The organism is Amphritea sp. GJ51-11 (assembly GCF_055808735.1).
Map to the genome: position 1 here is coordinate 1,296,642 of NZ_CM147881.1, position 57,671 is coordinate 1,354,312.

At 47.0% G+C, this 57,671-nt stretch carries 48 protein-coding genes (1 of these 48 only partly in view); 33 read left to right on the forward strand and 15 right to left on the reverse strand.

All coding sequences use genetic code 11. The annotated features are described in order from the left end of the window. Nucleotides 1-307: 307 nt before the first annotated feature. The 8 genes from AC0L4K_RS05620 to AC0L4K_RS05655 all read right to left on the reverse strand — a co-directional run bounded on the left by AC0L4K_RS05620 (nt 308) and on the right by AC0L4K_RS05655 (nt 10,881). A complete protein-coding gene (locus tag AC0L4K_RS05620; protein ID WP_473268535.1) occupies nt 308-1,132 on the reverse strand; it encodes a phosphodiesterase in 825 nt (274 codons plus the stop codon). Between the two features lie 22 nt (nt 1,133-1,154). Next, on the reverse strand, nt 1,155-2,027 hold the full coding sequence (locus AC0L4K_RS05625; RefSeq protein ID WP_417228181.1) for an EamA family transporter: 873 nt from the start codon (nt 2,025-2,027) through the stop codon (nt 1,155-1,157). Between the two features lie 179 nt (nt 2,028-2,206). Further along, complete coding sequence (pdxR, locus tag AC0L4K_RS05630) at nt 2,207-3,694, reverse strand: MocR-like pyridoxine biosynthesis transcription factor PdxR (RefSeq protein WP_473268536.1); 1,488 nt, start codon at nt 3,692-3,694, stop codon at nt 2,207-2,209. Between the two features lie 221 nt (nt 3,695-3,915). After that, nucleotides 3,916-5,373: an APC family permease gene (locus tag AC0L4K_RS05635; RefSeq protein ID WP_473268537.1), complete on the reverse strand. Its 1,458-nt coding sequence runs from the start codon at nt 5,371-5,373 to the stop codon at nt 3,916-3,918. Nucleotides 5,374-5,399: 26 nt separating this feature from the next. Continuing rightward, complete coding sequence (gene dauA / locus AC0L4K_RS05640) at nt 5,400-7,121, reverse strand: C4-dicarboxylic acid transporter DauA (RefSeq protein ID WP_417228184.1); 1,722 nt, start codon at nt 7,119-7,121, stop codon at nt 5,400-5,402. A gap of 137 nt (nt 7,122-7,258) precedes the next feature. Beyond that, nucleotides 7,259-8,428 carry an iron-containing alcohol dehydrogenase gene (locus AC0L4K_RS05645; RefSeq protein WP_417228185.1) on the reverse strand — a complete coding sequence of 390 codons (1,170 nt, stop codon included), beginning with the start codon at nt 8,426-8,428 and terminating at the stop codon, nt 7,259-7,261. A 139-nt stretch (nt 8,429-8,567) separates the two neighbouring features. Then, nucleotides 8,568-9,953 (reverse strand): aldehyde dehydrogenase family protein, encoded by a 1,386-nt coding sequence (locus tag AC0L4K_RS05650; protein ID WP_417228186.1) that lies wholly within the window; start codon nt 9,951-9,953, stop codon nt 8,568-8,570. A 64-nt stretch (nt 9,954-10,017) separates the two neighbouring features. Beyond that, a complete protein-coding gene (locus AC0L4K_RS05655; RefSeq protein ID WP_417228187.1) occupies nt 10,018-10,881 on the reverse strand; it encodes a type 1 glutamine amidotransferase in 864 nt (287 codons plus the stop codon). Nucleotides 10,882-11,267: 386 nt separating this feature from the next. On the opposite strand from AC0L4K_RS05655, the gene AC0L4K_RS05660 reads away from it, so the two are divergent. The 5 genes from AC0L4K_RS05660 to AC0L4K_RS05680 all read left to right on the forward strand — a co-directional run bounded on the left by AC0L4K_RS05660 (nt 11,268) and on the right by AC0L4K_RS05680 (nt 17,294). Beyond that, nucleotides 11,268-12,407: an extracellular solute-binding protein gene (locus tag AC0L4K_RS05660; protein ID WP_473268538.1), complete on the forward strand. Its 1,140-nt coding sequence runs from the start codon at nt 11,268-11,270 to the stop codon at nt 12,405-12,407. A gap of 382 nt (nt 12,408-12,789) precedes the next feature. Then, nucleotides 12,790-13,875, forward strand: coding sequence for an ABC transporter ATP-binding protein (locus AC0L4K_RS05665; RefSeq protein ID WP_473268539.1), 1,086 nt, complete (start codon nt 12,790-12,792; stop codon nt 13,873-13,875). Then, on the forward strand, nt 13,868-14,881 hold the full coding sequence (locus AC0L4K_RS05670) for an ABC transporter permease (RefSeq protein WP_417228190.1): 1,014 nt from the start codon (nt 13,868-13,870) through the stop codon (nt 14,879-14,881). The genes AC0L4K_RS05665 and AC0L4K_RS05670 overlap by 8 nt, the downstream gene beginning before the upstream one ends. Beyond that, nucleotides 14,878-15,768, forward strand: a complete 891-nt coding sequence (locus AC0L4K_RS05675; RefSeq protein ID WP_417228191.1) for an ABC transporter permease — start codon at nt 14,878-14,880, stop codon at nt 15,766-15,768. Before AC0L4K_RS05670 ends, AC0L4K_RS05675 begins: the two co-directional genes overlap by 4 nt. A gap of 239 nt (nt 15,769-16,007) precedes the next feature. Continuing rightward, on the forward strand, nt 16,008-17,294 hold the full coding sequence (locus AC0L4K_RS05680) for an NAD(P)/FAD-dependent oxidoreductase (RefSeq protein WP_473268540.1): 1,287 nt from the start codon (nt 16,008-16,010) through the stop codon (nt 17,292-17,294). A gap of 112 nt (nt 17,295-17,406) precedes the next feature. Here the strand turns inward: AC0L4K_RS05680 and AC0L4K_RS05685 are convergent, their stop codons facing one another. Beyond that, on the reverse strand, nt 17,407-18,768 hold the full coding sequence (locus AC0L4K_RS05685; RefSeq protein ID WP_473268541.1) for a hypothetical protein: 1,362 nt from the start codon (nt 18,766-18,768) through the stop codon (nt 17,407-17,409). Between the two features lie 239 nt (nt 18,769-19,007). Continuing rightward, the gene (locus AC0L4K_RS05690) at nt 19,008-20,573 is read right to left on the reverse strand and encodes a class I adenylate-forming enzyme family protein (protein ID WP_473268542.1); all 1,566 of its coding nucleotides are present in this window, start codon (nt 20,571-20,573) and stop codon (nt 19,008-19,010) included. A 510-nt stretch (nt 20,574-21,083) separates the two neighbouring features. Here AC0L4K_RS05690 and AC0L4K_RS05695 point away from each other — a divergent pair. Next, a complete protein-coding gene (locus AC0L4K_RS05695; RefSeq protein WP_417228195.1) occupies nt 21,084-21,869 on the forward strand; it encodes an IclR family transcriptional regulator in 786 nt (261 codons plus the stop codon). 307 nt (nt 21,870-22,176) lie between these two features. Here the strand turns inward: AC0L4K_RS05695 and AC0L4K_RS05700 are convergent, their stop codons facing one another. Beyond that, nucleotides 22,177-23,085 carry a helix-turn-helix transcriptional regulator gene (locus tag AC0L4K_RS05700; RefSeq protein WP_417228196.1) on the reverse strand — a complete coding sequence of 303 codons (909 nt, stop codon included), beginning with the start codon at nt 23,083-23,085 and terminating at the stop codon, nt 22,177-22,179. A 161-nt stretch (nt 23,086-23,246) separates the two neighbouring features. Between AC0L4K_RS05700 and AC0L4K_RS05705 the strand changes: the two genes are divergently transcribed. From AC0L4K_RS05705 to tnpC (AC0L4K_RS05790), 18 genes are all read left to right on the forward strand, one after another. After that, complete coding sequence (locus AC0L4K_RS05705) at nt 23,247-23,723, forward strand: PaaI family thioesterase (RefSeq protein WP_473268543.1); 477 nt, start codon at nt 23,247-23,249, stop codon at nt 23,721-23,723. Nucleotides 23,724-24,445: 722 nt separating this feature from the next. After that, nucleotides 24,446-25,648: a 3-oxoadipyl-CoA thiolase gene (locus tag AC0L4K_RS05710; RefSeq protein ID WP_473268544.1), complete on the forward strand. Its 1,203-nt coding sequence runs from the start codon at nt 24,446-24,448 to the stop codon at nt 25,646-25,648. Between the two features lie 27 nt (nt 25,649-25,675). Continuing rightward, nucleotides 25,676-27,778 carry a 3-hydroxyacyl-CoA dehydrogenase NAD-binding domain-containing protein gene (locus tag AC0L4K_RS05715; protein WP_417228199.1) on the forward strand — a complete coding sequence of 701 codons (2,103 nt, stop codon included), beginning with the start codon at nt 25,676-25,678 and terminating at the stop codon, nt 27,776-27,778. Nucleotides 27,779-27,872: 94 nt separating this feature from the next. After that, nucleotides 27,873-28,526 carry an NAD(P)H-dependent flavin oxidoreductase gene (locus AC0L4K_RS05720; protein ID WP_473268545.1) on the forward strand — a complete coding sequence of 218 codons (654 nt, stop codon included), beginning with the start codon at nt 27,873-27,875 and terminating at the stop codon, nt 28,524-28,526. Nucleotides 28,527-28,578: 52 nt separating this feature from the next. After that, a complete protein-coding gene (locus tag AC0L4K_RS05725) occupies nt 28,579-28,869 on the forward strand; it encodes a hypothetical protein (protein WP_473268546.1) in 291 nt (96 codons plus the stop codon). Between the two features lie 51 nt (nt 28,870-28,920). Continuing rightward, nucleotides 28,921-29,676, forward strand: a complete 756-nt coding sequence (locus tag AC0L4K_RS05730; protein WP_473268547.1) for an enoyl-CoA hydratase-related protein — start codon at nt 28,921-28,923, stop codon at nt 29,674-29,676. Between the two features lie 509 nt (nt 29,677-30,185). After that, the gene (locus tag AC0L4K_RS05735) at nt 30,186-31,382 is read left to right on the forward strand and encodes an acyl-CoA dehydrogenase family protein (protein ID WP_473268548.1); all 1,197 of its coding nucleotides are present in this window, start codon (nt 30,186-30,188) and stop codon (nt 31,380-31,382) included. A gap of 10 nt (nt 31,383-31,392) precedes the next feature. Then, entirely contained in the window at nt 31,393-32,532 is a 1,140-nt protein-coding gene (locus AC0L4K_RS05740) for an acyl-CoA dehydrogenase family protein (protein ID WP_473268550.1), read from the forward strand. Between the two features lie 30 nt (nt 32,533-32,562). Further along, nucleotides 32,563-33,312, forward strand: a complete 750-nt coding sequence (locus AC0L4K_RS05745; protein ID WP_417228204.1) for an electron transfer flavoprotein subunit beta/FixA family protein — start codon at nt 32,563-32,565, stop codon at nt 33,310-33,312. Between the two features lies 1 nt (nt 33,313). Further along, on the forward strand, nt 33,314-34,240 hold the full coding sequence (locus AC0L4K_RS05750) for an electron transfer flavoprotein subunit alpha/FixB family protein (protein ID WP_417228205.1): 927 nt from the start codon (nt 33,314-33,316) through the stop codon (nt 34,238-34,240). Between the two features lie 213 nt (nt 34,241-34,453). Continuing rightward, nucleotides 34,454-36,091: an electron transfer flavoprotein-ubiquinone oxidoreductase gene (locus AC0L4K_RS05755; RefSeq protein WP_473269211.1), complete on the forward strand. Its 1,638-nt coding sequence runs from the start codon at nt 34,454-34,456 to the stop codon at nt 36,089-36,091. A 146-nt stretch (nt 36,092-36,237) separates the two neighbouring features. After that, nucleotides 36,238-38,043, forward strand: a complete 1,806-nt coding sequence (locus AC0L4K_RS05760; RefSeq protein ID WP_417228206.1) for an acyl-CoA synthetase — start codon at nt 36,238-36,240, stop codon at nt 38,041-38,043. 483 nt (nt 38,044-38,526) lie between these two features. Next, the gene (locus AC0L4K_RS05765; RefSeq protein ID WP_473268551.1) at nt 38,527-39,579 is read left to right on the forward strand and encodes a C4-dicarboxylate TRAP transporter substrate-binding protein; all 1,053 of its coding nucleotides are present in this window, start codon (nt 38,527-38,529) and stop codon (nt 39,577-39,579) included. A gap of 124 nt (nt 39,580-39,703) precedes the next feature. Then, nucleotides 39,704-40,234: a TRAP transporter small permease gene (locus AC0L4K_RS05770; RefSeq protein WP_417228208.1), complete on the forward strand. Its 531-nt coding sequence runs from the start codon at nt 39,704-39,706 to the stop codon at nt 40,232-40,234. A 3-nt stretch (nt 40,235-40,237) separates the two neighbouring features. Further along, nucleotides 40,238-41,578, forward strand: coding sequence for a TRAP transporter large permease (locus tag AC0L4K_RS05775; protein ID WP_417228209.1), 1,341 nt, complete (start codon nt 40,238-40,240; stop codon nt 41,576-41,578). Between the two features lie 140 nt (nt 41,579-41,718). Then, on the forward strand, nt 41,719-42,105 hold the full coding sequence (gene tnpA / locus AC0L4K_RS05780) for an IS66-like element accessory protein TnpA (protein WP_473268552.1): 387 nt from the start codon (nt 41,719-41,721) through the stop codon (nt 42,103-42,105). Then, complete coding sequence (gene tnpB, locus AC0L4K_RS05785) at nt 42,102-42,449, forward strand: IS66 family insertion sequence element accessory protein TnpB (protein ID WP_473266752.1); 348 nt, start codon at nt 42,102-42,104, stop codon at nt 42,447-42,449. Before tnpA (AC0L4K_RS05780) ends, tnpB (AC0L4K_RS05785) begins: the two co-directional genes overlap by 4 nt. Nucleotides 42,450-42,500: 51 nt before the next feature. After that, the gene (gene tnpC / locus AC0L4K_RS05790) at nt 42,501-44,033 is read left to right on the forward strand and encodes an IS66 family transposase (protein ID WP_473268553.1); all 1,533 of its coding nucleotides are present in this window, start codon (nt 42,501-42,503) and stop codon (nt 44,031-44,033) included. Nucleotides 44,034-44,272: 239 nt separating this feature from the next. Here the strand turns inward: tnpC (AC0L4K_RS05790) and AC0L4K_RS05795 are convergent, their stop codons facing one another. The 4 genes from AC0L4K_RS05795 to yegD form a co-directional block, all read right to left on the reverse strand. Beyond that, entirely contained in the window at nt 44,273-44,542 is a 270-nt protein-coding gene (locus AC0L4K_RS05795) for a Txe/YoeB family addiction module toxin (protein WP_473268554.1), read from the reverse strand. Further along, nucleotides 44,523-44,795 carry a type II toxin-antitoxin system Phd/YefM family antitoxin gene (locus AC0L4K_RS05800; RefSeq protein ID WP_417228398.1) on the reverse strand — a complete coding sequence of 91 codons (273 nt, stop codon included), beginning with the start codon at nt 44,793-44,795 and terminating at the stop codon, nt 44,523-44,525. The genes AC0L4K_RS05795 and AC0L4K_RS05800 overlap by 20 nt, the downstream gene beginning before the upstream one ends. Before the next feature lie 689 nt (nt 44,796-45,484). Continuing rightward, complete coding sequence (locus tag AC0L4K_RS05805) at nt 45,485-46,579, reverse strand: DcaP family trimeric outer membrane transporter (protein ID WP_417228397.1); 1,095 nt, start codon at nt 46,577-46,579, stop codon at nt 45,485-45,487. A 1,161-nt stretch (nt 46,580-47,740) separates the two neighbouring features. After that, entirely contained in the window at nt 47,741-49,093 is a 1,353-nt protein-coding gene (yegD, locus tag AC0L4K_RS05810) for a molecular chaperone (protein WP_473268555.1), read from the reverse strand. A 174-nt stretch (nt 49,094-49,267) separates the two neighbouring features. On the opposite strand from yegD, the gene tnpA (AC0L4K_RS05815) reads away from it, so the two are divergent. The 9 genes from tnpA (AC0L4K_RS05815) to traN all read left to right on the forward strand — a co-directional run. Continuing rightward, nucleotides 49,268-49,654, forward strand: coding sequence for an IS66-like element accessory protein TnpA (gene tnpA / locus AC0L4K_RS05815; RefSeq protein WP_473266831.1), 387 nt, complete (start codon nt 49,268-49,270; stop codon nt 49,652-49,654). Then, nucleotides 49,651-49,998 carry an IS66 family insertion sequence element accessory protein TnpB gene (gene tnpB, locus AC0L4K_RS05820; RefSeq protein WP_473266752.1) on the forward strand — a complete coding sequence of 116 codons (348 nt, stop codon included), beginning with the start codon at nt 49,651-49,653 and terminating at the stop codon, nt 49,996-49,998. The genes tnpA (AC0L4K_RS05815) and tnpB (AC0L4K_RS05820) overlap by 4 nt, the downstream gene beginning before the upstream one ends. A gap of 51 nt (nt 49,999-50,049) precedes the next feature. Beyond that, nucleotides 50,050-51,582: an IS66 family transposase gene (tnpC, locus tag AC0L4K_RS05825; protein WP_473268556.1), complete on the forward strand. Its 1,533-nt coding sequence runs from the start codon at nt 50,050-50,052 to the stop codon at nt 51,580-51,582. A gap of 484 nt (nt 51,583-52,066) precedes the next feature. Continuing rightward, a complete protein-coding gene (istA, locus tag AC0L4K_RS05830) occupies nt 52,067-53,599 on the forward strand; it encodes an IS21 family transposase (protein WP_473267764.1) in 1,533 nt (510 codons plus the stop codon). A 10-nt stretch (nt 53,600-53,609) separates the two neighbouring features. After that, nucleotides 53,610-54,350 (forward strand): IS21-like element ISVch3 family helper ATPase IstB, encoded by a 741-nt coding sequence (gene istB / locus AC0L4K_RS05835; protein WP_473267100.1) that lies wholly within the window; start codon nt 53,610-53,612, stop codon nt 54,348-54,350. Nucleotides 54,351-54,495: 145 nt separating this feature from the next. Beyond that, nucleotides 54,496-54,882, forward strand: coding sequence for an IS66-like element accessory protein TnpA (gene tnpA, locus AC0L4K_RS05840; protein ID WP_473268557.1), 387 nt, complete (start codon nt 54,496-54,498; stop codon nt 54,880-54,882). Further along, nucleotides 54,879-55,226 (forward strand): IS66 family insertion sequence element accessory protein TnpB, encoded by a 348-nt coding sequence (gene tnpB / locus AC0L4K_RS05845; protein WP_473268559.1) that lies wholly within the window; start codon nt 54,879-54,881, stop codon nt 55,224-55,226. Before tnpA (AC0L4K_RS05840) ends, tnpB (AC0L4K_RS05845) begins: the two co-directional genes overlap by 4 nt. 51 nt (nt 55,227-55,277) lie before the next feature. After that, complete coding sequence (tnpC, locus tag AC0L4K_RS05850) at nt 55,278-56,810, forward strand: IS66 family transposase (RefSeq protein WP_473268560.1); 1,533 nt, start codon at nt 55,278-55,280, stop codon at nt 56,808-56,810. Nucleotides 56,811-57,310: 500 nt separating this feature from the next. Then, nucleotides 57,311-57,671 carry the 5' portion of a conjugal transfer protein TraN gene (gene traN / locus AC0L4K_RS05855; RefSeq protein WP_473268561.1) on the forward strand. It continues 35 nt past the right edge of the window, so 361 of the gene's 396 nt are visible here — the first part of the coding sequence; the start codon lies at nt 57,311-57,313; the stop codon falls past the right edge of the window.

The window sequence follows — 57,671 nt, forward strand, 5'->3', positions numbered from 1 at the left end:
TCAGTAGTGTCGGGATAGCAACCGGAGATGAGTTCATTGGTAAGCGTGGATTGCTCAAGTGGTTGTGTTTAATATCATGTCCAATGATGCTAAAGCGCTCTTGTTTACTACTAGCCGTTCATTGCGTACAGGCCGATCATCCTTCCCCGCTTTGGTAAAGTCAGCGTCATAAGTTTTCCGCCGTGATGTATACAGAAAAAAGCCTGCGTTAGGCGCAGGCTAGGGAACGTTTCCCTTAAGAGGATGGTAAGGTGCCCATCCATAGATCCTAGTGACGGGAGTCAGAACTAGGACCGAACCGTGAACATTAATGGGTGCTTTTTGGCGGCGTTGGCACACCTTCGGTGACTCCACCGGGGTAATCACCAATAAATGTTAGATGCGAAACCAGTCCCGTGTTCTCAGACCAGTAAAAGAGTCTGCAGATACCAGGTTCAAATACTGGATCGATATCGGGTACTTCATCCATTAATAGATCGTAGGAAAACGCTGAACTACCGGTGACAAATAGTAAGGTATCCGCCCAATTTACCGTGGCGTCACGATGCAAGTGCCCACAGGCTATGGCTTTTACTTGTCGGTGTTGTTCGATTATCTGCTTCATCTTATCGCCATTTTTACAATTCATCGCATCCATATAAGGATATTGAACTGGCGCAGGAGGGTGGTGCATAAATATTAAAGTTGGTTTGTTCGGTTGTTCACTTAGGGTTTGTTCTAGCCATTGTAATCGTTCATTACAAAGTAGACCGTGATGCTGACCTGGATCGAGAGTATCTAATGCAATCAATCTTAATGGTAATTCTTCGATCGTGTAGTTAAGAAAGTTACTATTGCTCTGCAGATAGCCGTGATCAGAAAATATATCTCGAACCCGCTGGCGGTGATCATGGTTTCCCGGAACGATCAGGTATGGCATTTTTAGAGTATCAAGTGCTGCTTTCGTACGAATATAATCCTCTTCTCTTCCGTGGTTGGAGATGTCGCCGGTGATGACAACTAAATCAGGTTGCGCATCTAGAGCGTTAATGTGGTCGACTGCTTCTAGTAGGCGATGATATAGGTCAATTGGGCCTGCAGTGGTTTCAATGATACGTCCGACATGAAAATCGGTAATTTGTGCAATTAGCATAAGTTTTCCCGCCTATGATTAATCAAACGCCAGACTGCGCTAGAAGAAAAATTGAGAAAGCAGCGCAACCGACAGCTGCTAGTTTGCGTTTGGTTATATGTTCCATTTTCATCATCACAGAAACCGCCATTGCAACAATAAAGCTCATATTGGCGATAGGGACCAGTACGCTGGCCTCTCCCCGCTCTAAGGCGGCGATAAGGAAGTTGACGATCATAAAAATGAGTACCCCGGATAAAGCAGAGTAACGCAATTTATCTAGGGATATACGGACACGCTTTTCTCGTATTAAGGCATAAAGAAAACCGCCGATGATCCAGCAAATTGAAGAGATCAGCATCATCGTGGCAGGCTGAGCACCTTCAGATATTCCGGCTTTGGAGATAACGCCATAACTTGCACGAACGATAGCAGCTAGCATTGCGACTACGAGGAATACCCGCGCCATGCTTGCCGCCTCATCAAGAGAAACATGTTTGTTACGTTTATAGAGAATTAAGACGCCAATAACACCGCACAGAACCCCAGCACCTTTCATCCAGCCGAGAGATTCGCTGAGGAAGATAAATGAAAACACAACCACGCCAATGGTATTTAGACGGTAGATAGTAGATCCGAGGCTGACATCCAGATGCGTAAGGCTTTCCAATAACAGAATATTGGCTAAAGCAACTGCGATACCTGCTGCAATGCCGTAATACAATGTGGCTTCATTCAATATGATTGCTTGGTCATTAACCACGAACATCGTTAGCTGTAACATTGTCCAGATAATGCCAATACCACAGATATACATGCCCCGGGAACGTTCTTTTCCACAATACTTCTTGAAGACTACGTCGCTAAAGCCTGCTGCTAATAGGCTAAGTAACGCAAAAAATACACCACTAGTCATGGGCTTTGTATCCTTTGATCTTATTGTCAAATAGGTTGATGAAGTGGTCCCACTGGGACTTACTGTGAATCTAGATTAAGGAGAATAGCGGTTAGCTTAAATGTCCAATAAATAGATTGTCATAAGGCCGCTTTGTCTGAGCATGTAGGGTAGTGCCGACACCTAATGTGTCGGTTCAGCTATAGCATACTTCGAATGGCGTCTGCTAGAAGGGAGGCTGCTGCGGGCATCGATTCAGGGTCCACGCAGCTGAAACCAATGAGCAGCCCTGGTGGTTGAATGCTGTTTACGCAGTAGATTGATAAAGGAATGACATCGACGCCAAATTCTCTAGCGCGGATACTTACAGCGCGGTCGTCGAGATGTTCTGGCAGCCAGCCTATTAGGTGCATACCTGAATTTGAGGGTGCTGGTTTTATTAGACCCTGGCAGTATTGCTCTAAAACGTCGAGCAACGCCTGTTGGCGTTCAAAGTAGAGGTTGCGCATCTTGCGTATATGTGCAGTGAAGTAACCTTCACTGATAACGTCAGCCAGAATCGCTTGGGGCATGGTTGGTGCGGCCCGGTCGAGTAAGCTGTAAACGTTAGCAAAGCTTTCAATCAGAGGTTTGGGTACAACGAGGTATGCCAGCCTGAGTGAAGGAAACAGTACTTTACTAAAGGTACCTATATATATTACGTGGTTGTATTCATCTAGACCTTGCATGGCGGTTAATGGGCGGTCTTTAAAGCGAAACTCACTATCGTAGTCATCTTCAATTAGCCATGCACCTGTCTTATAAGCCAGTTGTAGTAACTCTAATCGACGGGAGAGACTGGTTGTTATGCCAAGTGGGTGTTGGTGAGAAGGAGTCACCATAATCATTTTAGGCTGGGCTTCGAGGCTCAAGCCTGCTTTTATATCGATACCTTCATGGTCTAAGGGGACCGGTACTATACGCGCTCCGGCACCTTGCATTACTTGGCGGGCGGCGATATGACCCGGGTCTTCAACCCAAGCGCTATCACCCTCATCCATTAGCGCCCATGTACAGAGGCAGAACGCTTGTTGTGCACCACTGACGACCAGTACTTGTTCTTCATCACAGTTCACCCCACGGGCATCGCGCAAGTAAGCAGCGATCTCTTGACGTAAAGGTAAGTATCCACGCGGATCGCCATAGTTGAGCATGTGGCTGCGAGCCCGACGCCAGTGCTTACCGGATATTCGCGTCCAGGTTTGAATTGGAAACTGATCTAGGGCGGGTGTTCCTGGATGGAATGGTCGAGGCGTTTGGTGATGGACTATCTTATCGCGGGGCTGTAGCGCCCGTCCCCGATCTGATATTCGGCCCAGCAGATTTTTATCGCTGTTGACGGGAGTGATGTTAGGTTGGTCGGGAGATAGGTCGCAGGAGTTTAAGTGTGCAACAAAGGTTCCTGAGCCTGTTTTTGCTTCAAGATAACCTTCTGCGATCAGTTGCTCATAAGTGTTTTGCACGGTCAGGCGAGAGACGCTCAAGGTCGTTGCTAATTCACGAGTTGAAGGTAGCTGTGTGCCCGTTTTCAATTGGCCGGAAAGAATCGCTTCGCGTAATTGTGTCCCAAGTTGACGAAACTTGGGTATAGCTGAATCCTGAGATAGTTGGATCATTGATAATAAAGCGCTACGAGAATATCGAGCCATGTCATGTTCCTGTTATTTACTTTAGCGTGCGGCTATCCCTGTTATGTCTTTAATTTATGGTGACTTATAACGTTTATGTCTTGGTCATTTTTACTTAGTGTACTCGATTCGAAAGATATAGAAACATGTTGAGTGTTCTTTAATATGTATTCTATGATTTGAATATATGTAGGGAAAAAAGGGCCAGAACTTGTCGTGAAAGTGCTGGCCCACTGGTCACATTACCGAGCTAACACAGCCTCTTTTTCTTCTTCCTGAGAGAGTGTGTGGTTTGAATTAATCTCAGCGTCTAAGATCGCTTTCACTTCACTTTCACTGTGTTGTGCAGATGTCATGATATAAAGAATTACCCCGAAAAGAGTCCAACCGAGAACAATAGCCCATTCAGGCTGAGTCAGAGCTGCAGGGCTGCCCGGTAGATACAAGGTACCAATGCCTGCAGACAAAACAACAGCTGACCAGCCAACCAGTTTCCCCATAGGGACGCGGAAAGGGCGTTTCATTTCAGGTGCTTTTTTCCTCAAAATTAGAAAACTGAAAGCAACAAGGGCATAGGCGACGATGATGCCAAGTCCGCCAGCGTCGACTAACCAAACCATTGATTTTCTACCCATTAATGGTGCTAATGTGCTGATAATTCCGATTAAGATAATGGCATTTACTGGGGTGTTATAAACAGGGTGTAGTTTGGCAAGAAAAGAGGGAAGCATACGGGCGCGTGCCATAGCATAAATAGCACGACTGCCACCAACATAGAAGGCATTCCAGCTAGTCACGATGCCGCCTAGGCCGGCCAGAACAATTAACTTTCCACCCCAAGTCGCACCTACGAGAGCAGACATTGCATCAGCCACTGGAAGGCTTGAATGCTTTAATTCTTCGGTGTCTAGTGCGACAGCGACGGACAGGGTGATAAATGCGTACCAGCATGTAGCGATGATCACGGATACGATGAGAATCTTACCTATCTCTTTATAGGGAAGGTCGATCTCTTCTGCTGCCTGTGGAATAACGTCAAAACCGATGAACATGAGCGGTACCATGACGATGACACCCATAATGCCTTTATAACCTTCGGTAAATAATGGGTCGGCCTTGGCGGTATCGCCTTCAAGTAGTGCGCCTGACATTAGCATTGCACCGGCGATTAAAATGAGAATAGTAACCACTTTTTGAAACAGCGCGGCACTTTTTACTCCGCGGTAGTTTATCCACATCATAACGATTGAACCGACGATGCCGACGAGAACCCAGGTGGCGTACACATCCCAGCCGGCAACGGTATATAAGTAGCCGACTTTATAATGGGGGAAGATATATTCCAGCACCGTAGGCAATGCAACAGCTTCAAATGCAATCACTGATATGTATCCGAGTAGCATCGCCCAAGTACATATGAAGGACCATTTAACACCCATGGCTCGATAGCTGTACACATGTTCGCCACCGGTAATCGGCATGGCGGAAGCAAGCTCTGCATAGGTCAAACCGATAAGAATGACCGCGACGCCCCCGATTATAAAAGCACTAAAAGCCCCCAACGCACCTGCTGAAAGTACCCAGTTACCAGCCAAGGCGACCCAGCCCCAGCCGATCATGGCACCAAAGGCGAGTGCCATAACGTCTTGCCGACCCAGTACGCGTTTAAGCGAACCTGAGTTTTGCTTAGATGAATTCATAATGTCTCCAGTTAAGTTATTATAATTTATGTAGCTATATTGAGATTGAATTTTTCTAGACTGCTTTCTAACGAGGGCTCAAACAGTAGCCAGTGCTGTTTTGGCGCAATACCGGCTAGCTTTAAAGCTTTACTCGGTTGAGGTTGTAAGTCGGTGAGTATGAGACGAATGTTGCGATGACGCATTTCTTGGATTACTGCTTCAAGGCAGGTAACACCGGTTGCATCGATGATAGGCACGGCCTCTAGATAAAAAATAATGGTGTCTAGTTTGCGATCCATCATCAGTACGCTTTGTAACGTTCTTTCAGCGCCAGCAAAGAATAAGGGGCCTGAAAATTTCAAGACACAGACATTATCAGGTAGGTCATAGGGCAGACTCGGACTCTTCTGCTTTAACTCTCTTACCTCTACGGTAGTGTCCATTCTGCGGATGAAAATCAGAGCGCCTAGCACAATACCAATCCCCACGGCGGCCACCATATTGACTGTTACGGTCAATAATAAGGTGGTGAGCAACAGAGCTTTGTCCCCTCTGGACGATATTCTTAATAAGCGCAGTAGATGTGGCAGTTCGCTCATATTCCAAGCGATCATCAGTAATAATGCGGAGAGTGCTGACATCGGTAAATATGATAACAACGGAGCTAGGTACAGAATGCCCAGCAGTACCACTGCTGCATGTATAACAGCTGATAATGGGGAGCAGGCGCCTGCCTTATAGTTAGCAACGGTTCGTGCTATAGCGGCTGTGGCGGTAATGCCGCCAAAAAATGGGGCTATGATATTGCCTAATCCCTGACCAACCAACTCACTGTTTGCATGATGACGATGGCCGCTCATTCCGTCAGAGATAACAGCGCACAGCAGAGACTCAATGGCGCCTAATAGGGCGATAGCAAGTGCGGGTATAAACAATTGCTGCAATAGGGATAAGCTGAGTTCGAGTGGCTGGCCGTCTGGGCCGGGTAAATCCCAAGGAAAGAGAAAAGAGGGGGCTAAAGGAGGGATTCCGGGTAAGGTTTTCCCTTGATCTTGATAGCTGAATAATGTGCCTATCGTGGCAATGTCACTGCCATTACTACTTAGCCATTGCGCAACGGTAACGCCTGCCGCTAGGGCAAAAAGATGCCCCGGGATACGTAAGGGTAAGCGGGGCCAGATAACCAATACTGCTAGGGTGGTTAATCCTATTAATAGGTCACTGCTGTTGTAGCTTGGAAGCGCCTGCCACAGTGTAATAATTTTATCGATATATCCCGCAGGCATGTATGCGATATTCAGGCCGGCAAAATCTTTTATCTGTAAGGTCGCGATAACGATGGCGATGCCCGCGGTAAAACCGATAACGACGGGGGCCGGGATAAATTCGATTAATTTCCCCATCCGAGCAAGACCCATCAGCAACATCATCATGCCTGCCATGATTGTCGCTATCAATAAGCCGGCAATGCCAAATTGCTGTGTGACCGGGTAAAGAATGACAACAAATGCTGCTGTTGGTCCGGAAATACTAAGACGGCTGCCGCCGGTTAAAGCAATGACCAAGCCTGCGACCACGCAAGTATAGAGTCCATATTGGGGCGGCACACCACTGGCAATTGCCAGTGCCATTGCGAGTGGAATCGCTATGATACCGACGGTAATACCGGCGACTAGATCCCGGCGTAGATGGGACACGCTATAGTCGGCTGCAATTGACTGACGCAAGCCAGCTGCAAACGGTATCTGTAAAAGCCAGTTCAGCATAGAAAACTCCGAAGCTTGATGTAATACAAACGAGTAAAAACACTATTGCTAGGGTTGGCTGCTCCTCCCGGGGAACGCTATTACGCGTAGAGCTGAATAAAGCTCCTTAGTATGGGAGAGGCAGCCAGAACGGTTCTTTATAAATCTCCTCTGATGGCGGCAGTAAAGATGGCGCTATATTGATCGGCAGTGAACGGAATAGGGTTGCCTCCGGCGCTTGGGTCTTCACTGGCCATTTGACCTACTTTGACGGCATCGTAGCTATTGATACCGATTTCCGATAAAGAGTGTGGGATACCTAGACGTTCGCGCATTTCAAGCACCCAATTAAGGAAACCATTAAATGAAGCATCTTCCAGTCCCATGTAGCGGGCACATCGTTCGATTCGTTCATCAATCGCATGGCGATTTGCTTTGAGTACATATGGCATCAGGATAGCGTTGAGCATTCCGTGATGAGCGTCGTATAGTGCGCCCAGTGGATGAGCTAGGGCATGCATGCCACCTAGTCCTTTTTGAAACGCGGTGGCGCCCATTGCCGAGGCAACAATCATTTGCATACGTGCTTCTATGTCATGACCATCGCTGGTGGCACGTGGTAGATATTCCTGTACCAGTCGAATACCTTCGATTGCAATGCCTTCAGCCATTGGGTGATAAAAAGGTGAGCAGAGTGCTTCTAGGTTATGTGACAGAGCGTCCATACCGGTTGCTGCGGTGATATTAGAAGGCAATCCGACAGTCAGTTGTGGGTCAAGAATGACGACTGACGGTAACATCTTAGGGTGAAATATAATCCGTTTGATGTGATTTACATCATCGGTAATGACCGATGCTCGACCCACTTCAGAACCCGTACCGGCGGTGGTTGGTACGGCGACAATGGGGGCAACACCTTCTTCTTTTACATGAGTCCAATTATCGCCGACATCTTCAAAGCTCCATAGAGGTAAGTCTTGGCCTACCATAAGAGCTACCGCTTTAGCCGCATCCAGCCCGGAACCACCGCCAAAAGCAATGACGCCATCATGGTTACCCTTTTTATAAGCGTCAACGCCATCCATAACATTCTGCCCGGTTGGGTTACCTTTAATGTTACTGAATAGCTCACAGCGCAAGTCAGCATTGCGGCAACTGGCTACTGCATCGGCGATCATTGGCAGTGCGGCTAGGCCTGGATCCGTAATCAGTAACGGTGCTTTCATGCCTAGGCCTTTACAGACGTCTGCGAGTTCCGTGATACGTCCAGCTCCGGCACGGATGCTGTTTGGATAGTTCCAGTTACCATTAAGGTTTGCATATGTCATTTTTGTGCTCCAAAAGTTTGGCTGTGTTAGCAGCCCCGCTTATTCATTATTGTTTTACTGGAGTTAGGCACTCCGGTTTAGATTTGCCGATCGTTGTTAGGCGAAAAGCGTTACCGCCTAACAAGTCATCGGGTGCTGTTTAGTTTTTAATATGAAAGGACTTCGGGCGGGTCAGTGATTCGAAGCCCAACTTGGATAAAGTACAGCCGCGGCCTGAGTTCTTAATTCCCGTCCAGGCGAGGGCAGGATCAAGATAATCACAGCGGTTAATGAAAAAAGTGCCGGTTTCAACTTGTTCGCCCAGCTCTGTTGCATAAGCAACATCTCGGGTGAAAATTGATGCTGTGAGACCGAATTCAGAGTCATTCATCAAGGCAATAGCTTCTTCGTCACTAGTGACTTTCTGAATCCCAACGACCGGGCCAAAGGATTCTTCTGTCATTACCCGCATATCATGGTTGACGTTAGTGAGTATTTGCGGAGCAAGGTAAGCTGTACCTGGCTGATCCATCTCGAAAGTATCGGGTGAGATTTGTGCAATCGCCCCTTTTTCAACTGCATCGGCAATCTGTTCTCGAACGAAGTCAGCGGCAGCGGCGCGTACCACCGGACCTAACGTTGTGTCAGGATCATCCGAACGGCCCAGCTTGTACTGTTTGACCAATGCGACGGCTTTAGCCACAAAGTCATCATAAATAAATGCATCGACGTAGATGCGTTCGATACCGCAGCAAGATTGCCCTGAGTTAAAGAAGGCCCCATCAATTGTCGTTTCTACCGCGTAATCAAGATTCGCATCTGCACGGACATAGGCTGGATCTTTTCCGCCAAGCTCAAGTCCGACGCCGATAAAGCGTCCAGCAGCAGCCTGCTCCACCATGGCTCCACCAGGCACTGAACCTGTAAATGCAACGTAGTTAACTTCTTCTGCTTGAATAACGCTCTCAGTATCAGCATGACTAATATGTAGGTATTGGAAAACACCTTCAGGTAAGCCAGCCGCAACAAACGCTTCGGCAATACGCTCGGCACACAGTGGGGTTTGAGCTGAATGTTTCAGCACGACGGTGTTACCTGCCAGAATTGCCGGCATGATGGCGTTGATCGCGGTCAGGTATGGATAATTCCAAGGAGCAATAACAAATACCACACCAAGTGCTTCACGTTTTATGTAGCGCTTAAATCCGGCTTTTTCAGGCACGGTTACCGGCTGCAGTGCTTCTTCTGCCACCTCTATCATATAGCGTGCACGTTCTTCGAAGCCGCCGACTTCGCCTGCGGCATAACGGATGGGTCGGCCCATCATCCAGCAAAGTTCTTCACCGATTTGTTCTTTATTGCTGGCAAATGCATCGACGGCTTTGCTGCAGATCGCTTGTCGTTCAGCTAATGAAACTTTTTTCCAAGCCTTTTGGGCTTGTTGCGCTCGTTGTAGAGCTGAACGTATTTGCGTTTGATCGGCGTATTCACGTTCAACATAAACTGATCCGTCGATAGGAGATAGGGTACGTAGTTTATCGCTCATATTCATATTCTCATTACTATTATTGAGTCAGGTTTTTATTGTTGAGTCGTCGTTTGAATTAGCATCAAAGGTTTGATTTCATGCGTGGCAAGACAAGCTCGGTAATCCAGTTACGAACTTCTGTCTGGCGAACTTCTTCATGGGTCAGATCTGTGCTGATACCTAAGCGCCATGCGATATCTTTACGTTCTGGATGGGTATAGAGCGTTTCTAAATCTTCGACAAAGAGTTCTGCATCTTGAAGTGAATCAAAGAAACCAAAGCCGGCAAGGCGTTCACGCCGGGCATAACACAAGCGGGCAAGTTCATGCAGGTTATATTCTGGATGATATTGAGTAGCCCAAAAGGTACCCTTTTTATGGGTAACGCTGACCGCTTGGACGCGGGTGTAATCATTTCCAGCGAGAATCTGTGCGCCGGGAGGGAGGTGGGTAATTTCATCATAATGACTGATAAAACCATCAAATACTGTTTTCTTGTCGCGATATAGCGGATGACCACGACCGGTTTCAGTTAGGCTGATATTTCGAGCAATACCGAACTCTATGCCATCGGGATGGGCTGCACACTGACCACCTGCTGCAGTTACGGCCACCTGAGCTGCCCAGCAACTTCCGAATTGAGGAATACCCGCTGCAAATGCTAGTTGGGCTAGCTCAATCTGACGGGTCACCTGTGGTACATCCTCATAAATAGTTAAGCTTGAGCCCGTCCAGGCTATACCGTCGTAGGTGTTAAGTTGATCGATATTTGGCAGTTCATTATCTAAGTCGGCGATATAAAGAATTTCAGTGGTTGCCCCTTCTGCTACGTGCTTTAGTAGCTGACTGTAGAGTTGTGATGCGTTAGATGCCCCGTATTGGCCAAGCTCTTCGCGAGCTGCTTTCGGGTAGGCCTCTACGACCAGAAAGGATGGTTTGTTAGTCATGGGTCATCTCCTAATTTTTTGCCGTAGTCGTTTTATTATCAAAGCCCGATATCGAAACCCGGGTTTAAGTTCAGCAAAGTCTAAGAGACAAGTGGTATGTGTTTTATAGCCATTTGAATCAATCTTATAAGTCCGATTTTAACTGGCCTGCTTTCCTCTCTGTTTTAGTTACGATCAATAGCAGTAAACATAATGGACTTATTAAAGTGATTTAAATGGACCTTAAATAAGTCCAAAAGAGCGATTAGCTTTAAGTGAAGCTGTTTTGCAGTGGTGAATAATTAAGCCTTCAAATTTAGAGGCGTTCTCGATGGGTGTTATTTCACCTGTTATTGGGAAGCTCTTTATGCCGATGTGATTAAACCTAGTCTTTTGGAGAAAACGTTATGGCTAAAAATCAAAAATTAAATGTAGCTCGACGGTCCTTTATTAAGAAAAGTGCAGCAATGGGCGTGGCCGCCTCTGTTGCACCTTGGATTATAAGTCGGGATGCTTTGGCTTCGTCCGGTGAATTGAAAATTATGAACTGGGCGGGTTATCTTCCCGATGAAGTAAAAGAGCAGTTTGAAAAAGATACCGGAATACAGGTTAAATTCACTCAGTTTGGTTCTAATCAAGAACTGATCAATAAAATGAAAGCTACCCGGGGACGGGGTTTCGATATTGTCGGGCCGACCTCCAATATGATGCCGCAATGGCGTGATCTTGAGTTGTTAAAGCCTTGGGATATGAGCCGGATACCAACTGACAAAATTCTTGCTCCGATGTTAAAAACATCTATGGAGCACGGCGGTTGGAATGATGAATACCATCATCTGCCATATCTTTGGGGCACCGAAGCGCTTGCCTGGAATACTGAGAAGTTGAGTCGGGAATATAAAGACCTTAGCTATGGCGATCTATTCTCGCCGGAGGTAAAAGGTTTTGTTATGGGACGCCCACATTCAATGATGCTGGGCGTCGGTTTATATTTGGACTCGACAGGCGTCTTACCATCTAACCGGATGCTGGATGCTTATAAAGATGAAGAAAACATGCGGCGTATATGGGGAGAAATCACTAAATACTGTATCGAGCGTAAAGAGTGGGTTAAACAGTTCTGGGCCGATGCTGATGCGCAAAAAAATGGTTTTACACAGAATGATGTGATGATTGCGCAAACGTGGGATGGACCTGCGATGCAGCTTAAGAGTCAAGGTAAGCCGATCCAGTATATGGCACCCCAGGAAGGGGCACTTACTTGGCTAGATGGGCTAGCAATGCCTGTAGGCGTTCGTAACACCGATGCTGTTTATGCGTTTATTGAATATCTATATTCAGCAGAAGTTGGCGGGCTATTAGCGAATACTACGGGTTATAACAGCTGTGCTGCCGGGGGAGATCAGTTTGTTACTGATGAGGCTAAGAAAAATTTCCTTGAAGCATATCCGGAAGATGCGTTAGAGCGTTTATGGTGGTGGCCAGCTGAGCCTTCTTGGTACGCAGGTATCCGGGCTCAATACCGGGATAAGTTTGTAGCAGCCTGATTTTATCTGTTGTTATGAGGCGGCGGAGCTTTTTCGCTGCTATATCGGTTGGGGGTTAATGTTTCTGGGTTCGCTGTTTTATCGTACATATTACGTATCTAGATAGGCTTATCTATGTGATTACATTTGCTTGGATTAATGTTTATTTTAGATTCAGTGTATCAAGTTTTTATTGTTTCAGGATATTACCGTCTTAGTCCATCTTGGAATATCTACCTTTATAAAAGGTAGCCTCCATTTATCTGTTTATCATGGCCCTGAATAGGGCCGATATTAACCAGTTGCCCATTTGTAAAGTGCGGTAATCATACATATTTATTTCTATTTCTTTGTGTAGTTGGTTCTGCGCGTAAATTTGGCAAGTTAGTGAGAGAATTATCCCATGAGTTCTAATGTTGAATTGGAAAACCTGAATATTCGTTTTGGTGATTTTCACGCGGTTAAAAATATAAATCTCAATATTCGTGATGGTGAGTTTTTTAGTTTTTTAGGGCCCTCAGGCTGCGGAAAAACGACCATTTTAAGAGCTGTTTCCGGGTTTAATGATCCTTCTGATGGGCAGATCCGGATTGGTGGAGAGGATATGCTGGGGTATGGCCCGAATGAGCGACCTACAGCACTAGTCTTTCAAAATTTAGCGTTGTTTCCTTTGATGAGTGTTGCTGAAAATATTAGTTTTAGCCTAAAGGTGCGAGGTGTAGGTAAAGCGCAAAGGCGTAAAAAAGCAGATGAGTTGCTTGATATGATCGCGTTATCTGGCCAAGGAGACAAGTTGCCTAGTGAGCTCTCCGGTGGACAACGTCAGCGAGTCGCTATTGCCCGTGCTTTAGCGGTTGAGCCTAAAGTTTTATTACTTGATGAGCCTTTGTCAGCACTAGATCTTAAACTCCGTGAGCATATGCGGGTTGAGTTACGGCGTATTCAACAAAAAGTTGGCATCACTTTTATCTATATTACCCATGATCAGGGTGAAGCACTGACGATGTCGGATCGAATTGCTGTGATGAGCCATGGCGTTATGCAGCAAGTGGGGACTGCACAAGAAATTTATGATAATCCGGCCACTCCGTTTGTTGCTTCGTTCGTCGGTGAAAATAATTCTATTTACGGTACCGTTACCCGCGTAGAAGACGGGTATGCCCAGATAGAAACTTGCTTTGGCGAGTTGAGCGGACGGAATGAACAGAATCTAGTGGTGGGGGATTTCGCAACACTGTTTATACGGCCACAAAACCTCAGTTTGATGTCCGGTCAGCCGTTTGAAAATATCATTCAGACGCGGGTTAATGATCAGGTATTCGAGGGTGAGTTTGAACATCTTCACCTTGCGGGTGATCGCCGCAACTTGGTAGTCTCATTGGTTAACGATGGGAATATTCCGGCCTTCGAGAAAGGCGCGCTGATTAGTGTCGGGTTTAAGCCTGAGTGTGCCGTCGTATTGCCTGCGGGGGATATGGCCTATGAATAATTATCTATTACCGCTGGCGTCGTTAATCGGTGCAGCCCTTGTTGTCGCTTTACTGGTTGTTTACCAACGCAGTTCATTATCGGCAAGCACTGGTTTTGGGCGTTTTCTACGCCGAAATGGGATTGTCGTTTCGTGTTACCTCATTCTAAGTTTGATCGGCTGGCTGTTTTTCATGATCATTCTTCCTCAACTTTATATGGTTGATTTCTCTTTCAGTCAAAACTTACCCCCGAGCAAAATAGGCGGGCCTGAGGATGTCTATACCACACAAAATTATGAATACCTGCTATTTGGTCCGGAGGGTGGAGAGGAAAGTTTCAACTGGCTCCATTTGAAAATTTTCTTACGTACGATTATTGCGGCAGTGGTCGTGACTATTATTGATTTGGCAATTTGTTATCCCGTTGCTTACTACATGGCGCAAGTTGCCAGCTCCGGCAGGTTACGTCTGTTGGCGCTTTGTTTATTGTTACCTTTCTGGGTGAATGAAATTCTGCGGGCGTTTGCCTTTAGAATTTTATTTGGTAGCGGTGGTGTGATGAATTCGGTATTGATGTGGTTGGGTTTGACTGACCAGCCCGTTGACTTCATTCGTGCTGATGTTGCGCTATATTCCGGCTTGTCCTATGCCTATCTTCTACTGATGATTTTCCCTTTATATAACGCCATCGAAAGCTTGGACCATAATCAGATTGAGGCTGCAAAGGATTTGGGTTGTTCCTGGTGGCGAGTTCATTTTGAGGTTGTCATGCCTTTTGCTAAACCAGGAATTGCTTCTGGCTCGACGATGGTATTCATGCTTTCCTGTGGAGCTTTAGCTGCGCCGCAGATTCTTGGAGGCCCAAGTAGTCTTTGGTTTACGCAGATAATCTACCAGTGGTTTAACACTGGGGGGAATTGGCCACAAGGAGCCGCTTATGCCTTTGTATTGCTATTGGTTTGTATCATTTTTGTAATGGCCGTGATGAAGCTCTTCAAAGTGAGCTTTGGGGAGATTGTAAAATGACTAGCGTTACACAAATTACACAGCCCCGCAGTAAAGCTAAAGTGGGGTTTCAGCTGAAGTCGACACATATTCGACAGTTTATGATGGCTTTTTATCTGTTGTTGTTTTTCGCTTACTTGTTTGGCCCATTATTGATGATGAGTGCTACGGCGTTTAACGATAATGCCTATCCACAGGTAACGCCGTGGGGAGGATTTACATTAAAGTGGTTTGAGGAGCTGCTAAATGATGGGTTTATGATAGAGGGCTTTATCAATAGTTTGATCATTGGTGTTGGTGTTATCTGTATGTCGATACCTTTTGGATTGGCGGGTGCGTTGATGTTAAACCAAGTACATCACCGTGTACGGGGCATTTATTATGTAATCGTGTTGTCGCCGATCTTAACACCCGGCCTGATCATTGGTATTTCGACGTTAGTGTTCTGGGATTGGATGGGAATGATGCTGGATGCTGACTTTGAAAGCCCTTTTTACAATGGTATCTGGTTAACTATTCTGGGGCAGGCTACTTTTATCAGCTCTTACACAATGTTGATATTTCTGGCTAGATTACAGCGTTTTGATACTACTCTTGAAGAAGCCGCCCTGGATTTAGGGGCAACGAGAAATCAGGTGTTTTGGCAGATACTTGTTCCATACCTTAAACCTGCGCTGATCTCTGCTGCGGTATTGGCTTTTCTAACGTCGTTCGAAAACTACAATACCACCGTGTTTACTATTCAGGCTGAAAGTACCTTAACAACGGTGCTAGCGGCAAAAGTGCGGTTAGGTATTACGCCGGCGGTTAGTGCCTTGGCGGTGTTGATCATTGGTTTGACATTGATCGGCGCTACAGTGCATGAAGTGCTTAGACGTCGTGAAAAAAATATGGTGAATGTTGCTTAGCTTCAAAAATTACTTATTTAATCAGTATGTGCTTATGGCTATTTATATCGGAGATTAAATGATGCTGTTTGGTTATTTAATGATGATTGATAGCTATGAGCCATTTTCAAACTAACTTATTGTCAATGATGTTTTGGTTTGAATATTAAGTTGCGTTATTTGTCTGTCTAGGGTTTTCAGTTTGTTCAGATTAAGGTTTTAGTTAGAGCCTTAATCTGAACTAATTTGAAGGGTCGATTATGAAAAACATTGTCATTGTAGGAGGGGGCGCTGGTGGACTAGAGTTGGCAACTCGCCTGGGTCATAAATACGGTAAAAACAAGCAAGCTAATATTATTTTGATAGATCGGAACAGAACACATATCTGGAAACCGCTACTGCATGAGGTTGCGACGGGCTCACTTGATATTAACACTGATGGTGTCGTGTATCGTGCACATTCTCACTCGCACTATTACCAATTCCAAATCGGAACCATGATCGACTTAGATTCTCAGAATAAACGGATAACATTGGCAGCGTTGTTTGATGATGAGGGCAAGGAAGTTTTGCCGGAAAGGACTCAGTCATTTGATACTCTTGTGCTGGCTGTGGGGAGTGTTAGCAATGATTTCGGTACTCCGGGTGTTTCTGAAAATTGCTTTTTTCTCGATTCGAACCAGCAAGCTGAACGTTTTCATCAAGCACTCATAAACCAATTTATGCGTATTAACCAGCAATCTTCTAAGAGTGAGCTACGACTGGCGATTGTGGGAGGAGGGGCCACGGGCGTTGAGTTGGCCGCTGAGCTTTATCATGTTGCTAGTTTGCTCAATATTTACGGGATGCCGGATATGTCAGCAAAGCGGCTTAAAATTGATCTGATCGAAGGTGGACCTCGCATATTGCAGGCTTTGCCAGAGCGTATTGCTGTTAAGGCTAAGCAAGAGCTAGCTAAATTGGGCGTGAGTATTCATGAAAATGTACGAGTAACTCAGGTCGATAAGAAAGCAGTGGTGGCTGATGATTTGCGTATAGGCGCCGATCTGATTGTATGGGCCGCCGGTGTTAAAGCGCCAAACTTTATTCAAGAGATAGACATTTTTGAAACGAATAGAAGTGGCCAGATTGTTGTCAAACCGACGTTACAGAGCACCATTGATGATAGTATTTATGTCATTGGTGATTGTTGTGCATGTCAGCAAAAAAATGGATCTTGGGTGCCTCCTCGGGCACAGTCTGCGCACCAGATGGCAGGTTTAGTGTATAGAAATATTATCCAAAATAGACAGGGAGAACCGTTGAGCGAGTACGTTTATAAAGACCACGGATCACTGGTTAATCTGAGTAAATATAGTACGGTGGGTAGCTTGATGGGTAATTTATCGAAAGGCTCCATGTTTATTGAAGGGCGAATTGCAAGGTTCGTTTATATATCACTCTATCGTATGCATCAGGTGGCCATCCATGGTTTGCTTAAAGCTTCGACAGTCATGTTGGCTCAAAAAATTGGTAGCGCCGTAAAACCGAAAATAAAACTTCATTAAGCATTGAAAGTAGCCTTTTTTTAAAAGGCGCACCTTGCCTAGTATTTCCGCAACTAATGCAATTGAAGAGACTCGATTCGGTTGTTCAATGATCATCAACCTAGCAGAAAACCTACAGGCTGAATAAAGTCGAATTCAAAACGCTAAGCCAAACACTTAATCCAATAATACTCAGGAGAGTGTATAGAACATTCCAGCGGTAGGTGATTATCCTCGGCAGGCAGCCCGTTATTTTACTGATCAGTAGTGTCGGGATAGCAACCGGAGATGAGTTCATGGCAAGGCACCATCCTGACATTAATCCAATCGCCAGTAATTCTGGGGATAGCTCAAACGATTCGGCAGGGGTTAGTACTGACGCGATGATCGTTACCGTGACGATGGGGTTCAGCCCGATATGTGACAAGAGTGTTATCAAGACACACGCCGTAATGGCTAGTGGTGTGCCCGTAATGTGCAGCACTTCGACCAATTGCACTAGTGTGTCGTGAGGGAGAGTGTCGGCAATGATGATGCCAAAGAAACAGGCGCCAGTCATTATGCTTATCTCTGAGCGCAGTCCTGTTATCTCATGTGGTAGCTCGAGTTTGACCTGTTGGTAGGTGTGCTTATATGCCTTGCCTTCTCGATAGTGTCTTAAGTAAATCCATAAGATGCCAAAAACCGGGCTTAAGATAATAATTGCCAGTGATAGGTTTGCTGGTGTGAATCGTTCGATCAGCGCCGCTAGCGAGAAAATCGAGAGGATGAGTGCTAAAAATTTCCAAGCAGGCAGCCAGCTGAGGGACGAGCCTTTGTATTGTGCTTCAATGGGGGCAGGGTGTGGATTTTGAACGTAATCAAGAATCCAGCCGAGCAAGATCAGTATGGCTGCCGTGGCGATGCCGATAGGCAATAATTTCAGCCAGTTTAAATCAGGAATAGCGGCTAGCATTAACGTCATGGTAATGGAGAACGGAGACGCTAGAGGGAGAACAGCAAAACCTCTAAGAAGGGCAAGGCTCATCCGTTGGCGTCGTTTCTCTTGTATCCGGATGAGGTTACCGGCCGATTCCAGCGTGTTGCCTTTAGCGATCATCTGTCCAAGAAGATGAATGACACCAAAATTGAGGACAATACCAAAGATATAACTGGCATATGAAATGATGCCATAGCGCAGAGCGGGTGGTTGATTGACAACCAGTTCACCGCAGCGGCTCACCATCATTGAGTGCTTAGCCGCAAGGCGTAAAAAAGTGAGAGCAACTAAAAAGGTAGCGAAATAGCAGGCTCGAGATAGTGCGGTTGCTGCGGTATTGAGAGGATCTTGAGTTAAGCTAAGCAGCAGGGTTGAAGATGCGGCAGCACCTAACAGAATCCGAGCCGTGGTATTCATCTGTGACCATTGCATCGCGAAAAAGGCGATGGTCGCGATCGCAGCGCAAAGCATATAGAAGGTGTCACCAAGCAACTGATAGCAAACCGTTGCCGCCATCGTGAGTATCAGACAGAGTGCTGATAGGCTATTAATCATTGACTCTATCCCTCCAGGCGGGCTAATTATTTTAATACTGGGCTGCATCCAAGTGTGGCTGCCGTTCGCAAAGCCACACATCGAAATAGATGTTGAGCAACATTATCTTAAGATGATGGGAGACGTTTTCTCTGAGCCCTGACGGATAGGTAGGGCCGCTGACGTGGTTAACGTGAGCGAGTGTCAATGGCTAGAGTCTTTCAGGCCACTGCTTGAGTTTTTAACTTGCTTTTCAGTATCTTACCGGTTGCGGTTGCCGGCAGTTCCTGCATGATGGTGATTTGAGAGGGGCATTTATAGGGGGATAAAAGTTGTCGGCAGTGCTGCTTGAGCATTTCGACGGTGAGGTCGCCTTCTGCGGAAGGCTGAACGAATGCCAGAACCGTTTCATCCCCTTGAACCTGTTTACCAATAACCGCTGACTGGACGACCAAAGGGTGTGTATTGAGGGCCGCTTCAACTTCGGCTGGGTATACATTGAAGCCTGATTTTACGATCATCTCTTTTGTACGGCCAATAATATAAACATTATCTAATTCATCGGCCTGAGCAAGGTCTTTGGTGTTGAGCCATCCATCACTGTTGATAATTTCTGCTGTTTGCTCTGGCTTACGAAAATAACCTTTCATTACGTTTGGCCCTCTGATCCAAAGTTCACCCACTTCTCCTTTGGCGACATCAGTACCATCCTTAGCCACAAGGCGAATTTCAACCCCGGGGATTGGCCGGCCGGTGGCACAGCTTTCTAATGGCTCATCAATTCTGGTTTGAGTAATGGTGGGGCTTGTTTCGGTCATGCCATAGCCGTTGTTCAGCGGTATTTTGAAAAACTCTTCGGTGAGTTTTTTCGTTTCAGGGTCAAGAGGTGCACCACCGCAAGAAATATAACGAAGGTGTAAATCATCAGCACTCATTCCCTTGGTGTTCTTTAGGTAATCGACCAATGCACAGAACATTGGGGGAACTCCCTGTAATACGGTAATGCGCTGCTCTAATAACGCCTTGATACATAAGGTGGTGTCGAAGCGAGGCGCTAAGTAAAGGCAGCCGCCAACAAACAGTGTACCTAAGCACGTTGACGCGAGACCAAAGACATGGGAAATAGGCAGTACGGCATAGACTCGGTCTGATTGAGACAGATCTCGCAGCTCTCCGGAGATGGTTGCGACAAACGCAATGTTCTGATGAGTGAGCATAACGCCTTTCGGTTGCCCTGTGGTGCCCGAGGTATAGATCATGGCGAAGACTTGATCTTTTCCGCTTTCTGAAACGGGTTCAGGGGTTGCTTCAAGGGAGCCACTGTAAGCGATCTCACCTAGAAGGGGATGCTGTTGAAAGGTGGCGTTTTGTCCCTGTGCATGTGATTTAGCTTCGCTTGAACACTCCGCGGTGTAGACGATATGGCGAGGCTCGCAATCGAGTTTTATGCCTTCTATTTCGTGCTTAGATAGGCGAGCGTTGATGATCGCAATCCAAGCATCCATTTCACTCGCGGCCATGATAAATGCAATGAGGGCGCAGGAGTTTTCACCAATGATCATAACCCGGTCACCCGGGCGTACTTGATGTTGTTCAAGGTGTAATCGAGCGGCATCAATCGCTTGCCCTAGTTGAGCAAAAGTCCAGCTGCGTGAACGTTCATTGAGAGCGAATGCGTCTGGGGTTTTCTTGATCCATTGTTTGATTTTATGGCTGACTCTAGCGGGAAGAGAGTTTGTTATCTCGTTGGCTGGTTTACCCATGAATATGTCATCACCATGTATCATTGTTCTTATTTCCTGTGGCCATTATTCGTCAATAGCAAAATTTACTCGTCTACCATCAGCATCCGATAGGGACGATATGAATGGTTTGTTAAGCTATACCAAATGAATCACAGGGTCAATATGCATAATTAAATTCCGCTATGCGAAATTAATGTTGATTTTTTGTTAGTAAAAGGTTTTATTGTTCATCTGTGATGACGGCGATGTTTCCTAGCCTAAGACTATCTGACATTTCGATAGGTCGCTTGGATGCCTAGGGGTTAATAGGGTGTGTTTGAAGGAAAGCCTCAGGCCTGCAGAAAGGCGGATAAGCGTCTATTTCTGCTGTTTTTTTGCAAGTAGAGGCGTTATTTCGACAACAGAGCTTTTTAAGGATGCGTAAGCACGCTTAGAACCTACCTATTCATCATGAATGGAACTATAATTCACTAATCACGGGATCTGTGGGCTTAAATGGAATTCACTGTTTAAATAATTTTAATTTAGAGATTTTTAAGGTGTACGAACAATATGATGGACTTTCCCAGAGAAAAAGAAGAAGTCAAAAATCGGAAGTTTGTCGAGGCGTTAGCCAGAGGCTTGGATATCCTTCGAGCGTTTAGTTATGGCGGCGGTGTACTCGGTAATCAGGAAATTGCAGCGATTACAGGCTTACCGAAACCGACAGTATCCCGAATGACATATACCCTTATGGAGTTAGGCTACCTTAGCTATTCACCTCGGTTGGAAAAGTATCAACTGGATGCGGGTGTTTTAGCGCTCGGATATGCCTACACGTCCAATTTAAAAGTGAGACAAGTTGTTAAGCCATTGATGGATGATCTCGCTCATCGCACAAAGGTGTCGGTTGGGTTGGTTGCTCGGGAGAGGCTTTCAATGATTTATGTTGAAAACTGTCGCGGCGATAACTCGCAATCTTTGCGTATGGAAGTTGGTTCTCGTCTACCGATGGAAACCTCTTCTGCAGGTCGGGCATATCTAGCCTCTTTAAATGCAGATGAGCGGGAAGTTTTCCTTAACATGCTGGAAAATAAAAGCGGTGATAAGTGGCCAGCAATAGCCGCGGGTATAGAAGACGCTGTTACCTGCTATGAAGAAAATGGTTACTGCCTTTCATTGGGGGACTGGGACAAAATGGTTAACGCCGTGGCAGTGCCTTTCCGTCTTCAAGATGGCAAAACAATGTGCTTGAGCGTCGGTGGACCGAGCTATCTGGTGACTGCTGAGATGGTTACAGATTTATTTGCTCCGCAGTTAATTCATGTTGTCCGCGATATTGTAAACATGGGTGTTTAAGCACTTAACCGTGAGATTGCTTAATCGCATTATTGTTACTTTGAGAAGAGGTATTGTTTAAAAACCTGCCGATTCGTTGAAAGCACTTTAGCGTTATTCATCACGACATTGACCTTCATATCTGTGCAGGCGTTAATCCTGACAACCAGGTTGCTATTGAATTTTTGCTTTAAAGATAAGTGTCTATAAGGAATGTTAAGACGTTATTAGAGGCAACCTAGGTCTCCCCTCTGAAGTACTGTACTTGCCTGATGGCTTAGCGGAGATAGGGCGCCACTATTTTGCCGCTTTATGCTGTGCAGCGGTGTTATGCTGTTGAGTTACTGCTGAGTACTTCCTTTGTAACCGATGTGTTGTCGATATGTTTTAGGTAATCGACAAGAGGGTCTGCTGCTGAACTTTCGGTCATCGTTCTCAATGAATCTAAAAACAAATGGAACACCTCTACCTGAGAGCTAACGTCTAGTTTGGTATAAAGGTTTTTGCGGTGATGCTTAACCGTTTCAGGTTTGATATTTAGTTTTGTGGCTGTTGATGTAATGTTGTGGCCGCGGAGCATCATTTCTAATGTTTCACATTCGCGTCGTGTCAGCAGCGAATGTCCAAAGTTCCTTAATGCACTATCCAAATGAGGGCTGAGCAACGGTTGTTTTTCGCTCTGCTGGAATGCTTGATACCACTTCAATGATATTTCTCGCACAATCGAGAATACACTGCGACAAAATTCGCGCTCTGCTGTTGTAAAGCTTGAGCCACCCTTAGTGCGTTTTACGGAAATTTGAATACTGGTGCTTTTCTCTGTCGGAATTAGCATGCAGATCTCATCTGTCAGGTTAAACCGGCGGCCATAACGATAGTGATTAGACTTGCTCTGCCTGTGCTCGCGCGAAACGACTTCTGACAAGGTATATACCCCTTCTGCCGAGCCATTCATGGCGAGTCGGTAAAAGGGGCTATGGTGATCTGTATTGTTAATATAATACTGATGACTATGTTGAGTGCTGTCGCTGTCAGGGTCTTGACTGCAGATATGCCTTGGTCGTGCATCTTTGTGAAAGATTGTAATACTGCTGTTGCCACCGTTAATAATGGAACGAATAGTATCGACCAAATAGCCGACCGATTGCGTATTAATCCCCTGTTTAACAATGCTTGCTATTGCGTTGTGCCACTGTTCGAGGGATGGGTCCGTTTCTCTGAGTACTTGAGGCAGCATATCTTAATCCTGTAAAAGCAAGTGGTTAGGGGTCTGGCAGTGCGGTTAATCGTCCGTTTTAATGGAGAAGCTTAGTTAGAGTATATTGCTTTATAAATGAATTTCAATTCCGCTTGATGAAATGCTATTATGTTTTTTTGTATAAAAATGGTGTTATTGAAATGCGTAACAATTTAAGAGAAGTAAGCTCTGGAGCGGAACAAGAGGTCGTGAAAGTTGATATTGACAATTTTCCAGCTTCTCTTGGGTACCAGGTAGTGGAAAGAAATGAAGATTCTGCCGTGCTTGAACTTAAGCTAAAACCTCAACATCTTAATCGCGCAGGGATTATGCATGGAGGTGTTATTTCCTCTTTGCTAGATGTTGTTTGTGCGGAAGCGGGGTTGTTTTGTCCTGACCCCGAGCGTATTCGCATGGCCATTACTCTATCTTTAACAATTACCTTTACAGGGCAATGCGGCGAAGGTGTGGTGCGAGCGGTTGGTAAGAAAAGGGCGGGTGGACGACGCATATTCAACAGTAGCGGTGAGCTTTTCGATCAGCACGGTAAGTTGCTGGCTATAGCAGAAGGGACTTTCAGACTTAGATCGGGTTCTGATTCGGCAGAGGGTGTTCTGCTCAGCGAATTGAATAACTAAAAAAGATGAGTCGTGATCGTTCTATCATCAACGATCAGCTGTTTGTTGTTAGCCTCAGCCAGTTTTACTGCTGAGGCTTAATTTGTTAAGGGTGATATTTTAAACACTATATTCATGATATTTAAGGTGTTTTTTATTTAATACGAAAAGTCTTCGTTTCTAACTATCGATTTTCAAGCCTCAGATTTTGTTATTGTCTTCTCTATCATTGTTGTTATAGGCGTGCTCTTTCACTGGCTCGTTGCACAATTGTTGTTCCCCTTGGCGCGTATTATCGCTAGGTGGGGTTGCGGTGCTCTTTTCTCCCTATGAGCGTTGGCTAATGGCACCTACTTTGCGGATTAGTCCGTGGTAGTGGTCAACTTTAGATAGCCTCACAACGTTTTTTATCAGGGCGGGGTTTTTGATCCTAGCGTCTAGGACTAGACCTCTTTCAGGTGTGTAAGGTTTCGTCTTTCATAAGAGTTCTTTGCCTATTTGTTGCGGTAGAGGCAGCGGCTTGCATCGTTAATGAATCACTTTTCTATTTCTGGCTGTCACTGTTTTCGCTGATTTCACGGGCGATTCTAGCTACCTTTTTTTCATAATCCTCTTTACAGCTCTTCAACGTTTTAAGACACCTAATCATAAATTTCAAACTCGGGTTGCAAGTGATATTAAAAAATATTAAAGTGAAAGTATATTTCGCAGAGCAAAACTTAAAGTTATTTTTGGAGTTTAATATGTCTGGTGCTTTTATTTATGATGGTGGTCGTAGCGCATTTGGTCGTTATGGTGGTGTACTTTCACCTTTGCGTCCGGATGATTTGCTGGCTCAGGTGATTAAGACGTTGGTTGATCGCAACGATTTCGATTTTGGTCTTTATGAAGATGTGATCGCAGGTAGCACCAACCAAGCGGGTGAAGATAGCCGTAATATTGCCCGTTTTGCTGGCTTGCTGGCTGGCTTGCCGATTGAAACCGGTGGTTTGACGGTGAACCGCTTATGCGGCTCTAGCCTAGCTGCGACCTTAGATGCTGCCCGTGGGGTACGCTGTGGCGAAGGTGAGTTGTTTGTTGCCTGTGGTGTTGAATCGATGAGCCGTGCGCCATTGGTTTTATCAAAGTCAGCGAGTGCATTTGATCGTGGTCAAGTATTGGCCGACACCACAATGGGGGCTCGCTTTACGAATCCTCGCATTATCAGTCAGTTTGGTGGCCACTCAATGCCTGAGACTGCAGATAACATTGCTGCCGATTTAGGTATCTCTCGTGAAGAGAGTGATCAGTTTGCGGCTGTTTCGCAGGTCAAGTATGAAGCTGCTCGCACAGCCGGCTATTTCACCGATGAGATTATTCCTGTTGATGTTCCTCAAGGCCGTAAAAAGCCAGCGTTAGTTGTTGATGCGGATGAACATCCTCGCCCGAGCACTGATATGGATGTACTGCAAAAACTACGCCCACTGTTTGAAGGTGGTGTGGTGACGGCTGGTAATGCCTCGGGTATCAATGATGGTGCTTCAGCGCTGCTTATTGGTAATGAAAGCGTCGGCGAAAAAGCGGGTATTAAGCCTCGTGGACGTATTTTAGCCGGTGCCATCGCCGGTGTTGACCCCCGTGTTATGGGGTTGGGTCCTGTCCCCGCTTCACAAAAAGCGCTGGCTCGCGCAGGTCTAACGTTAGCGGATATGGATGTCTTGGAATTTAACGAGGCGTTTGCTGTTCAGGCGTTGGGTTGCATGAAATTGCTTGAAGTAGATTTCAATGATTCTCGTGTTAACCAAAATGGTGGCGCTATCGCCATCGGTCATCCATTGGGTGCTAGTGGGGCGCGAATTGTATTAACAGCATTACGTCAACTTGAACGTACCGGTGGCCGTTACGCCCTCGCGACCATGTGTATAGGTATTGGTCAGGGTATTGCTGTTGTTATTGAGCGTGTTTAATTCGAGTCACGAGTGAGGATTACTTGTATGTCAGTTGTTGAATATGAACTTCATGGTGATATCGGTGTTATCACTATCAATTACCCACCGGTTAATGCCCTGTCGCAGCCGATGCGCGAAGGGGTTAAGGGGGCTGTTGAAGCGGCACAGAGTGATGCATCTAAAGCATTGGTGCTTATCTGCGCGGGTCGCACCTTTATTGCTGGGGCGGATATTACCGAGTTTGGTAAGCCCCCAATCGCGCCGTCGCTGCCTGAATTATTGAGCACCATTGAGAATTCGACAAAACCGATCGTCGCGGCTATTCATGGAACGGCACTCGGTGGTGGTTTTGAAACAGCCCTAACTTGTCATTATCGTTGTGCCTTGTCTTCGGCGAAGATTGGTTTGCCAGAAGTAAAGCTTGGTTTACTCCCGGGCGCGGGTGGTACACAACGTATTCCGCGTCTGATTGGTCCTCAAGCGGCGCTGGATCTCATGCTGTCTGGTAACCCTATTTCTGCGGCTAAGGCTGAAGGTTTAGGATTGATCGATAAAGTGGTTGAGGGTGATTTATTAGCCGGCGCACTCGACTATGCTAACACGCTATTAGCCGTGAATGCTGAGTTGAAGCGTGTACGTGATATCGTCATTGATCCGTCCACCGTGAGTGAAGGGCTTTTTGACCAATACCGGGCGAATTTATCTAAGCGTGCCCGTGGCCAAATGGCGCCTCAGCATATTGTTTCCTGCGTTGAAGCCGCGGTGAGTCTGCCCTTTGATGAGGGTCTACAACGCGAAAGAGAAGCGTTCCTTGAACTAAGAGATTCATCTCAGTCAGCTTCTATGCGGCACCTGTTCTTTGCTGAGAGGCAGTCCGCTAAAGTGAAAGGCTTAGCTAAGGATATGCCAATTCGAGAGATTAAATCTGTTGGTATTATCGGCGGTGGCACGATGGGTGGCGGGATCGCCATGAACTTTGTCAATGTTGGCATTCCGGTAACCTTGATAGAGATTAATGATGAAGCGCTACAGCGTGGCATGGATATCATTAGTAAGAACTACGCAGCGACCGTCAAGAAAGGTCGGTTGTCTGAAGCCGAGTCTACTAAGCGACAGAGTTTGGTCACCGGTTCCACCTCTTATGATGATTTAACCGATGTGGATATGGTTATTGAAGCTGTGTTTGAAAACATTGAAATCAAGAAAGAGGTTTTCGCTAAGCTTGATTCGGTCTGTAAGCCGGGGGCTATTTTAGCGTCCAATACGTCTTACCAGAACGTGGATGAAATCGCCGCAGCAACTTCGCGCCCTGAAGATGTTATTGGTTTGCACTTCTTTAGCCCTGCAAACGTGATGAAGCTGCTGGAGATTGTGCGAGGTGAGAAAACCAATGATGACGTGCTAGCGACATCGATGGCTGTAGCCCAAAAAATCAAAAAAGTACCTGTGTTATCCCGTGTCTGTTATGGCTTTATCGGCAACCGAATGTATCGCCAGTATTTGCGAGAAGCGCAGCTGTGTCTGATTGAAGGTTCGACGCCCGAAAAAATAGACCAGGTGATGACGAATTGGGGCATGGCGATGGGGCCTTTGTCAGTCGGCGATTTGGCCGGTATCGATATCGGTTATAAGGCGCGTCAGGCGTTAACCGATGAAGAGAAGGGCGACCCTAAGAGTTACTGTATTGCCGATAGGCTGGCAGAGATGGGACGTGTCGGCCAGAAAGTTGGGGCAGGCTACTATCTGTATGACCCAGTGACCCGTGCGCGCAGTTCGGACCCTGAAGTTTTACAAGTGATTGAGGAGGAAGCGCAAAAGCAAGGCATCACTCGTCGCGATGTAACTGATGAGGAAGTCGTTAACCGCTTAATCTTCGCCATGATCAATGAAGGGTTCAAGATCCTAGAGGAAGGCGTCGCGCAGCGGCCTAGTGATATTGATGTTGTGTTTGCCTTTGGCTATGGCTTCCCTGTGTATCGAGGTGGACCTATGTTCTTTGCCGATACCGTTGGCTTAGAGACTGTTTATAAAACTCTTTGCGAATATCGTGAGTTGCACGGTGAGCAGAATTGGGCTCCCTCAGCATTGCTTGAGACGTTGGTGAAAGAGGGTAAAACTCTCTCTCAGTGGGCTTCAGAACAGCATTGATAACACCAAAATAATAATTGTTTGTATCAGTAGGGTCTGTCTCGGCTTAGCGGCCGGGCAGCTTAAACCCTGCTTTTGGATGGGGAGAAAGATAATGTCTAGTGTCGAATCCGGCCGAGATTTTAAAGCACTTTTTGGCACTCGGTTGCCGATCGTTGCTGGTGGTTTAATGTGGCTGGCCAACGCAGAGTATGTGGCTGCGGCGGCTAACGCTGGAATTCTTGGATTTATCGTGGCGGCCATGTTTCCTGAGGAAGATGATCTGCGCGCGGAGATTCGAAAGTGTCGTGAACTGTGCGGTGATGCTCCTTTTGGTGTTAATGTTTCGATGCTGCCTAAGCTGGTGCCGGGTGAAAAAACCGAAGAGGTTTTTCAAATCATCATTGATGAAGGCATTAAAGTTGTAGAGACATCGGGACGCAATCCTGAAGCTTATTTGCCGATGCTAAAAGCGGCAGGGGTGAAGGTGTTACATAAAGTGCCGGCGGTTAAGTATGCGCTCAAAGCGCAGGCTATCGGTGTCGATGCTGTTTCGATCGTTGGTGCTGAGTGTGGTGGGCATCCTGGGATGGAAATGATAGGCAGTTTCGTTAATTCGGCGATGGCTTTAGAGAAGCTTGAGATTCCCTACCTGATTGGCGGCGGCGTCGGTCATGGCTCACAAATCGCTGCGGCGATGATGATGGGGGCTTCAGGGGTTGTGATGGGCACAGAAGCTGCTGGTTGCCGAGGAAATTTGGGCACATGATGACTTTAAGCGTCATTTGATCAACGCGTCGGAGTCAGATACGACCCTGATTATGTCGAGTATTCGTAACACGGTTCGCGCGCTTAAGAATGATACAACTGCACTAGTACAAGCAAAAGAAGCTGAATTAGAGCACGTCACTATTCAAGACTTACTGCCGCTCATTTCTGGAAAAATAGGCCGCGAAGCTTATGTGACCGGTGACTGTAGCCGTGGTGTGTTGTCTGCTGGGCACGCACTTGCGTTTGTCAAACAGATTGAGCCGATGGCCGATATTATTGCCACCCTCGAGAGTCAGGCTAATGAAGCATTACAGCGAATGAGTTCTGTCTCTAAGTTGTAAGTGAGAGGCAGGTGAGAGCCAGCTTAAGTTTTTTCAGTTGAGTGAAAAACAATGTCTAATTCAGAATTTATTGATGTTACATGCGAACAGGGTGTCATGCAGATCGGTCTTAATCGACCGGACAAGAAAAACGCGCTTAATCGTGCGATGTATGATGCGATTCGTTCGGCATTTTTAATAGCCGAACAGGACCCGCAAATTAAGTCTGTTTTATTGTACGGTACGGCGGATGCCTTCACGGCGGGTAATGATCTCGCTGATTTTAATGATCGAGATCCAAGTAAACCCTCTCCGGCAGCGGTCATGTTAGAAGTCATACATGATTTCAGTAAACCGGTTGTGGCCGCTGTTGCAGGTTTGGCGGTGGGTATTGGTGCGACCATTTTACTTCATTGTGATTTGGTTTATGCCGCTCCCGAGACTCGCTTTCGCTTACCGTTTGTTGCGCTGGGTGTCTGTCCTGAAGCGGGCTCCAGTTTAATGGTGCCCGCATTGGCAGGACATCGTTTAGCGGCAGAGTTATTGATGTTAGGCGACTTTTTCACCTCTCAAACGGCACTTGATGCCGGTTTCGTGACACGCATTGTGGCGGATCAAGATATCAAGGCATTCGGCTTTGATAAAGCTGTGCAACTGGCGCAACAGCCTGTTGAGGCGCTATCGACTACCAAGCGGTTACTCAAGCAGGGTCAGCATCAGGTGCTGAAAGAGCGAATGACAGAAGAGTTTATGTTGTTCAATCAGATGCTGCAGTCCGATGAATCTATCGCCGTGCGTCAAAAGCTGAGTGCTAAACTGAAGAAATGATAGGTTGTGACATCTTTGGTCTAGGCCGTTGAGTGCTAACACGAAGCGGCAGGCCAAGCATGCCTCTACGGCTGCTGAGCCTCTCGGCTAGTAGCCCATTTTCTGCTTATTGGGTTCGATCATTAAGGTAACTGGCCAGCTTGCTTGCGTTGAGCATCTGGGGGCGAGATCGATTAGCCCTCGCTAGTCATCATCGATAGCGCTGTATGTTACATATTCGTTACTGCCTGCTTTACCTCTCTCTATTGTCTATATCACTGCCGTTCTGTCCGTCACTGTATTCATGATTAGCCCCACCTGCGTTGATTACCTCCCTATTATTGCCCTAATTGAGCCATTTTCACGGTTGCTTTCGTGATTATCTGGGCTGCTTTAAGAGATTAAATACACTTATTTATCGTGAACTACAGTTTCGCTATGCGAAAATAAAAGTCATAATTCATTGTATGTTGTGATTTATATTGGTACTATATTTTGCAATTAAGCTATTTCTAGGCTGGAGTGAAGAGATGAATGTAGATTTTACAAACGAAGAACTCGCCTTTCGTGAAGAGGTGCGGGAATTTTTTAAACATAAGTTTCCTGCTGCGGTAAAGGATAAGCAGGAAAAGGGTATCTACCTCACCAAAAACGATCATATCGTTTGGCAGAAAGCTTTATATGATCAAGGCTGGGCGGGTATCAACTGGCCAGTAGAGCACGGTGGTACGGGTTGGTCAGCGACGCAGAAGTATATTTTTGCAACGGAAGCCGCCGAAGCAAAATCACCTCGCATTATTCCGTTTGGTTTGGCGATGGTGGCACCGGTTATCTACACCTATGGTTCTGAAGAGCAAAAGGCGCGATTTTTACCTGATATTCTGGCGACCAATGTTTGGTGGTGTCAGGGGTATTCTGAGCCGAATGCTGGCTCCGATCTGGCTTCAGTGAAGACTAAAGCTGTTCGTGATGGTGATAGCTACGTTGTTAGTGGTACTAAAACATGGACAACATTAGGTCAGCATGCTGACTGGATTTTCTGCTTGGTTCGTACTGACGATAGTGGCCGCAAGCAACAAGGCATTAGTTTTCTCCTGATTGATATGAAGACGCCTGGTGTAAGTGTGACGCCGATCATCACTATCGATGGCACCCATGAAGTCAATGAAGTGCATTTTGATGATGTACGTGTGCCTGCCAATAACTTAATTGGTGAAGAAGGTAAGGGTTGGACCTATGCCAAGGTTCTGCTGACCCATGAACGGACAGGTATTGCCCGTGTTGCCGAGTCTAAAGCACGACTTAATTCGATTAAGAAAATGATTGATGAAGCAGCGGCAAGGGGTGAAGACCTCAAATCTAATGCTGTCTTTATGGCTCGGTTACTCGAGACCGAAGTTGAACTTAAGGCGCTAGAGTATACCGAGCTGCGGGTATTATCGTCTGTTTCAACGGGTAAAGCACCGGGGCCTGAGTCGTCAATTTTGAAGATCAAAGGCTCAGAAATGATCCAGATGTTGGATGAACTGGTACTTGAAATCGCCGGTATTTACGCCTTGCCATTTGTCCCTGAACAGTACACTGAAGGCTTCGATGGCGAGTCAATCGGACCACTGTTTGCCGCTAAAGCCGCACCGACTTATTACAACGATCGTAAAGTCAGTATCTACGGCGGAACTAATGAAATTCAGAAGAACATCATCGCCAAGCAAGTGCTAGGGCTATAGGAGAATAGTGATGGATTTTTCACTGAACGATATTCAGCAAATGATGCAGGATAGCGCAGCAAAATTTATTCAAAATGACTATGACTTTGAAACCCGTCGGGGGTTATCTAACAGTTCAGCGGGATACAGTGAGGATAACTGGAAGTTATTTGCTGAACTCGGATGGTTAGCGCTACCGATCAAAGAAGCCTATGGCGGTTTGGATGGTGACTTGGTCGACACGATGGTGTTGCAACAAGAGTTTGGTAAGGGCCTGTTGGTCGAACCTTATTACGCGACCGTTTTGCTAGGCGCGAACCTGATTCAGAAGCAAGCGAGCGATGCTCAGAAACTGGAACTACTTGAGCAGGTTGTTGCCGGCGAACTGAAACTGGCCTTGGCCCATAGTGAGGCTCAAGCCTCTTTTGATGTGTCTCAAACGAAAACTCGTGCTGAGAAGCAGGGTGACCAGTATGTACTAAATGGCCATAAAGCGGTGGTGCTCGGTGCTGAATCAGCAGATTACTTATTAGTGCCAGCCCGTACCTCGGGTGTCATGGGTGACGCTGAAGGCATCACTCTATTTTTGATCGACCCTAAGTCAGCCGGCGTGCAGTTGCGTGGATATGCCACGAATGATGGGCTTCGTGCCGCTGATGTTGGTCTGACTGATGTAACCGTATCCGCGTCATCTATTTTGGGCCAGGCCGATTCGGCAGCGCCAGCCATTGAGTTGGTACTGAACGAAGCGATTGTCGCATTAGGCGCAGAAGCGGTCGGCATCATGGAGAAACTGCTAGCTGCGACGTCTGAATATATCAAGACTCGGCAGCAGTTTGACCAGCCGATCAGTCGTTTTCAGGTATTGCAGCACCGTTTAGCCGATATGTTTATGGAAACCGAGCAAGCGAAGTCGATGGTGTATTTTGCCGCGATGGAAGTGGCTAAAGGTGGTCCAGAAGCGAGCCGCGTGGCATCGATGTTGAAAGTTAAGATTGGCAGTGCCGGACGTTTAGTTGGCCAGCAAGCGGTGCAGCTTCACGGTGGTATGGGCATTACTGATGAGCTAGATGTAGGGCACTTTTTCAAGCGTCTAACCTGTATTAATAATCAGTTGGGGTCGCGTGATTACCATTTGCAATCATTAATTAATAAAGCCGCTGCCGGCTGAGTTGCCAACCGATAATAGTAAGGTAGAGCTATGAAAGTATTAGTGGCCGTTAAGCGAGTGATTGATTACAACATCAAGGTCCGCGTTAAAAGTGATCAATCCGGTGTTGATCTTGCCAATGTAAAAATGGCGATGAACCCCTTCTGTGAAATAGCGGTAGAGGAAGCCGTTCGCCTGAAAGAGAAGGGGGTTGCTGATGAGGTAATCGTCGTTTCTATTGGGCCGAAGGTGGCTCAGGAGCAAATTCGCACGGCGATGGCTTTAGGGGCTGATCGCGGTATTTTAGTGGAAACCGATGAGCCGTTAGAGTCTCTGGCCATTGCTAAGTTGTTAGCCAAGGTGGTCGAGGTTGAGCAGCCAGATTTAGTTATTTTAGGCAAGCAGTCGATCGATGCCGATAATAATCAGACAGGGCAAATGCTCGGGGCGCTGGCCGGCATGTCTCAAGGAACCTTTGCCTCAGAGATCAATGTGGGTGAAAACTGCGTTGAAGTGACGCGCGAAATCGATGGCGGTCTACAAACACTGTCGCTGAATTTGCCCGCGATTATCACCACGGATCTGCGGTTAAATGAACCTCGCTATGCGTCTTTGCCCAATATCATGAAAGCTAAACGCAAGCCTCTGGATGTTAAAACGCCAGCTGACTTCGGCGTTAATGTCATATCGGGACTTAAAACCTTACTCGTTGAATCCCCACAAGAGCGAAGTGCCGGCGTGCTCGTCGGTAGTGTGAGTGAGTTGGTTGAAAAGCTAAAAAATGAAGCAAAGGTTATCTGATATGAGCATTCTGGTTATTGCTGAACACGATAATGGGTCCTTAAAGGATGAAACCCTTAACACGGTGACCGCCGCTGTCCAGATTGGTGGCAACGTTGATTTATTAATTGCGGGTGAGAACTGCAACGCAGTTGCAGAACAAGCCGCCAAGATTAGCGGTGTGAACCGCGTACTGGTCGCAGATCATGCGGTCTACGCTCATCAGTTAGCGGAAAATATCAGTCTGTTAGTGACTGAGTTGGCGGCAGATTACAGTCATGTGCTAGCACCAGCGACCACCAATGGTAAGAACTTTATGCCGAGGGTTGCAGCGACCTTAGATGTATCGCAGATCTCTGAGATCACAGCGGTTGTCAGTGCCGATACGTTTAAGCGGCCTATCTATGCGGGTAATGCCATCGCGACCGTGCAATCTACGGATAAGGTTAAGGTGATTACGGTGCGGGCAACGGGGTTTGATGCCGCTGCGTGTGATGGTAGTGCAACGATTAAATCGCTGGATAAGGTTACGGATGCAGGCTTGTCTTCTTTTGTTAAAGAGGAGCTGGCGCAATCGGATCGACCTGGACTGACCAGTGCCAAGGTCATTATTTCGGGTGGTCGAGGCATGGGTAATAGTAGCAACTTCAGCCTATTAGAGCAGGTCGCGGATAAGCTGGGTGCTGCGGTAGGCGCCTCTCGTGCCGCAGTGGATGCCGGTTATGCACCCAACGATATGCAAGTAGGGCAGACGGGTAAAATTGTTGCCCCGGATCTTTATATTGCTGTCGGTATTTCAGGTGCGATCCAGCATTTAGCGGGTATGAAAGACTCTAAAGTCATTGTTGCTATTAATAAAGATGAAGAAGCACCTATCTTTCAAGTGGCCGACTTTGGCTTGGTCGATGACCTGTTTGATGCAGTGCCTGAATTAGCGAACAGCCTCTGAGTTGTATGATCTCATAGCGTTTTCCCTGGTAGACCAGCACCTTTTCAACGGTGCTGGCTTCGCCTTAAGTTTTACTTAGGGCCTTTTTATAAAAGACGTTGAGTCATGAATGGTGTGTTGCCCTTATAGCGTGAGGGTCGCGATGTCATTGCACGCTTTAACGGCAGTAACGATCTAAATAATTATTTGGAGGCTATCGTGCAACGCGAAGCGATGGAATTTGATGTTGTCATTGTTGGAGCAGGCCCCGCCGGGCTCTCTGCTGCTTGTCGATTGATGCAGCAGGCTCAAGTCAATGGTCAGGAATTAATGGTCTGTGTCGTAGAGAAAGGTTCAGAGGTTGGCGCGCATATATTATCGGGTGCGGTGTTTGAGCCTCGTGCACTTAACGAACTCTTTCCTGATTGGGAAGAGCAGGGGCTGGCATTAGGCGAGAAAGTTAGTGCCGATGAAATTTACCTGTTTAAAGATGAGCAGAAAGCCATCAAGATACCTAATTGCATGGTGCCAAGCACGATGCACAATGAAGGTAACTACGTTATTAGTTTGGGCAATCTGACGCGTTGGCTGGCCGAAAAAGCTGAATCATTAGGGGTTGAGATTTTCCCCGGTTTCGCCGCCGCTGAAATTCTTTATTGTGAAGATGGCGCAGTCAAAGGGATTGCTACCGGTGATATGGGGGTCGATGAAAATGGACAACCAAAAGATAGCTATATGCCGGGTATGGAACTACATGCCAAATACACTCTGTTTGCTGAAGGTTGCCGTGGTCATTTAGGCAAAGAGTTAATCAGCCGATTTAATCTTGATAGTGATAGCGATCCTCAGCACTATGGCCTAGGTATTAAGGAACTGTGGGATATCGACCCGGCAAAGCATAAGCCCGGTCTGGTTATTCATGGGGCCGGTTGGCCTTTAGGTAAAAATGCGGCGGGTGGATCATTCTTATACCACGCCGAGAATAATCAAGTCGTGCTGGGGTTAATCACCGATCTTAGTTATGAGAACCCTTATCTTAGCCCGTTCGATGAAATGCAGCGGATGAAGCACCAGTCGGTATTCAAGCAATATTTAGACGGTGGAAAGCGGGTGTCCTATGGCGCTCGTGCCATTGCTAAGGGTGGCCTTAATTCTTTACCGAAAATGAGCTTCGCTGGTGGCCTACTAATCGGCTGCGACGCGGGCACTTTGAATTTTGCCAAAATTAAAGGAAGTCATACGGCCATGAAGAGCGGTATGATCGCTGCCGATACATTAATAGGTGTCCTTGCGAGTGGCGATGCGGGCGGCAAGGATTTGACCCAATTCGGTGAAGACTTTAAGCGTAGCTGGCTAAATGAAGAGCTGCAGTGCTCACGTAATTTTGGCCCTGCGATGCATAAGTTTGGTATGGTCTTTGGCGGTGTGTTTAACTATTTGGATCAAAACTGTTTCAAAGGTAAGTTACCCTTTACCTTGCATGACCTTAAACCTGATTTTGCGCAGCTGAAGCCCGCGTCAGAATGCCACAAAATCGACTACCCAAAGCCTGATGGTGTGTTTAGCTTCGATAAATTGTCTTCTGTCTTTTTGTCGAATACCCATCATGCAGAAGATCAACCCTGTCACCTTAAACTTCAGGATGCCACGATTCCGTTGGCACATAACCTCGTGTTATTTGATGAGCCTGCACAGCGTTTCTGTCCGGCAGGTGTGTATGAAATAGTCGAGGATGAGCAGCACAACAAAGCGTTTCAGATAAACTCGCAAAACTGTGTTCATTGTAAGACCTGTGATATCAAAGACCCATCTCAGAATATTACCTGGGTGACACCCGAAGGCGCCGGCGGCCCAAATTATCCCAACATGTAGGCACCTTTTAATTGTACCTACTGGAGAGAAGTAAAATGCAGAAACAGACTACAACAATAAACAAACCTTTTACCCCTTCGTTTCCGATCAAATGTTTGGCCGATATTGAGCAACTGGAACAGATTCCGCTGGAGCAGGCATTGCCCGTGCGCAGCACCTATGAAATTATGCGAAATTCGGCGCACGCGTTTGGGGAGCGGAATGCACTCACTTTCCTGCGCACCACCAACCTATCTGAGGAGCCTATTCGTTGGACATACAACGAATTATTAGCGGGTATTAACCAGACGGCCAACCTTCTGCATGAGCTTGGGGTCAAACCGGATGATGCGGTGGCTGTGATGTTACCGGGCTGTTTAGAGTATCACCTCGCATTGTGGGGCGGTGAAGCGGCCGGGATTGTGCAGCCTCTGAATCCGCTGTTAAACGAAGAAAAGTTGATTTCGTTGATGAATGCGGGGCGTGCCAAGGTGTTGATTGCCTATGGTAATGATGATGACAGTGGTATTTGGTCGAAAGCGATGCGTATATGCAACCAAGTGCCCACATTGACCCATGTGCTACGTGTTGCCCCGTATGATGAAGCCGCGTTGCCGTCTGATCTACCCAACAATGTGATTGATTTTACCGCTGCTCGTGCTGAACAACCCACTGATCATCTTGTCAGCGGGCGTATTATTGAAGCAGATGAAATTGCCGCGTATTTTCATACCGGTGGTACAACCGGTGCGCCTAAGCTTGCACGCCATTCACATGGCGCGCAGGTTTTTACCGCCTGGGCCAGTGTTAAGTTTCAGGGTAGTACATCGCAAGATATCGTTATCAATGGTTTTCCGTTGTTTCATGTTGCGGGTGTTTTACCCGGTGCGCTAACAGCGCTTGCATGTGGCATGGAAACGATTATTCCAACCACAGCGCTGTATCGTAACCGTGATGTGATCACTGATTTTTGGCGCCTGGTGGAAGCCTATCGAGTCACGGTTTTATCTGCCGTGCCAACGGTGCTAGCGGGGCTGGCTAATGTGCCACTCGATGGGGCTGATATCTCATCGCTCAAATACTGTCGTACCGGTGCGGCGCCACTTTCTCCTGAGTTAACCGAACGCTTCGAGCGGTTATTTGGTCTGCATGCCCACGAGAGCTTGGGGATGACCGAGATGGCGGGTATTTCGGCAATTACTCCTCCCGGCGTTGTGGCGCCGACTGGTTGTGTTGGATTTAGACTGCCCTATGCACAGTTACGTATCGTGGCTCTGGATAGCGAAGGTGGTGCAAGTGACAACGATATGCCGTTGGGTGAGCAAGGTATGGTGTTATTTAAATCACCTAATCTATTCTCTGGTTTTCTTGATACACAGTCGACCGGTCACGCGTTTACCGATGATGGTTGGTTGGCGACCGGAGATCTGGGCTGGCTCGATGATCAAGGCCGACTACATTTGAGTGGCCGCTCTAAAGATTTAATCATTCGCAGTGGCCATAACATTGATCCGAAAGAGATTGAAGATGTGGTGTCTGCTCATCCTGCCGTTCAGTTTGCTGCCGCCGTCGGTGCGCCTGATGCGTATGCGGGTGAGCTGCCGGTGGTTTTCGTCACACTGATTGAAGGGGCCAGTGCGACTGAAGAGGAGTTGTTAGCATTCACTGCTGCGGGGGTTGATGAGCCACCGGCGAGACCGAAAAAATTGGTAGTGCTTGATGCAATGCCGATGACCAATGTTGGCAAAATTTACAAACCCCGTTTACGGGCGCTAGCGGCGGAAGCCGTGGTTCGTGACATGGTTGAAGTGATGTGTCTAGAGCATGGGCTAACGATGAGACCGAAGATTGAGATCGAGCAGGATCAGCGAGTGCTGGTGTTGCTGCATCATGTAGATCTTGAAGGGGTACGGCAGCGACTGCAAGAAGCGCTGGCACCGTTGCCCTTTATCACGCAATTAGTCAGTCACTGAGGCTAGATAACGCTATGACCAGCAGGGTGCTTATCATCAGCACCCTGCTGCGCTGACTGAGTCACGCGCATGCATATAGCGCATGGGACTACAGAATAAGGACGCCGTTAGATCGATACTGAATTAATAATTACGTCATGCTAAAAATCAGAACTAAATTCCGCTAAGTAAAATCATGTGTTTTTGTCATTTTCTCTTAATACGTGCTCTATCTGTGCCTGTAAAGGGAGAGATGATCATGAGCGCGAGCGGAAGTGAAAGCCGTTATTGCCCCTGTTTATGCCGTAATTACCGCTATGATCAAGATTTTTAACCCAAAAATAATATTGTATAGACCTTAGGCGTAAAGCGATTAAAGACGATTGTATAAATGAATACGATAGCCTTGATTTTTGCTTTTAATAGTGTAAATTGGTACTACGTTTCGCACAGCGAAAATAATCAAAACAAGCAAAGCTTAGACCGAACCGTAAGGAATTGAGAATGAATCTAATAAAAAAGATGGCACTTGTCAGCACGATGACGGCAGTGAGTTTAACCGCTGTGCCAGTATTCGCCTCTACCGTATTGACCTTTGGCGAACCAGGTCCAAACCGTGGCCAGCGGGCTGTGGATACTCAGTGGTTTGCAGACCAAGTTGAGTTGCGCTCGGGTGGCGATCTAAAAATTAATATCCAATGGGGCGGTGCACTTTTTAAGGCTAAAGCGGCGCGTCAATCAGTGGCCACCGGCGTTGCTGATATGGGTACTATTATTCAGGGTTACTTTCCAAGAGAGCTTGTCTCTTACAGCATCGGTGATATGCCTTTTGTTAACCAAGACGCTTGGGTTGGCACACGGGCATTGAATGAGCATATGCAAGATCCTGCCATTAAAGCCCAGTTGGCTGCGCAGAACCTCGCTTATGTTGCTCCGCACAGTGCCGGTAAGGTTGTTGTGGTATGTAAAGGCGACCCTATCCGCACGCTGGATGATATTAAAGATAAGAACATTCGTGGTATCTCCGCTTACGGTAAAGGTTTTGGTGATTTAGGTGCAAACCTCGTCAATATGAGTATCTACAAAGCTTACCAAGGGCTGGATACTGGACTGATTGACTGTACTCAAAGCTATTTGGCGCCTTCCGCTGCCCTCAAGCATTATGAAGTCAGCAGCAACGTGACCAAAGTAAACTGGGGACTGTTCGCGGGTCTGGGTATGTTCATCAATACAAACTCTTACGAGCGTCTAAGCGCAAAGCAGAAACAGGTACTTGATGCGGTTGCTGCCGACTATGTCGATCACATTTCTAAAAGTGCTTTGGAAGGTGAAATTACCGGTGAGAAATCATTAAAAGATGCCGGTCTTAAATTTTACACCCTGTCTGCTGAAGATACAGAAAAGCTATCTAAAGTAGGCGAACCTTATATCGTTGAGTGGGCTAAGCGTGCGACGCAAAGCGGTTTAGATGGTGATGCTATGGTTAGCCGTTATAGAGGTTTGCTGGAAAAATACACTCAAGAGCTAAATGAAAAGGGCTATCCTTGGGCTCGCTAAGGTATTAATTCCTTGAGTTTTTTTGGGAGAACTAGGGATGGTTCTTGTTAACCAATGATGGTATTCAGGCGGAATACTGTTGGTCGTCAGGTTCATAGCTATTTGGATAGTAGAGGTAACTGTGATGCTTAAAAAATTAGAACTAGGCGCATTGGCCATTGCTGGGGCGTGTATTGTTGCCCTCGGTTTATTGATAACCACCACGGTTATCTTGCGGACGTTTTCTGGCGCAGGCGTTTCCGACGATGTGACCCTGGTTAGTGAGTTAATGGTCGGTGCTATCTTTTTGCCCCTAGCCTATGTGACCGCTAACTATAGTCACATCACGATTGATTTTCTTTTTAACTGGATGAATGAGCGTGTAAAGCTTTGGACTCTGGCTATTGGCTCTACCTTAAGTCTTGTTATTTTACTGCCGATGGCGGTAGCCGGGTGGAACGAGTTTGCACATGCCGTAGAAGCGGGCAGCTATTTTTGGGGTGATTTGGATTTACCAAAATGGCCGGGCCGATTTATCTTTTTCCTCGGCGCACTGTTGTTTGTTCTGCGCTTGAGTATCGTGTGTATCGCAGACCTTCGTGCGGCGATCCGAGCCGATGCCGATTATCTAGTGAAACGCACCGATGCTGTTCACGACACCATTGAAGAGAGCTGATTCATGGATCCATTAACGTTAGGTCTTATCGGATTCGGTTGTGCGCTAGTCATGCTGGCGATTCGGATTCCTATCGCCTTCACACTTGCAGGCGTTTCAACTGCTTTTGTTTTTATTATTTTTGCTACACGCTCCGGCGGCTTTGAAGTCGAACGCGCCATAGCACCAACCCTATCAATGGTGTTTGCTAATACCTTTGATCTGGTGCACTCCTATGATCTGAGTATGATTCCATTGTTTGTCTTATTAGGGCATGTGGCTTATCACACCGGAATGACAACCGATATTTATCATGCGGCTCGCATTTGGCTGATGAAAGTCCCTGGTGGTGTCGCCATGGCGTCGGTATTTGGTTGTGGTGGTTTTTCTGCGATCACCGGTTCGAGTATTGCTTGTGCATCCGCAATGGGTAAAATTTGTTGCCCTGAGATGCTGCGGGCGGGTTACGATCAACGTTTGGCGACCTCGACAGTTGCGGTTGGCGGAACCCTAGGTTCATTGATTCCGCCAAGTGTGCTTTTCATTATCTACGGTATCTTTACCGAAATGTCGATTAACCGTCTCTTCTTGGCCGGTGTTATTCCAGGATTACTTTCTCTGGCTGGCTTTTTGGTGGTTATCTATATTTGGGTTAAACGTAACCCTGAAGCGGCGCCTATTCCAGATGTGCAACTCGTCAAGGGTGATCGTCGTAAAGCGGCTATAAAATGTTGGCCCGCTCTGACTTTGTTTGGGATTATCATTGGCGGAATTTACGGCGGCATCTTTACCGCAACAGAAGCCGCCGCGATCAGTGCTTTTGTCGCCGTGCTGGTGGGTGTTTTACAAAAGAAACTGAATTGGAAACAGTTCGTTCAATCGGTAAAAGAAACCTGTACCCAGACTACCTCGATCTTTTTTATCGCCGCGGGTGCTAAAATCTTTGTCGGCTTTGTTGCCTTAACCGGCATGGCTCCTGCGCTGGTGGATATTGTAGAGTCTGCCGATGTGTCACTGTGGTTGTTGCTAGTCATGATCGCCGGTGTCTATCTGCTGTTAGGTATGTTCCTCGATCCACTGGGTATTTTAGTACTGACGCTACCGTTCTTAATCCCAATGGTAGAAGGTTATGGACTGGATCTCGTTTGGTTTGGTGTTGTCGTGATTAAACTGCTCGAAATCAGTTTGATAACACCGCCTGTGGGACTTAACGTGTTTGTGATCGCCAGTGTCACCACCCCGGCAGTGAAGGTGTATGACATCTTTATGGGTGTATTGCGCTTCTTGGTCATGGATATCATGGTCCTTATTGCGCTCATTGCGTTCCCTATATTGTCCTTGCTGCTGCCCACCACGATGTTCTAGTACATCGTTTTTTTCATCTCCGCCCGTCTTTTGACATTGGGCATTCAGCGTCTCTTAATATGTAAGCGTCGACTGCTCACACGTTGCTTGAAAATAAGTGAGATGCGAAGTTCCCATTTAAAAATAGATGGGAACGTAACATGCATAAATCCACACTACCGCCACGACGTCGATATCCCCCCGAACTGAAACTCAAGATAGTTCATGAAGCGATTACTGGCCCTGAGTCTAAGGCGGCTATTGCGCGTGAATATGACATCAACGCAAATATGTTGTCGAACTGGATTAGAGAGTTTCGGAACGAGGCTCGCTGGGTGAAGAAAGCAAACTCGCCCATGATACCTATGATTATTGTTGATGATTCAACTGATCAGCACGTGCCAAATCACCAACCATGTGCGCAGACACCAGAGTCGACACGGCCCTCTATGTCAGTTATGAGTATCCGGTTTAACTCAGGCCATCAGCTCAATTTGAGTAATCCGACGGATACTCAGCTCGGTCAGATCTTGAGGGCACTGGTATGATGGGGTTACCTTCAGGTACACGTGTTTGGCTGATCGCCGGACATACGGATATGCGCAAAGGCTTTGATGGTCTTGCTGGTGTTGTCCAATATCAGATTGATAAAGATCCCTTTTCAGGGCAGCTCTTTGTGTTCCGAGGAAGGCGTGGTGACCGGATCAAAGTGCTCTGGTGGGACGGTCAAGGACTCTGCCTGTTTTATAAGCGTCTTGAACAGGGCCGATTCGTTTGGCCTCAGGCGAAAAATGGTGTTATTCACCTATCGACTGCGCAGCTCTCTATGCTGCTCGAAGGGATAGACTGGAGAGCTCCAAAACGTACTAATCGACCACATTTGTCTGCTTGAAAACCTAATAAATACGGGGATTTCAGAGGGGGTTCTGATAAAATATACCTCATGAAAATGACCGCGGATTCCCTGCCCAATGATCCTGAACTGCTCAAGCAGATAGTGCTTTCTATGCAGCAGAATCTGACGGTGGAGCGGACCCGAAATGAGCATCTTGAGCTACGTCTTGCTGCGCTGCTTCGGAACCGTTTTGGCCGTTCCAGTGAACGCACGGATAGTACTGATCAGCTTGATTTTCTGATCGAAGATACCGAAACAGCGATCGCTCAGATATCTCCAAACTCCACAGTGTCTGCGCGGTCATCTTCCACCTCGCGCGGCCGTAAACGCTTTAGCGAATCACTCCCGCGTGAAGAGCACCGCCATGAACCCGCAAGCTGTCACTGTCCTGACTGTGGAGGGAAGATGAAACTAATCGGGGAAGACCTCTCTGAGATGCTGCACGTGGTGCCGGAACAGTATGTGGTTCTGCAACAGGTTCGCCCTAAGTATGGCTGTAGTGCTTGCGATCAGATCGCTCAAGCACCTGCGCAAGAACGCGTCATTGATAAAGGGATCGCCTCGGCTGCACTGATCGCTCAGGTCATCGTTGATAAATACGCAGATCACTTGCCACTCTATCGTCAGGAAGGACGCTTCAAGCGTTCAGATATCGAACTGGATCGTTCGACGTTAGCGGGTTGGGTTGGCCGTGCCGGTGCGCTGTTAGAGCCCTTGGTGCAGGCCATCCGCACGCATGTGATGTCAGCACACAAACTCCATGCGGATGATACAACGGCACCAACGCTCAAGCCCGGAAATAACAAAACCCTAACGGGGCGCTACTGGAACTACGTACGAGATGATCGTCCCTGGGGAGGCGATGCAGCGCCTGCTGTTTGGTTCCAGTACAGTACCACCCGGTCAGGAAAAGAACCTGCCGCTCACTTGAAGGGTTATCGCGGGATCATCCAGACTGATGCTTATGCGGGTTATAACCTTGCCGTTCAGTCCGGCATCACGCGAGCGGGTTGCTGGGCTCATGTCCGCAGAAAGTTCTTCGAGCTTGCTGAATCGACAAAAAGCCCTGTTGCGCTGGAAGCCGTTGAACGAATAAACGCGTTGTATCAGGTTGAAAAACAGATCAAGGGTAAGCCGCCGGATGAACGGCAATATGATAGGCAGAAAAATGCCAAACCTTTGATGGATGATCTGTATACCTGGTTAGATCAGACCCTTCGACAATGCTCTAAAGGCTCGGCTTTGGGACGAGCGATCAACTATGCTCGCAAACAATGGGATAGCCTGACGCGGTACCTTGATGATGGCCGTATAGAAATAGACAACAACGCCGCTGAGCGGGCTATCCGCCCACTAGCGCTGGGGCGGAAGAATCACCTATTCGCCGGTTCTGAGGATGGAGGGCATTATGGTGCTGCGCTTTATAGCATCATGGGCACAGCGAAGCTCAACGGTATCGACCCAAAGGCCTACCTGACAGCCGTGCTAAAACGGATCAACAATACCAAGACCACAGATATTGAAAGTCTGCTGCCTTGGAATATCAATCTCAATGACTCTCAGGTAACCGAAGCGATTTAAGGTGTGAGCAGTCTACGCTTACCTTAATATGATTAAGAGGCGCTTTTTTTGGGGGGAGCCTACCAGAGCACGCCTCCTACAACAAACATCACTTTCGTGGAAAGATATAACACCGAGGGGCATTCACATCGTGATTAGATGCCACTACAGGTAGAGCTCACAAGTGACTGCAGTTGGCTAAATTACTTGCTGTACTCCTAATTTAGCAGTGAGCGTGGCGTTAAATTGCTCAAGCGAATTCAGAGGTCTTCGTAGTGGCCTCCGATGGCAAAAATATATATTGAATGATCGTCAAATTTATAAATTAATCTATCCTTTTGCGACATTCTCTTCGACCAGAATCCTGTTAAATTATGCCGTAGCTGCTCAGGTTTACCTATTCCTTGGCTTGGGTCCCCTCGAAGCATTTCTTTTAGTAATTTGCATAGGGTTTTGTGTAGCTTCTTATCTTTTTCTCTTAGCGCTTCGTAGGTTTCCCACGTATTCCCTTCAAATACCAGTGATCTCATTTAATTCCTCACTGGTTGGTGTGTAGCCGTTGCCCTTTTCGTGTGTTGCCATACCTTGGGCGATCTGCTTCATTAAGCTGTTATTTTGTAGTACGTAGAGGGTTTCCTGTTCTCTTTCCCAGTCTTCGGCGCTCATAACGACAAATGCTTCCCCGGCTCTACGTGTAACCTTTATAGGGGCGTGATCATTAACTACCTGTTCTACATAGGTTTTTAATTTATCTCTAAACTGGTTTACGCTTACTGTATCCATAATACTCACCAAGTGTACGGTAATTCGGTACAAGTCTAGTCAATAAGCCTTAGCAAAGCAATTTACCGCATCACCACGGCGTTGTTTGTTTTATGCTATTGAGCTACGCTGGCAAAAAACAATGCTACGGCCGGTGGTAACAGTATTATACGGAGTAAGCGTGACCGAAGCCGTCTTTAGAGAGTTACTTCAGGCTGCATAGTTATGTCGCACTTCGGAGTTGAGTTCGCGGATGAGTTTGATAAGAGCATACGTTTTTCAGTGAACGGGTAATGGCGACGGAAAAAAGACGATCGAAAATATAATTTATTTAACAAGTAAAACCATCCGACGCATACTACGCGGCAGCTTTGAGCATCATAGCTGTCAGATATGTCCTACAGTCTTTGGCCTAAGAGAAAACTGCGGCGACAACCGACTAAACAAACATTACCGCTGGTGAAGCAGAGGATAGAGCTACAAATACTAGGATTACAACCAGACTATTATGCTGAGCCTTGGCAATAAGGTAGAGAAGGGTATTGAGTTCGTGCTTTAGTGAATCTGAGTCATGCAGCCTATCTAACGAAAGAAGAGCCATTATCCGGAAGGGGGCGGATAATAGCTCTATCTATTAAGTCCTTAGAAGCCGTTAATCAATAGCGGCATGGTGTCTGACGTGGACTCGTTATTCAGACGCCATCGTGGGCTTAGAACAGGTAACGGGCAGAGAATTGAATGCGGTTCAAGCCGTTATCAGAAGAGCCATCAGCGAAGTCAAGATTTGTGCGCTGTACTTCAGCGCCAAAACGTACTCGCTTATTAAGGTCCCAAAGTACATTGGCATGCAGAGATTGAGTGCCGTCTAAGGTCGTTGCAGTGATAATATTAGCGTCCGCTTGAGTGGCAGAATACATCAACGTCGAACGTACATCTTTGTTCCAAAGGTGACGGTAAGCTAGCGAAGCGCCAAAGGAATTAACGGTGTCAAAAGTGCTGCCTGAACCTTCTGTTGCAGGGTGTATAAGGCCCATATAGCGACCCAACGCACCGCCATTTAACTGCATCCGAATATCATCGGTTTTACCAATCTTAACTTTACTGGTTAAGCTGACAGCTGCTGCTGTTTCGGTGTCTCCAGTTGAGCTTTTTAACTGACGTAGCATCATCGCCGCAGAGCCGTGAAAGCCATCGCTGTTATAGTCATAGCGCGCGATCAGGTCAGGCATAGAACCAGTGTCTGTGGTGCCTGTTTGTGGGTTTTCTGCCGCCAGCATTACTTTACTGTTACCGAATGGCATCGTATAGCGTACTTGCGCTTGTCGAACAAAAATGGTGCTTTTATGTTGGCCAAAGTCAATAATCTCACCTAAGTGAGCTAGATCCATGAACGTTGTCCAAGTTTGACCCATGAGAAGGCCATCCATTTCACCATAGGCATGACGCAGACGCAGGCCGTGTGAGTTAGAAACGATTTCATTACCCCCACTACCGTAAAAGTCCCCTTCGATATGTGTTTTTAGCGTTGAGCCATTGATCAATGTAGATGTTTTCAACCAGAAACGCGACTCACGTGCGCTCATATCTAGGTTGTCGTCATCATCACTATTACCGTTTCTTAGATCAGATATCTTAACGATAGTGCCGTTACCGGTATATTCAAAGTTATTGTAACTCGCATCAAATTTGACATACCCACCAATGTTGAAATCGGTATCACCTGCTTTGAATTCAGCAGCATAGAGTGACGAAGTAAGCGACGCAGCACTCATAGCTACAACTAGTAGGGATTTTCTTATTTTCATACATATTCCTATCATCGATTAGAAAACCGATTTCAATTCGTTTTATTTTTAGAATATAGTTTCGCCAGGCGAACTAGAATGTATTTATACAGAAACTAGATATCGCATGCAATGGTATTGTTTTCATTTTTATATTATTTTGAGATGTTAACTGATTATTGGCGGGTAAAGACTCTCGATAATTGGTTGCAATCGTGACGGGCGCGGTGCTGTTCTTCGATGACGTAACGTCGGTCAGTCTAGAAGTCATCGCTCAGTTTTCGTTGAGTACCCTCGGCGATGAGGATGGAGCTATTTAAAGTGCTCAGAGGGAGGGCATACGCTGCAGGAGTGATTCTGGTACTGACAAGTTAACGCGCATCGGGTAACAATCTTCTTATAGAAAAACTAACTTGCTACTACAAACGCCACCGACTCCCAGCTGAAATCATCTAATGCGCGATATGGTTGTACTACTGACTCAATCTTAGCCATCGAGACATTGAAGATTTGCTTGCTGACTGAGGTATTGATGTCAGCTATGAGTTCATTCGTTTGTGGTGCATTAAATTCGGCCCCATATACTCCAGGCGATTGATGCGTAAGTACCTGATACATTCTACATTGACGAAGTTTTCGTGAAGATGGGTGGAAAACAGCACTGTCTGCGGCGAGCAGTAAATCAGGATGGTGAAGTGGTGGCGTATTCTTACAGGAACGTCGGCACGGTAAGGCGGCCAAGCGGTTCTTTAGACGACTACTGTAGAGCCACACTGGTGAGCCGGGGACAATAGTAACGGATAAGTTGCGAAGTTATGGTGTTGCTCATCGAGAATTGATCCTTGAGACGATTCACTACATGCCCACAACAGAGCAGAGCTGCCACATCAACTGCCTCGGATGAGAGAGCGGGTAATGGGGCGGATCAAGTCACCCCGGCCGGCTCAGTATTTTGTCAGTGTCCACGCTGCTGTTCACAAGGTGTTCAATCTCGGGGTATCTTGTTGCGGCTAGGCACTTCCGAAACCTCAGGAGAAGTGCGTTTGTATGTCGAAAGGATGCAGGGCCTAACAGCAGAGCAGGGAGTTTGGCTTTCGTTGAGACGTTAATTTGTCAGTACTAGGGTTGGGGGCGTCAGTCCCATTTCCCTAGTTAAAAAACAATCAAATTTGAAAATAGCATTCATTTGAAACATAAATCCGCCCATCGAGCCAACCCTTCAGTAACAGAGCTTAGATAGTTTCCACTAGCAATAGGTGTATTGGGAAGCACCGATTTAACGGTCTCTCGCACAATAGGAGAACGCGATGAACCGCCTGTTATATACACCACATCCGGAGTGACTTCTCCTTGCAGCAATATCTCTTTAATTAAACTTTTAATCTGACGCATTGGCTCAGCAATTGATTTTTCCATCTGCTCAGAGAATATTGGAATATCAATCTTCTCAGAGAGTAAATCGATGCTTGCTAGATACTCAGATTGGTCTGAAAGTGCAATTTTTGCCTTTTCAGCCTCCCCGACAACCATGTGACCTAACGTTTTTTGATGCAACTGAATAAGCCTTTGTATCTTTTCTGGATACATAGCTTCTGCACGGAGCCGCTTCAATATTTCTAAATTCTCATACGAATAAAATTTGCGTTGTGCGTTGACATCATTCGTTGCAACAGCCTCCCAAAAAAACATCGTAGGCATTGCTTTACCTGACTTATAATTCGTTTCCTTACCAAACTCAGGCATGAATCGCTGAAACGCTATAGACATATCTAAATTGTTACCACCCACCGACTTTCCTGCATGTGCTAAAAGCGTCTCGGGGCGGTCTTTTTTTGTTAGCCACTTCGGCCCCATACGTATCATGGAACAGTCAGAGGTACCCCCGCCAATATCAACGACGAGTACATTCTTCTCTGTAGTTAGGGTTGACTCAAAATCCAAACCCGCTGCTACAGGTTCAAATTGAAACTCAATATGCTTAAATCCAGCCCTAGAAGCGGCGCTATACAATATTCCTTCAGCCTGAATATTAGATTTTTCACCACCCAGAGTATTAAAAACCACAGGTCTACCTATTACCGTTTCGGTGATTTCTCGACCTAAATACGCTTCTGCTCTGCTTTTGATGTTAGCCATCATGGCACAAACGATATCTTCAAATAATGCTAGTTGGGGTTCTCGTAATTGTAGCGTTCCTAAAAAGGACTTCGGTGACTTTACGTAGTAGACGTAATCCGGGTCTTCTAGGTATAGATTTAAAGCCTGTTTGCCAAAAAGTACATCATCTAATCTAACGTCCAAACCTTCGGCACGGTTGTCTGACATCGCACGGCTGAGAACGGCTTCACCGGCACCACTCGACGGTGCAATATTTAAGCAACGAAAAAGATACTCTGATACCGCTGCACGAGTTGGAGCGCACAATGCTGATAGAATAAACGTTTCGTTCTCTGATAAAGGAATCGTTTGAACATGACCATTCACAACATGCGCAACTGAACAATTAGATGTTCCAAAATCAAAGCCAATAGCCATTATTCACTCTCAATACTGTATCTTTATTCACAGATTCATTTTAATTTATTTGTGTACGTTCATTCACTAAGACAACCGCTGTGAATGAGATAGTCGTAAGCGTGGACTGCTCACACGTTGCCTGAAAATAAGTGAGATGCGAAGTTCCCATTTAAAAATAGATGGGAACGTAACATGCATAAATCCACACTACCGCCACGACGTCGATATCCCCCCGAACTGAAACTCAAGATAGTTCATGAAGCGATTACAGGCCCTGAGTCTAAGGCGGCGATTGCGCGTGAATATGACATCAACGCAAATATGTTGTCGAACTGGATTAGAGAGTTTCGGAACGAGGCTCGCTGGGTGAAGAAAGCAAACTCGCCCATGATACCTATGATTGTTGTTGATGATTCAACTGATCAGCACGCGCCAAATCACCAACCATGTGCGCAGACACCAGAGTCGACACGGCCCTCTATGTCAGTTATGAGTATCCGGTTTAACTCAGGCCATCAGCTCAATTTGAGTAATCCGACGGATACCCAGCTCGGTCAGATCTTGAGGGCACTGGTATGATGGGGTTACCTTCAGGTACACGTGTTTGGCTGATCGCCGGTCATACGGATATGCGCAAAGGCTTTGATGGTCTTGCTGGTGTTGTCCAATATCAGATTGATAAAGATCCCTTTTCAGGGCAGCTCTTTGTGTTCAGAGGAAGGCGTGGTGACCGGATCAAAGTGCTCTGGTGGGACGGTCAAGGACTCTGCCTGTTTTATAAGCGTCTTGAACAGGGCCGATTCGTTTGGCCTCAGGCGAAAAATGGCGTTATTCACCTATCGACTGCGCAGCTCTCTATGCTGCTCGAAGGGATAGACTGGAGAGCTCCCAAACGTACTAATCGACCACATTTGTCTGCTTGAAAATCTAATAAATACGGGGATTTCAGAGGGTATTCTGATAAAATATACCTCATGAAAATGACCGCTGATTCCCTGCCCAATGATCCTGAACTGCTCAAGCAGATAGTGCTTTCTATGCAGCAGAACCTGACGATGGAGCGGACCCGAAATGAGCATCTTGAGCTACGTCTTGCTGCGCTGCTTCGGAACCGCTTTGGCCGTTCCAGTGAACGCACGGATAGTACTGATCAGCTTGACCTTCTGATCGAAGATACCGAAACAGCGATCGCTCAGATATCGCCAAACTCCATAGTGTCTGCGCGGTCATCTTCCACCTCGCGCGGCCGTAAACGCTTTAGCGAATCACTCCCGCGTGAAGAGCGCCGTCATGAACCCGCAAGCTGTCACTGTCCTGACTGTGGAGGGAAGATGAAACTAATCGGGGAAGACCTCTCTGAGATGCTGCACGTGGTGCCGGAACAGTATGTGGTTCTGCAACAGGTTCGCCCTAAGTATGGCTGTAGTGCTTGCGATCAGATCGCTCAAGCACCTGCGCAAGAACGCGTCATTGATAAAGGGATCGCCTCGGCTGCACTGATCGCTCAGGTCATCGTTGATAAATACGCAGATCACTTGCCACTCTATCGTCAGGAAGGACGCTTCAAGCGTTCAGATATCGAACTGGATCGTTCGACGTTAGCGGGTTGGGTTGGCCGTGCCGGTGCGCTGTTAGAGCCCTTGGTGCAGGCCATCCGCACGCATGTGATGTCAGCACACAAACTCCATGCAGATGATACAACGGCACCAACGCTCAAGCCCGGAAATAACAAAACCCTAACGGGGCGCTACTGGAACTACGTACGAGATGATCGTCCCTGGGGCGGTGATGCAGCGCCTGCTGTTTGGTTCCAGTACAGTACCACCCGGTCAGGAAAAGAACCTGCCGCTCACTTGAAGGGTTATCGCGGGATCATCCAGACTGATGCTTATGCGGGTTATAACCTTGCCGTTCAGTCCGGCATCACGCGAGCGGGTTGCTGGGCTCATGTCCGCAGAAAGTTCTTCGAGCTTGCTGAATCGACAAAAAGCCCTGTTGCGCTGGAAGCCGTTGAACGAATAAACGCGTTGTATCAGGTTGAAAAACAGATCAAGGGTAAGCCGCCAGATGAACGGCAACATGATAGGCAGAAAAATGCCAAACCTTTGATGGACGATCTGTATACCTGGTTAGATCAGACCCTTCGACAATGCTCTAAAGGCTCTGCTTTGGGACGAGCGATCAACTATGCTCGCAAACAATGGGATAGCCTGACGCGGTACCTTGATGATGGCCGTATAGAAATAGACAACAACGCCGCTGAGCGGGCTATCCGCCCACTAGCGCTGGGGCGGAAGAATCACCTATTCGCCGGTTCTGAGGATGGAGGGCATTATGGTGCTGCGCTTTATAGCATCATGGGCACAGCGAAGCTCAACGGTATCGACCCAAAGGCCTACCTGACAGCCGTGCTAAAACGGATCAACAATACCAAGACCACAGATATTGAAAGTCTGCTGCCTTGGAATATCAATCTCAATGACTCTCAGGTAACCGAAGCGATTTAAGGTGTGAGCAGTCTACGCTTACAGATAGTCTAAAAATCTATACTTTTCTTATCATTTCAAATGCTTAATGTTGAAACAGGATGCACCCTAGGCGATCAGCGGGTAACGATGAACATAGATGATAAAGTCTTTACTAATAGGTGGGTGACATGCTCAGGCTCGAAGATTAAAAGTGAATTGTCTCATGGGAAGGGCTTATTCGCATCTTCCTTAGAAGCCGTACCTTACTTGGAATGTAAGCGTGGACTGCTCACTGCGTATTTCGGAGCATTCCGAACAGCCATTTCGGTATGATCCGAACACCTATTTCGGTTTAATCCGAACGCACATTCCGCGATTATCCGAACACTTTTAAGCGAACTCCGAAATCAGCGTTCGGAATAGCGAAAACCGCGTTCGGAATGCCCGAAATCCTTCCTTTTTCTCTTTTAAATCAATAGCTCGCTATTCTTTACTTCTTAAAAAAGAACGTAAGGAAGCGACAATGGCTAAAAAGAGAACTCCAATGAACAAAATCAAAGAGGTATTACGCCTTAAGTACGAGTGTGGGTTGTCCTACCGTAGTATTGCCAGTTGTCTCAATGTCAGCCTTGCAACAGTCTCAGAACTTGTCGCTCGCTTTAAGCAAAGTCAGATAGGCTGGCCTCTCCCAGAAGGTTGCAGTGATACAGACCTTACTAAAGCTCTTTATCATTCGAAGAAAGCCAGTCGACACAAGGTCATGCCAGACTTCGCTCAGTACGCTGTCGAACTCAAGCGTAAAGGCATGACAAAGATGTTGTTGTGGCAGGAATACCATGAGCAATATCAAGAGCAGGCTTACGCTTACACTCAGTTCTGCGAGCACTTCACTCGTTGGTTCAAAACCCAAAAGCGCAGCATGCGTCAGCTCCATGTTGCAGGTGACAAGCTGTTTATCGATTACTGTGGGCCTCGGCTTCAAGTCGTCAACCCTGATACAGGTGAAGTGCGCGAAGCCGAAGTATTCGTAGCGACCTTAGGCGCGTCAAATTACACCTATGTTGAAGCCTTCCCTAGTCAAGGTAAGTCTTACTGGTTAGAGGCGCATGCGAATGTGTTCGAACACTTCGGCGGTGTACCACAGCTCTTGGTTCCCGATAACCTGCGTAGCGCGGTCACCAAAGCTAATCGCTATGAGCCAAGACTTAATGACAGCTATCAAAAACTGGCAAATCACTATCAAACTGCTGTGATGCCTGCTCGCCCCTACAAACCGAAAGACAAAGCCAAGGCAGAGAATGCCGTGCTCCTAGTGGAACGTTGGATCATGATGCGGCTACGACACCAAACCTTCCATACCTTCAAAGAGCTGAACTTGGCCATCCGTGAGCTTATGAATGACTTAAATCAACGTGAGATGAAACAGTATGGTGCAAGTCGTAAAGCGCTGTTCGACAAACTCGATAAACCTGCATTGAAGCCACTGCCTAAGCAGCGATACCTATATACCGAAACCAAACGAGCCAAAGTGGGGCCTGATTATCACATCGAATATCGCCGCCATTACTACTCGGTTCCTCATCAGCTTGTTGGCCATCATGTCGAACTGGAAGCTTCCAACCGTTTGGTGCAAATCTACCATCAAGGTAACTTGGTCGCTCAGCACCCACGTAGCCAAAGGGAGCACGGAAACAGCACTCAACCAGAGCACATGCCGAGTAATCATCAACATCAAAAGTGGTCGCCTGGACGCTTACTCAACTGGGGAGCCAATATCGGCCCAGCCACACGAGAAGTTGTCAATAAGATGCTTAACTCCAAGCCTCATCCAGAGCAGTCTTATCGTTCTTGTCTGGGGTTACTCAACCTAAGCAAAGCCCATGGTGAATCGCGCCTAGAGCAAGCCTGTAAAGATGCACTGATGCTGACAAAACCCAATTACACCTTCGTCAACAATCTACTCAAGAACAATCGTGAAGGGCAACTGAGTAAAGACAAAGCGAATACGCCGAACCTTGTTCACAGCAATGTTCGAGGCCCGACCTGTTATCACTAGGAGAAAAGATATGAACGCACTTAATGATCAACTCAAAAGCCTCCGCTTGAGCCATGCGGCGAAAGCGTTAGAGCAGCAACAAGAGCAACTGACCACTTACGCAGAGCTGAACTTCGAGGAGCGGTTAAGCTTGCTTCTGGAAAGCGAGATCTTGAACCGTAATCAGAGCAAAATACAACGCTTAAAACGACAAGCTAAGCTGAGAGTGGATGCGCAACCGAGTCAACTCATCTACAAGGAGGGACGAAACCTCAATCGCAAACAGATGAGCGAACTTCTGACGGGGAGTTATCTGCACAAGCACCAGAATATCTTGATTACAGGCCCAACAGGTGCAGGAAAAACCTATCTTGGTTGCGCTCTGGCAACCAGCGCCTGCGACCAACAGCAAACCGTCAGATACTACCGCTTAACTCGCTTGCTTGATGATCTGACCGCAGGTCGTCTGGATGGTAGCTATCAAAAGCAACTTCAGTCTCTCGCTAAAAAAGCCCTGCTTATCCTAGACGACTGGGGGATGGAAAAACTGACTCAAGAGCATGCTGGTCACTTGTTAGAAGTGCTTGAAGACCGCTACCAAAACAGCAGCACAATCGTCATCAGTCAGTTACCTGTCAAGGAGTGGCACAACATGATCGGCAACGCCACCGTCGCAGACGCTCTAATGGATCGTCTAGTTCACAATAGTCATCGAATAGAACTGGGAGGAGAGTCAATGAGAAAACTGGCGCAATCCGAACACTTAGAGTAAAAATAGGGAAAGAGAAAAAGTGCTGGTTCAGGTGTTCGGAATAAACCGAAACAAGCGTTCGCAATCACCGAAATACGCAGCTCACACGTTGCCTGAAAATAAGTGAGATGCGAAGTTCCCATTTAAAAATAGATGGGAACGTAACATGCATAAATCCACACTACCGCCACGACGTCGATATCCCCCCGAACTGAAACTCAAGATAGTTCATGAAGCGATTACAGGCCCTGAGTCTAAGGCGGCGATTGCGCGTGAATATGACATCAACGCAAATATGTTGTCGAACTGGATTAGAGAGTTTCGGAACGAGGCTCGCTGGGTGAAGAAAGCAAACTCGCCCATGATACCTATGATTGTTGTTGATGATTCAACTGATCAGCACGCGCCAAATCACCAACTATGTGCGCAGACACCAGAGTCGACACGGCCCTCTATGTCAGTTATGAGTATCCGGTTTAACTCAGGCCATCAGCTCAATTTGAGTAATCCGACGGATACCCAGCTCGGTCAGATCTTGAGGGCACTGGTATGATGGGGTTACCTTCAGGTACACGTGTTTGGCTGATCGCCGGTCATACGGATATGCGCAAAGGCTTTAATGGTCTTGCTGGTGTTGTCCAATATCAGATTGATAAAGATCCCTTTTCAGGGCAGCTCTTTGTGTTCAGAGGAAGGCGTGGTGACCGGATCAAAGTGCTCTGGTGGGACGGTCAAGGACTCTGCCTGTTTTATAAGCGTCTTGAACAGGGTCGATTCGTTTGGCCTCAGGCGAAAAATGGCGTTATTCATCTATCGACTGCGCAGCTCTCTATGCTGCTCGAAGGGATAGACTGGAGAGCTCCAAAACGTACTAATCGACCACATTTGTCTGCTTGAAAACCTAATAAATACGGGGATTTCAGAGGGGGTTCTGATAAAATATACCTCATGAAAATGACCGCTGATTCCCTGCCCAATGATCCTGAACTGCTCAAGCAGATAGTGCTTTCTATGCAGCAGAATCTGACGGTGGAGCGGACCCGAAATGAGCATCTTGAGCTACGTCTTGCTGCGCTGCTTCGGAACCGTTTTGGCCGTTCCAGTGAACGCACGGATAGTACTGATCAGCTTGACCTTCTGATCGAAGATACCGAAACAGCGATCGCTCAGATATCGCCAAACTCCACAGTGTCTGCGCGGTCATCTTCCACCTCGCGCGGCCGTAAACGCTTTAGCGAATCACTCCCGCGTGAAGAGCACCGCCATGAACCCGCAAGCTGTCACTGTCCTGACTGTGGAGGGAAGATGAAACTAATCGGGGCAGACCTCTCTGAGATGCTGCACGTGGTGCCGGAACAGTATGTGGTTCTGCAACAGGTTCGCCCTAAGTATGGCTGTAGTGCTTGCGATGAGATCACTCAAGCACCTGCGCAAGAACGCGTCATTGATAAAGGGATCGCCTCGGCTGCACTGATCGCTCAGGTCATCGTTGATAAATACGCAGATCACTTGCCACTCTATCGTCAGGAAGGACGCTTCAAGCGTTCAGATATCGAACTGGATCGTTCGACGTTAGCGGGTTGGGTTGGCCGTGCCGGTGCGCTGTTAGAGCCCTTGGTGCAGGCCATCCGCACGCATGTGATGTCAGCACACAAACTCCATGCGGATGATACAACGGCACCAACGCTCAAGCCCGGAAATAACAAAACCCTAACGGGGCGCTACTGGAACTACGTACGAGATGATCGTCCCTGGGGAGGCGATGCAGCGCCTGCTGTTTGGTTCCAGTACAGTACCACCCGGTCAGGAAAAGAACCTGCCGCTCACTTGAAGGGTTATCGCGGGATCATCCAGACTGATGCTTATGCGGGTTATAACCTTGCCGTTCAGTCCGGCATCACGCGAGCGGGTTGCTGGGCTCATGTCCGCAGAAAGTTCTTCGAGCTTGCTGAATCGACAAAAAGCCCTGTTGCGCTGGAAGCCGTTGAACGAATAAACGCGTTGTATCAAGTTGAAAAACAGATCAAGGGTAAACCGCCGGATGAACGGCAACATGATAGGCAGAAAAATGCCAAACCTTTGATGGACGATCTGTATACCTGGTTAGATCAGACCCTTCGACAATGCTCTAAAGGCTCGGCTTTGGGACGAGCGATCAACTATGCTCGCAAACAATGGGATAGCCTGACGCGGTATCTTGATGATGGCCGTATAGAAATAGACAACAACGCCGCTGAGCGGGCTATTCGCCCACTAGCGCTGGGGCGGAAGAATCACCTATTCGCCGGTTCTGAGGATGGAGGGCATTATGGTGCTGCGCTTTATAGCATCATGGGCACAGCGAAGCTCAACGGTATCGACCCAAAGGCCTACCTGACAGCCGTGCTAAAACGGATCAACAATACCAAGACCACAGATATTGAAAGTCTGCTGCCTTGGAATATCAATCTCAATGACTCTCAGGTAACCGAAGCGATTTAAGGTGTGAGCAGTCTACGCTTACCTTGGAATTCCGCAATAAGCCAATCTGCTGCGATGTTTTTTAGTTCGTCGTGTTTTGTGCCCCTCGATCACCCAGTGAACAAACGCATGGTCGCGATTTTATAAAGTCCACAGATCACTGTGGTCAATGGTGTTTCAGTTTGTGAATCCTACTTTGCCCCAAGCCCAGTGGCTGGCATATCGCCTTTGTGTCGGCGTGTTCAAGTGAGTGTGGATGATAAAAGCTATACGGGTGATGAAAATGAGGCGTGCCAAGTGCTTGAAGCGAATCCTTCCTGTGGCTTCATGTTGTCAGAATGTGCCGAAACCAACGATAAAGGTGAATGCATTCGTTTTACCGGTACCTATGACTGTGGATTGCAAACCAACGATCCAAAGTGTGTGGTATCCAATCTTATGCCGAGTAGTTTTGATGCCTGTGAGCCTACTCAGACGATTACGCCATTTACTGAAACCAAGCATGTACCTGATTACCAGATGTGCGAAAAGATCAGCACGTTTACTCTGCCTGTGTTGAGAAACGGCAGTCATATTGCTGCTTTACTTTGCCGCTTTCACGGATCATTCAGGAACAAGTGCGTCCGCAACTTGGTCTTGGCTGGGGCAGTGCGAAGCCTCCAAACTGTGAAGGTTTGACCGCGAGTCAGTTAAACCAGATGGATTGGAGCAAAGTCAATCTGGATGAATGGATAGGTATCTTGTCGATAACAGGAAACCTACCCGAAATACCGTCCCTGGATCTGGAAAGACTCAGTACGCTAAACGTTGATGGAAATCGTCAGAGTGCCGCAGACAGAGCCATTGAACGGCTAAACGGAATGGATGCCCAGGAACTGCGTC

Bases quoted from the DNA above. Each gene is read 5' to 3' on its own strand.
- AC0L4K_RS05620 (WP_473268535.1), bottom strand. From the start codon at position 1,132: ATGCTAATTGCACAAATTACCGATTTTCATGTCGGACGTATCATTGAA.
- AC0L4K_RS05625 (WP_417228181.1), bottom strand. From the start codon at position 2,027: ATGACTAGTGGTGTATTTTTTGCGTTACTTAGCCTATTAGCAGCAGGC.
- pdxR (WP_473268536.1), bottom strand. From the start codon at position 3,694: ATGGCTCGATATTCTCGTAGCGCTTTATTATCAATGATCCAACTATCT.
- AC0L4K_RS05635 (WP_473268537.1), bottom strand. From the start codon at position 5,373: ATGAATTCATCTAAGCAAAACTCAGGTTCGCTTAAACGCGTACTGGGT.
- dauA (WP_417228184.1), bottom strand. From the start codon at position 7,121: ATGCTGAACTGGCTTTTACAGATACCGTTTGCAGCTGGCTTGCGTCAG.
- AC0L4K_RS05645 (WP_417228185.1), bottom strand. From the start codon at position 8,428: ATGACATATGCAAACCTTAATGGTAACTGGAACTATCCAAACAGCATC.
- AC0L4K_RS05650 (WP_417228186.1), bottom strand. From the start codon at position 9,953: ATGAGCGATAAACTACGTACCCTATCTCCTATCGACGGATCAGTTTAT.
- AC0L4K_RS05655 (WP_417228187.1), bottom strand. From the start codon at position 10,881: ATGACTAACAAACCATCCTTTCTGGTCGTAGAGGCCTACCCGAAAGCA.
- AC0L4K_RS05660 (WP_473268538.1), top strand. From the start codon at position 11,268: ATGGCTAAAAATCAAAAATTAAATGTAGCTCGACGGTCCTTTATTAAG.
- AC0L4K_RS05665 (WP_473268539.1), top strand. From the start codon at position 12,790: ATGAGTTCTAATGTTGAATTGGAAAACCTGAATATTCGTTTTGGTGAT.
- AC0L4K_RS05670 (WP_417228190.1), top strand. From the start codon at position 13,868: ATGAATAATTATCTATTACCGCTGGCGTCGTTAATCGGTGCAGCCCTT.
- AC0L4K_RS05675 (WP_417228191.1), top strand. From the start codon at position 14,878: ATGACTAGCGTTACACAAATTACACAGCCCCGCAGTAAAGCTAAAGTG.
- AC0L4K_RS05680 (WP_473268540.1), top strand. From the start codon at position 16,008: ATGAAAAACATTGTCATTGTAGGAGGGGGCGCTGGTGGACTAGAGTTG.
- AC0L4K_RS05685 (WP_473268541.1), bottom strand. From the start codon at position 18,768: ATGGCGGCAACGGTTTGCTATCAGTTGCTTGGTGACACCTTCTATATG.
- AC0L4K_RS05690 (WP_473268542.1), bottom strand. From the start codon at position 20,573: ATGATACATGGTGATGACATATTCATGGGTAAACCAGCCAACGAGATA.
- AC0L4K_RS05695 (WP_417228195.1), top strand. From the start codon at position 21,084: ATGATGGACTTTCCCAGAGAAAAAGAAGAAGTCAAAAATCGGAAGTTT.
- AC0L4K_RS05700 (WP_417228196.1), bottom strand. From the start codon at position 23,085: ATGCTGCCTCAAGTACTCAGAGAAACGGACCCATCCCTCGAACAGTGG.
- AC0L4K_RS05705 (WP_473268543.1), top strand. From the start codon at position 23,247: ATGCGTAACAATTTAAGAGAAGTAAGCTCTGGAGCGGAACAAGAGGTC.
- AC0L4K_RS05710 (WP_473268544.1), top strand. From the start codon at position 24,446: ATGTCTGGTGCTTTTATTTATGATGGTGGTCGTAGCGCATTTGGTCGT.
- AC0L4K_RS05715 (WP_417228199.1), top strand. From the start codon at position 25,676: ATGTCAGTTGTTGAATATGAACTTCATGGTGATATCGGTGTTATCACT.
- AC0L4K_RS05720 (WP_473268545.1), top strand. From the start codon at position 27,873: ATGTCTAGTGTCGAATCCGGCCGAGATTTTAAAGCACTTTTTGGCACT.
- AC0L4K_RS05725 (WP_473268546.1), top strand. From the start codon at position 28,579: ATGTCGAGTATTCGTAACACGGTTCGCGCGCTTAAGAATGATACAACT.
- AC0L4K_RS05730 (WP_473268547.1), top strand. From the start codon at position 28,921: ATGTCTAATTCAGAATTTATTGATGTTACATGCGAACAGGGTGTCATG.
- AC0L4K_RS05735 (WP_473268548.1), top strand. From the start codon at position 30,186: ATGAATGTAGATTTTACAAACGAAGAACTCGCCTTTCGTGAAGAGGTG.
- AC0L4K_RS05740 (WP_473268550.1), top strand. From the start codon at position 31,393: ATGGATTTTTCACTGAACGATATTCAGCAAATGATGCAGGATAGCGCA.
- AC0L4K_RS05745 (WP_417228204.1), top strand. From the start codon at position 32,563: ATGAAAGTATTAGTGGCCGTTAAGCGAGTGATTGATTACAACATCAAG.
- AC0L4K_RS05750 (WP_417228205.1), top strand. From the start codon at position 33,314: ATGAGCATTCTGGTTATTGCTGAACACGATAATGGGTCCTTAAAGGAT.
- AC0L4K_RS05755 (WP_473269211.1), top strand. From the start codon at position 34,454: ATGGAATTTGATGTTGTCATTGTTGGAGCAGGCCCCGCCGGGCTCTCT.
- AC0L4K_RS05765 (WP_473268551.1), top strand. From the start codon at position 38,527: ATGAATCTAATAAAAAAGATGGCACTTGTCAGCACGATGACGGCAGTG.
- AC0L4K_RS05770 (WP_417228208.1), top strand. From the start codon at position 39,704: ATGCTTAAAAAATTAGAACTAGGCGCATTGGCCATTGCTGGGGCGTGT.
- AC0L4K_RS05775 (WP_417228209.1), top strand. From the start codon at position 40,238: ATGGATCCATTAACGTTAGGTCTTATCGGATTCGGTTGTGCGCTAGTC.
- tnpA (WP_473268552.1), top strand. From the start codon at position 41,719: ATGCATAAATCCACACTACCGCCACGACGTCGATATCCCCCCGAACTG.
- tnpB (WP_473266752.1), top strand. From the start codon at position 42,102: ATGATGGGGTTACCTTCAGGTACACGTGTTTGGCTGATCGCCGGACAT.
- tnpC (WP_473268553.1), top strand. From the start codon at position 42,501: ATGAAAATGACCGCGGATTCCCTGCCCAATGATCCTGAACTGCTCAAG.
- AC0L4K_RS05795 (WP_473268554.1), bottom strand. From the start codon at position 44,542: ATGAGATCACTGGTATTTGAAGGGAATACGTGGGAAACCTACGAAGCG.
- AC0L4K_RS05800 (WP_417228398.1), bottom strand. From the start codon at position 44,795: ATGGATACAGTAAGCGTAAACCAGTTTAGAGATAAATTAAAAACCTAT.
- AC0L4K_RS05805 (WP_417228397.1), bottom strand. From the start codon at position 46,579: ATGAAAATAAGAAAATCCCTACTAGTTGTAGCTATGAGTGCTGCGTCG.
- yegD (WP_473268555.1), bottom strand. From the start codon at position 49,093: ATGGCTATTGGCTTTGATTTTGGAACATCTAATTGTTCAGTTGCGCAT.
- tnpA (WP_473266831.1), top strand. From the start codon at position 49,268: ATGCATAAATCCACACTACCGCCACGACGTCGATATCCCCCCGAACTG.
- tnpB (WP_473266752.1), top strand. From the start codon at position 49,651: ATGATGGGGTTACCTTCAGGTACACGTGTTTGGCTGATCGCCGGTCAT.
- tnpC (WP_473268556.1), top strand. From the start codon at position 50,050: ATGAAAATGACCGCTGATTCCCTGCCCAATGATCCTGAACTGCTCAAG.
- istA (WP_473267764.1), top strand. From the start codon at position 52,067: ATGGCTAAAAAGAGAACTCCAATGAACAAAATCAAAGAGGTATTACGC.
- istB (WP_473267100.1), top strand. From the start codon at position 53,610: ATGAACGCACTTAATGATCAACTCAAAAGCCTCCGCTTGAGCCATGCG.
- tnpA (WP_473268557.1), top strand. From the start codon at position 54,496: ATGCATAAATCCACACTACCGCCACGACGTCGATATCCCCCCGAACTG.
- tnpB (WP_473268559.1), top strand. From the start codon at position 54,879: ATGATGGGGTTACCTTCAGGTACACGTGTTTGGCTGATCGCCGGTCAT.
- tnpC (WP_473268560.1), top strand. From the start codon at position 55,278: ATGAAAATGACCGCTGATTCCCTGCCCAATGATCCTGAACTGCTCAAG.